Origin of the sequence: Chlorobium sp. N1 (assembly GCF_004332115.1) — a bacterium.
Classification (GTDB): Bacteria; Bacteroidota; Chlorobiia; order Chlorobiales; family Chlorobiaceae; genus Chlorobium.
Genome location: NZ_SJPA01000002.1, coordinates 340,443 through 394,384 on the forward strand (window position 1 = coordinate 340,443; position 53,942 = coordinate 394,384).

Below are 53,942 nucleotides of genomic sequence, written 5' to 3' on the forward strand. Positions count from 1 at the left end.
GGCCACGCCGGGCGGCGGAGAGGTCTATGCGCCGGCCCTGCCCGACATGCTCGTCACCATCGGCATCTGGGCCGGCGGGGCGCTGCTGCTTACCGCACTCCTCAAGGTCACCCTCTCGGTCCGCCGTGAAAGGGGGATGGCGTGAGTACCTTCCTGCCGCTGTGTGTGCGTATCGACGGACGCCCGATTCTTTTCGTCGGGGGCGGGGCGCTTGCCATGCACAAGCTGCAGGCGGTGCTCCGGTTCGACGCCGACGTCACCGTGCTTGCGCCCGGGGTGGACGACGAGGTCCGCCGGAGCGGCGCCCGCCTGCTCCTGAAAGCCTACGAGCCCTCCGACCTGGAGGGGTTCTTCCTCGTCTATGCCTGCTCGGAGGACGGGGAGCTCAACCGGCGGGTGCTCGCCGACGCGGAAGCGCGGGGGGTGCTCTGCAACATCGTCGACAACCGGGAGGATTCCTCCTTCATCTCGCCCGCGCTCTTCCGCCACGACGCCATGACGGTCGCCGTCTCCTCCGACGGCCGCAACGCCCGCCGCTCGGTCGAGTGGCGCAATGCCATCAGGGAGTTCCTGCTCGAAAGAGAGCGCTCCTCCACCAGCAACACCTGAAGTACCAACAGTCATGAAAAAGAACCAGCAGCGCCCGAAAGGCTACGTTTACATCATCGGCGCCGGTCCCGGCGATCCCGACCTGCTCACCCTGAAGGCCGAGCGTGCCCTCCGCGCCTCGGACGTGATCCTTTACGATGACCTGGTCACCAGCGCCCTCGTCGACCGGTTCGAAGGGCTGAAGATCTATACCGGCAAGCGCAAGGACAGCCACCACTTCGAACAGGACGCCATCAACGAGGAGATCGTGCGCCACGCGCTTCGCGGCAAGATTGTCGCGCGACTGAAGGGCGGCGACCCGTTCGTGTTCGGGCGCGGGGGTGAGGAGATCGACGTCCTGCGCAGCCACCGCATCGACTACGAGATCATTCCCGGCATCACGGCCGCACACGGTGCGAGCTCCTACAGCGAGATCCCGCTCACCATGCGCAAGGTCTCCTCGTCGGTCGCCTTCTGCACCGGCCACCCGGTCAACAAGATCCAGGCCCCCGACGCCGATACGCTGGTCTACTACATGGTGGCCTCGTCGGTCCACGAGGTGCTCGAGGCGGTCCTGAAGAAAGGGCGGAAGGAGTCGACGAAGGTCGCCATCGTCCAGAACGCCACCCGATACAACCAGCAGGTCTTCACCGGTACCATCGGCGAGTTCCTGCGCCGCGACCGCGTGGCGTACTCTCCGGCCCTGCTCATCATCGGCGAGAACATCAACCATTTCATCGAGAAGAACTGGTTCTCCCGGAAGAAAAAGGTGCTCGTGGTCGGCGGCGAGCCGAAGCAGTTCAGCGAGCGCGACTACGTGGTGGTCAACTTTCCCTGCAGGAGGGAGGAGGCGGCCGAGCGCGCCGAGATCGAGCGCTGCATCGAGGGCGTGGGGGAGTGGCCCGTCATCGTCTTCCCGAACCGCTTCGCCGTCAAGTACTTCTTCGGTTACCTGATGGAGTTCGGCCGCGACGTGCGCCACCTCTCGGGGGCGCGTATCTGTACCATCGGCCGCCCGGCGGCAACCGAGCTGCAGAAGTTCGGCATTCTCAGCGACCTGGCGCTCGAGCCCGAGAGCCCCTCGGCCATCGGCGGCCTGCTCAGGGAGGGCGGCGTGAGCCGGCAGAAGGTGCTCCTTCCCGGCTCGAACCTCGTCGACAGCTACCTCGTCAACGCGCTCGAGGAGGAAGGCAGCACGGTTACGCCGCTCTCCGTCTACCTGCACGGCAAGCACGAGCAGGAGGAGACGGTCGATCTTGACTTCATCGACGAGATCTGGTTCTCCTCCCCTTCGTGCGTGAAGAACTTCAGCGCCCTCTACCGTTCGGTTCCAGACCGGATCACGGTGACAGGGGCCGACAGCGGGACCGAAGCCGAGTTCGCCCGGATCTTCGGCGGAAAACGCTGAATAACGCAACCGAAAAAGAGACCATCGCCATGGCAGCAGCTCACGCTTCAGCACTTTTCCACCGATGCCGCCGCAGGGAGGGCGACGCGTCCTGCGATGAGCGGCGGACGGAAGGATCCGGCCTGGGGCCGGACTCCTGCGAGGCCGAGCACTGCCGTTCCCGGGAGCCGGGCGCATCCGCGCCTGAAGCCCGCACGGCCGAGAGGCGGGAGCGGGCCGAGGGGGAGAGTCTGGAGTAAGGTTCGGGGTCTATGCGTTTTCCGGCCAAAACGCGTATATTCATCCTGTCAGCCGAGGGGCCTTAGCGCCCGTTCCAATCCATTCGCGTCGGGCCTCCTTTCCGTGCGGGCCGCCTGCGAAGACAAACTCTCCTCTCTATGCTGGGTGATGTCCTCCTCATACGCGAGCAACATATCGCGGCCGCCGCACTCATCGCCGACCGGGTGCTCTCCGACATGCAGAAGCTCCGCCACGAACATCCCGGACACAAGTACATCGTGGCCATCTCCGGGGAGTCCGGCAGCGGCAAGTCCGAGCTCTCGCACTCGCTGGCCATGGCGCTGCGCCGGGCCGGCGCGCAGCCCAAGATCCTCCATACCGACAACTACTACCGCGTCTCTCCCTCGGAGCGGCTCGCCGCGCGCATCGCCGACAACTTCGAGCACGTCGGGGTGGGGGAGTACGACTGGGATCTCCTGAAAAGCAACATCGCCGACTTCCGGGCCGGGCGCCACTCGCTCATGCCGTGCATCGACATCGTCAGCGGCCAGCTCGACCGGCTCATCACGGACTACGCGAAGGTCGACGTGCTCGTCGTCGACGGCCTGTACGCTCTCGGCATCAAGGATGCCGACCTCTGCGTCTATATCGACCTGACCTGGCGCGAGACCCGAAGGAACCAGGATTTGCGCGGCAAGGAGAGCAACGACGAGTACCGGCTCAGGGTTCTTGAAAAAGAGCATGAGGACGTGCTGGCCTTCCGCTACCGCGCCGACCTGACCATCGATCATGACTACCGCGTCCACGAAGCCCCGGATCCCGACGATGCCTCGGCAGAGGGCGACTATGCGGGAGACTAGCGCTTCCCGGGCCCACCCTCTCAAGGAGTCACTCCTCTCGGCCTTTCCGGCATTCCGGAGTGTGAACTTCCGCCGCTACTTCCCCGGCCAGGTGGTCTCCATGGTCGGCACCTGGATCCAGATGGTCGCCCAGGGGTGGCTCGTGCTCGAGCTCACCGGCTCGGCTTTCGACGTCGGCCTGGCCGCCGCCGCTTCAACCCTCCCGACCCTCTTCCTCTCGCTCTACGGCGGGGTCCTCGTCGACCGCCATCCGCGGCGCGTCATCCTTTTCTGGACCCAGTCGTCGGCCATGGTGCTGGCCTTCATTCTCGGTATCTTCGCCCTTGCCGGAACGGTCACGATGCCGATCATCCTCGTCCTCTCCTTCCTTCTCGGCTGCGTCAACGCCATCAACGTGCCCGCCCTGCAGGCCTTTCTCAGCGAAATGGTCGAACGGGAGCATCTTTCCTCGGCCATCGCCCTGAACTCTGCGATCTATAATGGTTCGCGCGTCATCGGGCCGGCCATCGCCGGCGTGCTCATCGCCGTGGCCGGCACCGGCACGGCCTTCATCGTCAACGGGTTCAGCTTCTTTGCCGTCCTGCTCTCGCTCCTGCTCATCAGGACTGGAACCAGAAGCCCCCGGACGGAGAACGTCCATCCCGTCCGGGCCATCCTCGACGGGCTCTCTTACTCCTGGCGGCACCCGCTCATCCGCACCATCGTCGTCTTCATCGCCGTCATTTCAATTTTCGCGTGGTCCTATGTCACCATGCTGCCGGTCGTGGCCAAGCGTTCGTTCCAGATGGACGCCACCGGGCTCGGCTGGCTGTACGGCGTCTCGGGCATCGGCTCCGTCATCGGCACCGTGCTTGTTTCCATATACTCGGGAAGGGTCGACCGGCTCGTCTTCATCGCCGGCGGCACCATCCTTTTCGCTCTCTCGCTGATGGGGTTCACCTATACGCTCTTTCTCCCTCTCGCGTTTTTTTTCCTCTTCCTCTGCGGGCTCGGGCTCGTCGCCGCCGTGTCGACGATGAGCGCGACCATCCAGGGAAGCGTCGACGACCGGTACCGCGGCAGGGTGATGAGCCTCTATATGATGGTGTTCATGGGGTTCATGCCGATCGGCAATCTCGAGGTGGGGTGGCTCTCCGAGCAGTTCGGGACCGGGCCGGCCATCCGCTTCGGGTGCACGGTGACGCTCGCGGCCGCCGTCGCCATCATCTTCTACAGCCGTCGCGTGCGCAGCGACTACCGCCGTTACAGGGCGGAGGTGGAGGGGGAAGGATGATTCCGGGGGGCAGAGCCGCTTCAGGGGCATGCTCCGCAGGTGAACAGTTCGTCGACCCCTTCAGTGCGCCCCTGCGGCGTTCTTCCCGCCGCCTTTTTCTTCCCTGATGAAGAAGAGGAGCGGAAGGCAGCAGAGAAAAAGGGCGGCGATCAGCATGAAGGCGTCCATGTAGGCGAGGTGGTAGCTCTGGGCCATCACCGTGGCGTCGAGCGCCCGGTGGGCGAGCTGGTCGGCCTCGACCGGGGAGAGCGCGGCCCTTGCGCCGGCCGACTGGCGGATGGCTTCGAGCCGTTCGACGGCCGCCGGGTCGAAGGGCGAGATGCTGCTGACGAGCTCGGCGCGGTGTGCGGCGAACCGCTTGGCCACGTAGGTGTTGGTGATGGCGATGCCGAACGAGCCGCCGAGCTGGCGGACCATGTTGTTCAGTCCGGTCGCCTGTCCGATGTCGCGGCCGTGCAGGCCCGTTACGGCCAGCATGGTGACCGGGATGAAGATGAAGCCGAGCGAGAGGCCGCGCAGGAGCAGCACCCAGAAGAAATCCGCGGCTCCCGACTGCATGGTCGCCTGGCCCAGCTCCCAGCAGAAGATCATGAAGGTGAACATGCCGAAGCTCATGAGGAGTTTCGGCGAGACTCCCTTCTGGAGCGAGATGCCGAGCGGAAGGGAGATGATGCCCGTCAGCATGGCGCTCGGGAAAAGCACGAGTCCCGTCAGCACCGCCGTGAAGCCCAGCAGGCGCTGCACGAAGACCGGGAAGACGAAGAGGGAGCCGTAGAGTCCGTAGCCGACGATGAAGGTGAGCACGGCGGCGATGGCCAGGTTCTTGCTGCGCGAGAGCACGCTGAGGTCGACGGCCGGGTGCTCGGTACGCAGCTCCCACCAGACGAAGGCGAGCAGCGAGACCACGGCGACGATGGTGAACCAGGTGATGGAGTGGGTGTCGAACCAGTCCTTCGACTCGCCGCGTTCGAGGATGAACTGCAGCGAGCCGATGCCGGCGGCAAGGAGCCCGATGCCGGCCCAGTCGATCTTCCGCACCCTGTGTCGCACCTGCGGTTCGCGGATGAAGGTGAAGGCGGACCATGCGGCCAGGAGGCCGATCGGGATGTTCACGAAGAAGCACCACTCCCAGCTGAAGTAATCGACGAGGTAGCCGCCGAGAAGCGGGCCGATGGTGGGGCCGAGCACGAGGCCCATGGAGAAGATGCCGGTCGCAGCCCCCCGCTCTTCGGGGCGGAAGGTTTCGTAGAGGATGGCCTGGGAGGTCGGCAGCAGGGCCCCGCCGCCGATGCCCTGCAGGAAACGGAAGAAGACCAGCGTCCAGATGTTCTCGGAGAGTCCGCAGAGCAGCGATGCCGTGGTGAAGAGCAGGATCGAGCCGATGAAGTAGGTGCGCCGGCCGAGCAGGTTGCCGAGGAATCCCGAGAGCGGGATGACGATGACGTTGGCGATGGCGTAGCTCGTCACCACCCAGGAGACGTCCTCGATGCTTGCTCCGAGATTGCCGCTGATGTGGTTGATGGCGACGTTGACGATCGTGGTGTCGATCAGCTCGAGCATCGCCGCCACGATCACCGTCAGGGTGATGATGGTGCGGCGTGCGCCGGTCTCGTAGACATGTTCTCCGGTACTCTCCGGGATTGACGGGGTTGCTGCTCGGCTCATGCTGGTGCCCTCCCTAATCCACCCGTACGTCGACCACCACGTTCATGCCGGCCGAAAGGGGCAGTTCCGGCTTCCGGTCGAAGACGATTTTCACCGGGACGCGCTGGGCCACTTTCACGAAGTTGCCGCTCGCGTTGTCGGGCGGCAGCAGGGAGAATTTCGAGCCGGTGCCTGCCGAGATCGATTCGACCGTTCCCTCGAGCTCCTCGCCCGGGAAGGCGTCGATACGGATCGTGGCTTTCTGGCCGGGGCGCATCTTCTCCATCTGCGTCTCCTTGAAGTTGGCCACCACCCACAGCTTCCCGCTGCCGATGAGGGCGATGAGCTGCTGACCGGGCTGCACGAACTGGCCCGGCTGTACGTTCTTCCTCGAGATGTAGCCTTCGGCGGGGGCGTTGATCGAGGTGTAGGAGAGCTGGAGACGGGCGCTTTCGAGTGCGGCTCTCTGGAGCTCGACCTGCGCCCGGGCGGCCCTGTACCGGCTGATGGCGGCGGCATGTCCTGCCGATGCAGCCTCCGCGCCGGCGCTCACGGCGTCCAGCTCGGCTTTCGAAATTACGTCCCGGCTGTGGAGGTTGCGGCTTCGCCGGAGGTCGGCCCGGAGTTTCTCCTCGTCCGCCGAAGCCGCCCTGATCGAGGCTTTGGCTGCCGCGGCAGCCGCTTCGGCGTTTTCGAGGGCGGCTTTCGCTTCGTTTCGGCGGACGACGAAGTCGAGGGAGTCGAGCCTGATCAGCCGCTCGCCCTTTCTGACGAGCCGGTTGTCCTCTGCCGTAACCTCCTGCACCTTCCCCGGCACCCGGGAGATCACCGTATAGACGTCCCCTTCGATCTGGGCGTTGTCGGTCTTTTCGTAGTGGAGGGAGTGGACGAGGTGCTGCCCTCCCCAGGCGAGTCCCAGGGCGGCGAGCACCCCGAGGACGGCCATTTTCAGCGGGCCTGCCGCGGGTTTCCTTTCTGCGGTGTTCTGCTTCTCTTCTGTGTCCATACGGGCTTCAGGCGTTGGCGGTTTGCGGGAAAGCATCTTCCTTCTCTCTGTCCATCAGGTTTTCAGTCGTCCCCTCGGCCATGCGCAGGATGGAGACGGGGCAGGTGGCCTGGCGGAGGACCGCCTCGGCCGTGCTGCCGACGAGGAGGCGCGGCATGCGGTTCCTGCCGTGCGAGCCCATCACGATGAGGCTTGCCCGGTGCCTCTCGGCCGCCATGACGATCGCTTTGGCTGGCGCGCCGTACTCGATGGAGAAGCGCACGTCCCAGCCCGAGCCGGCGAGGAGTTCGGAGTATGCGGAGAACTTCGTCAGGTGCTTCCTGAGGAGCGCCTGGCGGTCGGTGCCGTTGTCCTCGGCCACGTGCAGGACGATGAGGCTCCCCTGCTCGGGATGCACTCCGGCAAGATACTGCAGGGTGTGGTCCGAATCGGCGGAAAAGTCCACCGGGCAGAGAACGGTGCTGTGGTGTCGGGTCATGGTCGTTCGGGCTCCGTTGAGGGTTCCTGCAGGAGCGGCTCTCCGGCGGCTTTCCTGCATGCGTAGGTGTTCATGACGAAGGCGTAGCGCGCCCGGAGGTTGCCGAGTTCGGCCTCGGCAAGCGAGGCTTCCGTGTCGAGCAAGTCGAGCGTGGTGGCCAGCCCGTTCAGGTGGCGGATCCGGGCGTTTTCGGCCGCGAGCCGGGCCTGCTCCACCTGCAGGGTGGTGGTGGCGATCATTTCGCGGCTGGTTTTCAGCGAGTTCAGGCTCTGGCGCACCTCCGCGCGGACCTGCTGCTCCGCATCGATCCGTTCCTGTTCGGCGGCACGCTCGCGGGCGAGCGCCCCGCGCCGTGCGGCGGCCGTCGCAAAGCCGGTGAAGATCGGCACCTCGAGCCGCACGCCGGCGGAAGTGCTCTCTCGCATGGTGCCGAGGTCGGGGTCGGAATCCGGGAGCCAGCCGTTGCTCGTGCCCCAGGAGAGGGTGCCGGTGATTTTCGGCATCCCCTCGCGCCCGGCGAGCGATTTCTCCGCTTTTGCGGCGCGGGTCTTTTCGGCCGCGAGCTTCACTTCGAGCCGGTTCCCGAGCGCCTGCTCCTCGGCGGTTGCAGCCCGGTTCCCTTTTTCGTCGAGGGCGAACGAGCCGTTCAGCTCCAGCGGCTCGTCGTCCGGCACGGCGCAGAGGCGGCGGAGCGAGACCTCCTGGTTTCTGAGTTCGGTCTCGAGGTCGAGCCTGCGGTTCCGGGCCGAAGCGAGGCGCACCTCGGTCGTGAGCAGGTCGAAGCGGGTCGCCACCCCTTCATCGTAGCGTTTCCGGGTGACGTCGAGGTTCTTTTCCAGCGCGGCGATCTCCTTCTCCTGCACCTTGACGGCTTCGCGGAGGAAGAGCATGTCGTAGAAGATCTGGATGGTCGCCCAGGAGAGGTCGCGCTCGGCAAGCGCTTCTCGGTAGCCGGCCGCGCTTCGTCCCGCCAGGGCCATCTTCACGCTTTTGGCGGTTCGGCCGAAGTCGAAGAGCATCATTGATGCAGACAGTCTGGCGTCGTAGCTGTCGTTCGGCATGAACTGCTGGGCCTGGATCTGGTTGACCCGGTCGCGGTAGGCGTAGGTCGCCGTGCCTTCGATCCGGGGCAGCCAGCCGCTTCTTCTGGCCTGGACCGCCGCGTCGGAGGATTTCACCATCTCCCTTGCGCTTCGCAGGGCCGGGCTGTTCTCTTTCATGCTGCCGACCGCCTCGCGGAGGGTGAGCTCCCTGGCTTCGGCGTTCCTGTTGAGCGGCCAGTCGGCCGTAGTGGCGGCCAGGGTGATGAGCATCGCTGCGGCGAGGGTCCTGTTCATGATCGGCGGCATTGGTGGTGAAGTTGCAGTGTATAGTGGGTATTGCAATTCCTGTGCCAGTCGAGGGGATGTCCGTCTTTCGCCGTAACGTACTGATAAACATGTGGTTATTTTCGGATGTTTTTACTCCTGGTTTTGGTTTTTCCTGAAAATTCAGAATATTCTGAAAAGAGTGTTCCGAAATTGCAGGAATGACGGCATATCCTCCGGCTCATGACCTCCGATACACGCCTGGAATCCATCCGGCTGATGCAGTACATCAGCGACGCCGTGGGCACGCTCCGCGATCCCCGCGAGCTCTTCCACGCCCTTGCCGACAAGCTCCGGCTCATCTTCGAGTTCGATTCGGCCGTCATCGTCACCCTCGACCGGGACCGGCGCCATGTGAGCGTCTTTTTCGAGATGCTTCGTTTCGAGCTCCCCCGGGGGTTGACGCGCGAAAAGCGCCTCATCGCCGGATCCTGGTTCGAACCGTTCCTTGCCGATCCTGCCGTCACCTCGTTCAATATCGAGGCCGAGCTGCGGGAGCATGGGGATGAGGCGTTCCCGGTCCTGAAGATCCTCTACGGCCTCGGCATGCGCCAGATTGTGCTCTCTCCGCTGCGCAGCGGGGGGCGGGTCATCGGGTTCCTCAACTTCGTCTCCCGCGAGGAGAGCGTCTGGAGCCGGGCCGACCGGGAGCTGCTCGAGGGGGTCTCCTCGCCCATCGCCATGGCGGTCAGCAACGCCATGGCTTATGAGGAGCTGCGCCAGAGCGAGGCCCAGACGGCCATGCAGCTGGCGGTCAACAATGCGCTCATGACCATCCGCGACCGGCGCAAGATGCTCCTGGCCGTCTGCGAGCAGATCAACAAGCTGGTTCCCTCCACCTTCCTCGGCATCAGGGTGTTCGGCGACGACGGCAGGCCCCGCCTGTTCGACAACTTCATGCAGGACGAGCACCACCGGTTCGTGCCGGTTTCGGTCGAGGAGCGCCTCGAAGCCGTCGAGCCGGAGGTCGCGGTTCGCGAAAGCCTCGAGCTCATCGCCCGGCCGGGAGTCTTTTCAGGCGAAGCTTTCAGCCGCCTGGCCGAAGAGTACTCGCTGGTTGCCGAGGTTCGTGACAGGTACCGGATCGGCACCATCATGAGCGCGCAGCTCTGGGATCTGCCGGGAAGCCGCGCGGGGGTCATCATCTCGGGCAGCGAGAGCCCTTTCGGCGAGGAGGATCTTGCGACCGTCGGACTCATCCTTCCCCAGCTCTCGCTCGCCCTGCAGAACTGGCTCGCCTTCGAGGAGATCGACAAGCTCCGCCGGAAGCTGGAGGGGGAGCGCACCTATCTGGTCGAGGAGATCAGCGCCGCGCACAACTTCGAGGAGATCATCGGCCAGAGCGCGGCCCTTTCTGCCGTGCAGCGCCGGGTGAGCCAGGTGGCGCCGACCGACGCGACCGTCCTCATCGAAGGGGAGACCGGTACCGGCAAGGAGCTTTTCGCCCGCGCCATCCACAACCTTTCTCCCCGGCGCCGCAGCGTGCTCGTCAAGGTCAACTGCGCAGCCCTTCCTGCAACCCTCATCGAGAGCGAGCTCTTCGGCCATGAAAAAGGCAGCTTTACGGGGGCCGGTGCCCGGCGCATCGGCAAGTTCGAGCTCGCCGACGGCGGCACCATCTTCCTCGACGAGGTCGGCGAACTGCCCCCCGAGATGCAGGCCAAGATGCTGCGCGTACTCCAGGAGCGGGAGCTCGAGCGCGTCGGCGGAGGGCGCGTCATTCCGGTCGACGTGCGCGTCATCGCGGCCACCAACCGCGACCTGCGGCGGGAGGTCCGGGAGGGGAGGTTCCGCGAAGACCTTTACTTCCGCCTGAACGCGTTCCCGATCGCCATTCCGCCGCTGCGCGAGCGCCACGGCGACATTCCGATGCTTGCCGTGCACTTCGCCCGGAAGTTCGCGCGCGAGTTCGGCAGGCCCGAGCGTGCCATCCGCGAGGTCGACATGCAGGAACTCGCCCTGCGCCCCTGGAAGGGCAACGTCCGCGAACTCGCCCATGTCGTCGAGCAGTCGGTCATCGTCTCCGAGGGCAGTTTCCTGGATTTCTCCGCCGTGCTCACCCATTTGGCCGCTTCCGGCATCGATGTTCCCCGGGAGCAGCAGACCATGGAGGCGTTCGAGGATGAGGTGCGGCGGATGGAGCGCCGGCTCATCCTCGACGTTCTCAGGAGTGCGGGCGGGCGCGTCAGCGGCAAGGGCGGTGCGGCCGAGCGGCTCGGGATGCATCCGAAAACCCTCTACAGCCGCATCGACAAGCTCGGCATCCGAAAGCAGCATAGCTGAAGGGCGGTTTCCTGCTACGCCTTTGGTGCGGATTTGCGTACATTTCAAACGATGAGGCCGCCGGGGTGCTTTCCTCCATGAGCGCACTGCGATGCTGTTCGGGAACCACCAATGCACACCGCCATGAAACACACCGTACGTCTGTTCGCATTCTTCCTTTTTTCCATCATGCTGTTTGTGGCCTGCAAGGGCCAGGGCGCCTCGGAGAGGGTCGGCACCGCCGATCCGGCAAATCCCTTCGAAGGCGTGTTGAGCATGAAGACCGTGATCCCCGGCACGGGTGCCACGACGACGAAGATCATCGTCGGAGAGGGCGGTATCCGCACCGAAAGTACCGCCAGCCTCGCCGGGCTTTCCGGCCGGGTGCCGGTAACCGTGCTCTTCCAGGCTTCGGAACCCGGCCGCATCTATGTGCTCAACGATGCGGCAAGAACCTATACGTTCTTCGACGCGCCGGAGCCGCAGGCGGACGATGCCGTCGATCCGGTCGCGGGGGCCGGTGTGGAGCGGCTCGGCGAGGAGGTGGTGAACGGCTACCCTGCGACGCACGTGCGTATTGCCGGAAACGGGAGCGGGGAGTCGGTCGAGCTTTGGCTGAACGGCGACCTTCTGGACTCTGTGGCCTGGACCCGCATGCAGGCCGCAAACCGCGAAGCCGCCTTGCTCGTTGCCCGGAAACTCCGCAGTGCCGGTCTCGAGGGGTTCCCGGTCAGGATCCTCCACCACCCCTCCGGAGTGGTGACCGATCTTGTGGGGCTGGAACGGATGCGGCCGGATCCCGCGCTTTTCCGCCTTCCGGCGCACTACCGCAAAGCCGATCTGCGCGGCATCGAAGCGCAGCGGCTCTCGCCGGAGGCTATCGAGGGCATCAGGAAGGCCGCCGAACAGCTGCAGCGCCGGCTTGAGGCGCGCTGAAAAGGGAGCGGGGGCTGCGCTGTGTCATAATGACCCCCGGTGTATCAACCCGTGATGCCGGCGCGGGCACCGCATTCTCTCCATCAGGCGGCGGTTCGTCGTGGTACGGTTCTTGCCGAAGTGGTACGGGCCCCGGCCCGTGAACCCCGCGTTTCGTCAACCTGAACCCGATCGCCATGCAGAGCCGCACCGCAGCCGTCCCCCCTCTTTTCCATACCGCTCTTCTCTTGCTTTTCCTTGCCGTTTTTGCCGGATGCTCAAACCCCAGGGCGGCCAGTGAGTCGAATTTCCGTAAAGCGGTCGAGGCTTCGATCGACCGGCAGCTGCGGGTGAGGGTCGAAGAGTTTCCGCGCTCGCAGTACGATCAGGTGCCGGAGGCGTTCAGCCCTGAAGCGGGCGATATCGTGCTGCGGGTCCAGTCGCGCAGTTCATGGGCGTCGGCTCGGACGGCCGGAAGCCTCATGGACGACCTGGTGAAGGCGGGTATCGCCGAGGTGGTCTGCACCGACCGGCCGTTCGGCTCATGGTTCAAGACCCGTTACAGCGTCTACCTCCTGAAGAAGTCGAAGCAGAAGGAGGTGGAGTTTCTGCGAAGCGGCTCGGGATCAGACGCGGAGTACGCCTTTCCCATCGGGCGGGTCGCGGTGGGCCGCATCATCCGCTGGACCGAGCCGGCGGAGGGCATGGGGGTGAGGATGAGTACGGTCGAGTATACCAGAAAGGTGGCCGGCGCCCCGAAGTGGGCCCGTTCGGTTCTCGGGTCGGCGGTTTCGAAGGAGCCGGAGTCGATCAAGCTGGTGCTGACGAACAGGGGATGGGAGGCGGAATGACTCCTCCCGCCCTGCCGGCCCGGCTGCTGTTCAGCGGAGCCGGATGTCGACGGCCTCCCAGAGGAGCGGCAGGGCCCTGATGCGGTACCTCTCGATGGGATCCTCTCCCGTCACGCGCTCTTTTTCAATGACTTCCGCCAGCCCGAAAAACCCCGCGAACCGGTCCATCGCCCTGAGCAGGTAGCACCCCCCGGCTTCGCTTTCGGGGGTGGTCCATCTTTTCTCGGGCGCCTCCTGCAGGATTGCCGGAAATGCCCGCAGGAAGGCTTCCGCGTAGAACCTTCCTGGGCGCATCTCTTCCCCGAACCTCCTGAGCAGATGGAGCGTGAAGAGGAAGGACTGCTGGATGATGCGGAACGCCGGGTATCCGTCGCTGTAGCCCCAGTTGAACTGCGTGGCGTAGGTCCTCAGCAGCTCCGGCCAGACGCCCGCCATGCCGTGCCGGTCGACGAGGGTGAGGCATTTCCTGCTGAGGATGAAGCGTCCCCGGTATTTTCGGACAAGCCCGGCGAGTTCCGCGAGATTGCGCACGATATGGAGTTCCCAGTAGTCCTGCTCTTTGTTGATGTTCCAGCTGTGCCGTCCGTAGCTGATGGTCTCCTTTCCCGTGACGCCTAGCGCGACCTCGCGCAGGGCGGCTCTCGGGAGGTTGCCCGTCGCGGTCGGCTTGAGCCCCTTTTTGCCGATTGCTTCGGCAAGCGCCTTGAAGATCGTGGTGGCGGGCGCTTCGGGTTCGTGCGGCAGCGGGTCGGAAAAACGGACAAGCTCAGGGCTTGCCGTCGGGAAGCTGAGGAAACGGTGCATCTGTTCGGGGGAGAGTCCTGCGAAATCGTCGCGGGGCGCCTGGTTGCGGCTGCGCATGAACCCGTTCATGAACTCCTGGAGCTCTTCGAGGGATGAGAACTGCCGCTGTTTGCTCTCCCTTTCGATGGCCGCCCTGATCTCGTCGGCGGGTGAGGGGGCGTTGGCTGGCGCGATGCGGAAGCAGCATTCGCTGAAGGGCTTGCCGCTGCCGCAGGGGCATGGTATCGGGTGGATGGTGTTCATCGGGCGGTTTTTCTTTCGGCGGTTTCAGCCGCAGCATTCCCGGATGGCTTCGGCGATGAGCGGGATTCCCCGTTCTATCTCTTCCGGGGTGTTGTTGCAGTAGGAGAGCCGCATGGTGTTCCGGCGCACGCCTTCGGGGTCGAACGTGCTGCCGGTGACGAAGACCGTTCCCGCCTCTATGGCTTTCTCAAGAACCCGTGCGGCGTCGGCGCCTTCCGGCAGGGTGAGCCAGATGTAGAACCCTCCCCTCGGTTCACTCCATTCGACATAGTCCGGTAGGTGGCGGCGGAGCGCATCGGTCATGGCCCGTGCCCGGTCGCGGTACTCGCTTTGCACCCGTTCGACGTACCCTTCCATCATCCCCGATCGGATGGCGGCGTCGGCAAGCACCTGGGTGAAGCTCGGCGAGCAGGCGTCGGAAGACTGTTTGATGAGTTCGCATTTCCCGTAAATCGCCTCCGGGGCGAGCAGCCAGCCGAGTCGCAGGCCGGGCCCCAGGATCTTGGAGAACGAGCCGGTGTAGCAGATCTCCACGCCGTCGTGCGGGAGGGCTTGCATGGGAATCAGCCGATCCCGGTCCTCGGGATGGAAGAAGAGGTCTCCGTAGGCGTCGTCTTCGATGAGCGGTATGCCGCTCCCGCGGAGCGTGTCGATGAGCTCCCGCTTGCGCCGCTCGCCGTAGAGGATGCCGGCGGGGTTGTGGAAGTAGGGGGTCACGTAGAGGAACTTCGGCTTCGGGCCTTCCCCCAGCGCTTTTTCCAGGGTTTCGATGTCGATCCCTTCCGCGTCCAGCGGGATGCTCCGCACCTCGGCGCCGGCGGCTCGGAAGGCCGCAATGGCCCCGATGAAGCAGGGGCGCTCGGTGAGCACCCGGTCCCCGGGGTCGACGAAGGCCCTGGCCAGCAGGTTCAGTGCCTGCTGGGAGCCGGTGGTGATGAGGATGCGGTTGCCCTCCATCTGCAGCCCCTTCCGCCGCAGCCGTTCGGCCAGGGATTCGAGGAGGGAGGGGAGCCCCTGGGTGGGGCCGTACTGGAATGCCGAGCGTTTTTCCCTGTCGGACAGGCCCCGGAAGAGCTCTTCGACCTCTTCGACCGGGAAGAGCTCGTTTGCCGGCATGCCTCCGGCGAACGAGATGATGTCGGGCTGCGAGGCAAGGCTCATGAGGTCGCGTATCGCCGATGAACGGAGCGCGGAGGCGCTCCTGCTGAATGTCGCCATCGTTTCTCCCTCCCCTCAGAGCTGGTAGATGTCGCCGGCGCGCACGAGCTCGAGCCGGTGCTGGCTCAGCACCCGGATGGCAGCCTGCGCCTCGTCGGTGCGGATGACCACCGTCGCCCGTCCCTCGGCAGAGGCGAAGGCGTACATGTAGTCGACCGGAACGCCGTTCTCCGAGAGGATTTCGAGTGCGTGGTGGAGGCTGCCCGGTTTGTCCGGGATGATGAGGCAGATGACGTCGGTGACCTTGACGGCGAAGCCCCGCTCCCTCAGCACCCGTTCGGCGATCTCGGGTTTGCCCACGATCATGCGGAGGATCCCGTAGTCGGTGGAGTCTGCGATGCTGAATGCCGAGATGTTGATGTCGTGCTCGGCGAGCACGCCGGTCAGCTCGGTGAGCCGGCCGGTGCGGTTTTCCAGAAAGACCGAGAGCTGTCGGATGATCATGGTTTCCTTTCCTCCTCGTTAGGATTTCCTGTTGTCGATGACGCGGCGGGCCTTGCCCATGCTGCGCTCGATCGTGCCCGGCTCGACGAGCCGTACGGCGGCCGTGAGCCCGAGCATGCTGGCGATGGCCGACTGGATCTTTTTTCTCAGCCCCTCGAGCTCCCTGACCTCGTCGCTGAAGAACGCCTCTTCGACTTCGACCTGGACTTCAAGGGTGTCGAGGTTGTGCTCGCGGTCGACCGTGAGCAGGTAGTGGGGGCGGGTCTCGCTCATCTCGAGCAGTACCGACTCGACCTGCGAGGGGAAGACGTTGACGCCGCGGATGATGAGCATGTCGTCGGAGCGGCCGACGCACTTGTCCATGCGCACCAGCGTCCTGCCGCACTCGCAGCGCTCGGCGTGCAGGCGCGTGAGGTCACGCGTGCGGTAGCGGATGAGCGGCATGGCCTCTTTCGTGGCCGGCGTGAAGACCAGCTCGCCGAGCTCGCCGTAGGGGAGCACCTCGCCGGTGTCGGGGTTGACGATTTCGGGGATGAAGTGGTCCTCGAAGATGTGCATGCCCGACTGGCAGCTGCATTCCATCGAGACGCCGGGGCCGATGACCTCGCTGAGGCCGTAGATGTCGAAGGCCTTCAGGCCGAGCAGGCGCTCGACCTCCGAGCGCATCCCTTCGGTCCAGGGCTCGGCGCCGAAGATGCCGGCTTTCAGGCGGATGTCGCCGGGTGCGATCTTCTCCTCCATGATGGCCTCTCCGAGGAAGGCCGCGTAGGAGGGGGTGCAGGCCAGGGCCGTGGAGCCGAAGTCCACCATCAGCTGGAGCTGCTTCTTCGTGTTGCCCCCAGAGATGGGGATGACCGAGGCGCCGACGGCCTCGGCACCGTAGTGGAGGCCGAGGCCTCCGGTGAAGAGCCCGTAGCCGTAGGCGACCTGGATGATGTCGGAGGCGGTGATGCCGGCCATGGTGAGCGATCGGGCGACCACCTCGCTCCACATCGCGATGTCCTGCTTCGTGTAGCCGACGACGGTCGGCTTGCCGGTCGTGCCGCTCGAGGCGTGCAGCCGCACGATTCCTTCCTGCGGGACGGTGAAGAGCCCGAAGGGGTAGTTGTCGCGCAGGTCCTGCTTGGTGGTGAAGGGGAGCTTTGAAAGGTCGTCGATGCTTCTGATGTCGCCGGGCTGTATGCCGAGTTCCTCGAGGCGGCGGCGGTAGAACGGGACGGTGTTCCATACCCGCCGGACCATCGCCGAGAGGCGCTCGCCCTGGAGTTTGCGCATCTCTTCGCGCTCCATGCATTCGTACTGACGGTTCCAGATCATGCCGTTTCGCTGGTTGTGGGCCCCTCGCAGGAGGCGGCCTGTTCTTGGGATGCTTCAAGGCCTCTCTGGAAGGCCCGGATGTTCATGTCGACGACCTCGGCCCCTTTCCTTCGGAACAGCTCGCCGATGGCCGCCTCGATCCGCTCGGGGGGGATGGCGATGAAGGGCGCGGCCGCGCCGAGCACCACCATGTTCGAGGCTTTCTGGCTGCCGCATCCGATGGCGATCCGATGGGCCTCGACGAGGACCGGCCTTCCGGAGCGGAGCAGTTCGCGGCGGACCTCCTCCATCGGGGGGTAGCCTTCCATGTTGACGACCGGCTCCATGGCCGTGACCAGACGGCCGGCGGCGGCAAGGAAGGGACGGTGGCGCAGCGCTTCGAGCGGTTCGACCGAGATCAGGAGGTCGGCCGTGCCTCGGGCGATGAGGTCGCTGTGGATGGGACGGTCGGACAGGCGCAGGTGGGACTCGACGGCGCCGCCCCGCTGGCTCATGCCGTGCACCTCCGCCTGGCGGATCTCGAGGCCGCCGTGGAGGGCCGCCAGGTCGATGACGGCCGCGATGCTGAGGATGCCCTGTCCCCCGACGCCGGCCAGGATGATGTCCTGTTTCATACTCATACTCGTACTCATGTGTTCTTCTTCCTCCGTGCCGCCTCTTCCACGCACACCCTCCGGGCGATGACGACCGAGACCCCCTCATAGGCGATCTCCTCCCTCAGCACCGTGATGTTCTCCTTGAGGCGGCTTCTGAGCGGGACGATGACCCTCAGGTGCCCGGCGTCGACGCCGAGGCCGAGGCAGATGGTCTCGAGCCGGTTGCCGGTCGCCGCCGAATCCTGCCCTCCCGTCATGGCCGTGGTGTCGTTGTCGGCGATGATGAGGGTTACTGCGGAGCGGTCGTTGAGGGCGTCGAGCAGTCCCGTCATGCCGGAGTGGGTGAAGGTCGAGTCGCCGATGACGGCCACTGCCGGCCGGAGCCCTGCGTCGGCAGCCCCCTTGGCCATGGTGATCGAAGCTCCCATGTCGACGCAGGTATGGATGGCGCTGAAGGGGGGGAGGGCGCCGAGGGTGTAGCAGCCGATGTCGGAGAAGACGCTCTGGTAGGAGTGCTCGGCCATGACGCTGTTGAGCGCGTCGAACAGGTCGCGGTGGCCGCATCCGCGGCAGAGTTCCGGCGGACGCGGGGCGACGATTCCGGGGGCGGGTTCAAATGGCGCGCTTTCGAGGCCGAGCGCCCGGGCGATGATGTCGGTATCGAGCTCGCCGGTGCGCGGCAGGGTGCCGTCGAGGCGGCCCAGGATCTTTTCGTTGCCGAAGAACCCCCGAAGCAGCTCCTCCATCACCGGGTAGCCCTCCTCGGCGACGAGCACCCGCCGGCAGCGGCTGAAGAGCTCCCGTGCGGCCTCCCGCGGCGCGGGGTACTGGCCGGTCTTCAGGACGGGGAGGTCGAGGCCGTAGCGTTCGCGCACTTCCATGACATAATTGTATGCGATGCCGCAGGCCATCACGCCGGTCTCCGAGGTGCCTCCGACCGAGCGGTTGAGCCGGGATTCTTCGGCCAGGCGCTCGATTTCCGGCTGCAGCCCGATGAGGTGCCGGTACTGCCGCCTGGCGTTCGCCGGCATGAGGACAAACCGTTCCGCCGGGGGCAGCGATCCGGGTTCCGTGAGCAGGCGCTGAGGCTCCGCCTCGCGCGCCAAGACACCCGCACGGGAGTGGGAGAGGCGTGTGGTGATGCGCACCATCACCGGCAGCGAGAGCGATTCGGAGAGCGGGAAGGCCTCGCGCACGGCGTCGTAGAGCTCCTGCTGGCTCGAGGGCTCGAGTATGGGGATCATGGCCATGCGGCCGTAGATGCGGCTGTCCTGCTCGTTCTGCGAGGAGTGCATCGACGGGTCGTCGGCGACGCAGAGCACCAGTCCTCCCCCCACGCCGGTGAGTGCGGAATTGATGAAGGCGTCGGCGGCGACGTTGAGCCCCACGTGCTTCATCGAGACCAGCGCGCGCTTCCCTGCATAGGACATGCCGAGCGCGGCCTCGTAGGCGGTCTTTTCGTTGGCCGACCATGCGGACCTCACCCCGCGCTGGCGGGCTTCCCCGGAGCGCTGGACGAATTCGGTGATTTCTGTCGAAGGGGTTCCCGGGTAGGCGTAGGCGCCGGATATGCCGGCGTCAATGGCAGCGAGGGCAACGGCTTCCGCCCCCAGGAGGAGCTGTCTTTCCATGCGTAGAATAGGGTGGTTTCGGAATCCGTCTCCGTCACTGCAGAAGCGGCGGTCCCAAATATCTACCAAGATCATAAATTTTCCGCCCAAAGTAAAGGGTCGAAAGGATTTGGCTCCGGTCGGCGCGGGCCGCGCGGCCGGTTTGTAAATGTCGGGCTCTCTCTATATATTCACATAATTATCTGATTATATAACTCTCCGGCAATAAGGCGATGCTTCGCTGTCGGAGGAGCACTTGCAACCGGACGGGTCGCACCGTTCAAAACAGCCGGAGGATTCCGTCATGGCCAAAAGAATCGTCGTTCTCGGAGCCGGCACCGCCGGAACCATCGTCTCCAACAACCTGCGCCGCCACCTGCCCGACGAGTGGGAGATCGTCGTCATCGACCGAGACGACCGCCACATCTACCAGCCGGGGCTCCTCTTCGTGCCCTTCGGCATCCAGAAGTCGAAGACGCTCGTGAAGTCGCGCAAGAAGTACATCCTTCCCGGCGTGAAGTTCGTCCTTGACGAGATCACCCATGTCGATCCCGACAAGCGGGTGGTGAAGACGAAGCACCACTCCTTCGACTACGACTTCCTCGTCGTCAGCACCGGATGCAAGGTGGTGCCGGAGGAGAACGACGGGCTGCTCGACGCCTGGGGCAAGAACGCCTTCACCTTCTATTACCTCGAGGCGGCCGACGTCCTGCACCGCAAGCTGAGGGAGTTCGACGGAGGAAAGCTCGTGATGGACATCGCCGAGCTGCCCTTCAAGTGCCCGGTCGCCCCGATCGAGTTCGTGTTCCTTGCCGACTGGTACTTCAAGAGCCGCGGCATCCGCAACAAGGTCGAGATCGAGCTGGTTACTCCGCTGCAGGGGGCCTTCACCAAGCCGAAGGCCGCGGCGGTCTTCAGTCAGTCGGCCAGGGAGAAGAACATCAAGATCACGACCGGCTTCGAGCTCAACCGGGTCGACGGCAAGGGCAAATTCATCGAGAGCGTGCAGGGAGAGAAGGTCGACTACGACATGCTGGTGGTCGTCCCCACCACCGTCGGCGACAAGGTGATCGGCGACTCGGGAATGGACGACGGCATCGGCTACGTGCCGACCCACCAGAACACCCTCCAGGCCCTCAAGCACGAACGGGTCTACGTCATCGGCGACGCCACCAACGTGCCGACCTCCAAGGCCGGGTCGGTCGCCCACTATGAGGCCGACGTCGTGGTCTTCAACATCATGGCCGAAATCCACGGCGTGAAGCCCGAGGAGATCTTCGACGGCCACTCCACCTGCTTTATCGTCTATTCGAAGGGTACGGCCTCGCTCATCGACTTCAACTACAAGATCGAGCCGCTGCCGGGCAAGTTCCCCGCTCCGCACCTCGGCCCTTTCTCGCTCCTCAAGGAGACGAAGGCGAACTGGTACGGCAAGCTTGCCTTCGAGCCGCTCTACTGGAACGTGCTGCTCGGCGGCCGCCATCTCGGCATGCCCCCGACCCTCGTCATGGCCGGCAAGGAGGTCGGCTGAAGCCTTCCTCCGGAGGCGCCCTTCACCGCTCCTCTTTCGGCCGGGCGGGGGCGCCCTCTTTCCTCGTGAATGCGATGGCGAGCCACCCCTGTTCGTAGCTCGCCCCCTCCACCCGCATGCCGGCGAGGAAGACCGGCAGCACCACCCCTTTCTGGTAGTTGCCGATGCGCACGGTGAGCGAGTCGCCGACCTGCACCACGTCGGCCTCCATGCGGTTGTCGAAGACGAACGGCAGGCGGAGCTTCATGGTGTAGCGACCCTCGCCCTCCTTGCGGATGTCGATATGCTCCTCGCGGTAGAAGATGGCGAGCGGGTCCAGTTCCCCGTAGGCCGCATCTCCGACTTTGCGCAGCATGTCGATGCCGAGCACCTCTTTGGGGAAGAGCGGTACGCGGGTGATGGGGATCGGGGCGAACGAGCGCTCGATCTGTTCGATGTAGCCCTGCTGGATCGCTTTCCAGTCACGCAAAAACACCCCGTCGGCCGATTCGTCGTACACGCGGTTGATCACCACCTGGTCGACGGTGATGCCGTAGAGGTTGAGGTAGGTGAGTGCGCGCATCGACTCCTTGATGACCATTTTCTCCGGGTTCATGACGAGCCGCACCGTGGTGCGCTCTCCGTCGGAGAGCAGCTCGATGATCCCCTCGATCGAGGAGAAGAGCTGGTCGACCTGCTCGTATACGTCGACGTCCGGCACGTAGTCCTGCAGGCGGCCGACCCGTTTGGAGAGGGGACGGATGACGGGTTTGACCACGTATTTTTCGAGGTTGCGCATCAGCCGGAGCATCCAGCCGAAGGTCTCCGGCAGCGAGAGCAGCCGGAGGGTTTCGCCGGTCGGGGCGCAGTCGACGACAAGCAGGTCGTACTCCCGGGACTCGTTGTAGCGCTTGATGTGGGAGAGCGAAAAGAGCTCCTCCATGCCGGGCAGTACCCCCATCTCCTCGACATAGATCCCCTCGATCCCCTGCACCTGCATGAGGTGCGCGAAGTGTTCGCGCACGATCTCCCAGTTGAGCGAGAGGTCGCCGTAGACGCTGACCTCCTGGCCGAACAGGTTTTCGGCGATCTTGACCGGCGAGGGGCCGAGCTCCATGTCGAAGGAGTCGCCGAGGCTGTGGGCCGGATCGGTGGAGATGATGAGGGTCCGTTTTCCGGCCTCGGCGGCTCGCAGGGCCGTGGCGGCGGCGACGGAGGTCTTTCCCACGCCCCCCTTTCCGGTGAAGACGATGTTTCGCATGGCGAGGTTTGCTCCGGGGGGCGGTTGCGTATCTGCTCCTATGCCCTACAACAGCAGAGGGCGCCTCTCCGTTCTGTCGAGGGCGCATTCGCCCTTTGGGGCGCAAAAGAAAAAAAGGGGAGTATTTGCTTTAATATGAGCATATGCTTATATAGCGCTTACCAGTAGATAATTGGTCATGAATCGGGGAGACGCCGGCGGGGAATTATTCAGCCTGTTCCGGGGTACTTCTTCTACAAGTCGATAAAAGACCGCAACTAGCAACAACTCAAAAGAGAGACCGTCTATGGCAAAGGTCGTCGTATTGGGAGCCGGCGTTTCCGGACACACCTGTGCTTCGTTCCTCAAGAAGAAGCTCGGCAAGAAGCATGAGGTCGTCGTCGTGACGCCGAACAGTTATTATCAGTGGATTCCCTCGAACATCTGGGTCGGCGTCGGACAGATGTCGATCGACGAGGTCCGCTTCCAGCTGAAGAAGGTCTATGACCGCTGGGGGATCGTCTACAAGCAGGCCAAGGCCCTCGAGATCCACCCTGAAGGAGACGCCGGGACCGAGCGCGGCTACGTCACCATCGAGTATACCGATGAGGAGCACGCGGGAACGAGGGAGAACGTCGAGTACGACTACCTGGTCAACGCCACCGGCCCCAAGCTGAACTTCGAGGCCACCGAGGGACTCGGGCCCGACAAGAACAGCTACTCGGTCTGCACCTACTCGCATGCGGCCCACGCATGGGAGCACCTGCAGGAGAACATCAAGAAGATGCAGGCCGGAGAGAAGCAGCGCTTCCTCATCGGCACCGGGCACGCAATGGCGACCTGCCAGGGCGCGGCTTTCGAGTACATCCTCAACATCGCCCACGAGATCTCCAAGCGCGGCCTGAGCAAGATGGCCCAGATCACCTGGATCTCAAACGAGTACGAGGTCGGTGACTTCGGTATGGGAGGCGCCTTCATCAAGCGCGGCGGCTACATCACCCCGACCAAGGTCTTCACCGAGTCGATCCTCGCCGAGTACGGCATCAACTGGATCCGCCGTGCCGGCATCTACAAGGTCGAGGAAGGCAAGGCCTACTACGAGACCCTCGACGGAGAGGAGCATGTCCAGGAGTTCGATTTCGCGATGCTCATTCCCTCCTTCTCGGGCGTCGGCATGACGGCATTCGACCGTGAGGGCAACGACATCACCGGCGTGCTCTTCGCGCCGAACAAGTTCATGAAGGTCGATGCGGACTACGCCCAGAAGCCCTTCGAGGAGTGGTCGGCAGACGACTGGCCGAGCACCTACCAGAACCCGACCTACGACAACATCTACGCTGTCGGCATCGCGTTCGCCCCTCCGCATCCGATCTCCAAGCCGATGACGAGCCCAAACGGCCGGCAGATCTTCCCGACTCCGCCGCGCACCGGCATGCCTTCAGGCGTCATGGGCAAGATCACGGCGCTCAACATCGCCGAGCGCATCCACGGGGCCACGGAGCACCGCCACCGCGCCTCGATGAGCCGCATGGGCGCAGCCTGCATCGTTTCCGGCGGGTTCGGCTCGTTCGACGGCCTCGGCGCCTCGATGACCGTCTTCCCGGTCGTTCCCGACTGGGACAAGTACCCCGAATGGGGTCGCGACATGAAGTACTCCGTCGGCGAAGCCGGTCTTGCCGGCCACTGGCTGAAGGTGCTGCTGCACTACCTCTTCTTCCACAAGGCGAAGGGCTATCCGTTCTGGTGGCTCATCCCGGAGTAAGGTGAGCCTCCGACCAGTACGGACGCAAGAGTATCCATAACCATCCAGATCCACCAACCATGGGTAAATACAGAATCAAGGCATATTTCGACGAAGCCTATCCGCCGGTGCCCGAGAAATCGACGCTGTTCTGGCGCAAGTTCGTGCCGTGGCAGTTCATCCGCTTCATCGTGCTGAACGTCAAGATGATACGCATCGTCGTAGGCGGACACTCCTGAGCCGATGCGGGGTGCCGCAGGGCTTCCCCGCGCTTCGCGCCAGGCCGATCAGGGCGCAGAACCGCCGGAACAGGTTTCCGGCAAGGTTCTGCGCCCTTTTTGCGTTATGGCGGCCGGGATCGAAAGGCTCGAGGTGCAGGGGCTCTTTGCCGCCCGAGCGTGAGCAAGATGGAGACGGGCGATCCCGGGGTCAGCATCGGCTCCTGGGAACACCGACGACCACCTGAAGAATTTCTGGATGGTTTACGCTCGAAGTGAAGGGTGGCGGATCTCCCCCCGCCATCGACCTGGTTCCCGATATCGGCGGGAAAGGGGAGCACGTGCTGTTTTTCGACCTTGATCCCCTTCATCCCGGCGAGCGCAGGCTCGAGGAGATCGGGCGCAGATGGGGAGTCTCCGGGAGCCGCGCGATCGTCGAGGAGGTGTCTTCGGCAGTTGCCGGCTGGAGGCGGTGCTTTCTCGAAAGGGGCCTACAGCCAGGTGAGGCTCGCTTCGAGAGGGCGGCGGGTTTTCGGGACGGGGGCGTAGCCCTCGGCCGCGTAGCCGAGCGGGGTGATGGCGAAGATCTCGTCTTCTCCGGCAAGCCCGAGCGCCGTTTTCAGGCAGGGGAGGTCGAAGGCGGCGATCCAGCAGGTGCCGACGCCCTCCTCCTCGGCAGCCAGGATCATGTGGTCCATGGCGATGGTGAGGTCCGTTTCAAGCGAGTTGTAGCCGTCGGAGGACCGAACCCATGCATCGCTGCGCCGGCCGCTGACGGCGAGGATAGTGGGGGCGGTGCGCAGCCAGTCGCGGGAGTAGCACGCCCGGACGCGCAGGAGCGCGTCGGGTGACTGCACCACGGCGAAGCGCCACGGCTGGAGGTTCTTGGCTGAAGGGGCGAGCCTGCCCGCTTCGAGGATGCGCCTTAGGCTCTCTTCTGAAACGGGATCGGGGCGGAAGCTCCGGGTGCTCGAGCGCGCTGCGGCGAGTTCATGGAAGTCCATCGTTCTCTCTCCTTCTTGGTTCATGCGTGGCGGACGGGGCCGAAATCCTTCGATATGCAGTGGAACATCCGGTTTGTCGCCGTCTGCATGATCATCGACATGCCGGCGTTGGTCATGGCCCGGATGATCTGTTCGGGTATGATGCGGAAGGCCGGGTAGAGCACGAAGCGTACGTCGATGCGCAGATCGAAATGCACTTTCGTCTGTTTCGGTTCCAGCACTTCGAGCAGCATTTCCGCAAAAGCCTTTCCTTCGAAGAGGTAGTTCTTCGGGTCCTCGACGGGGCCGGAGGGGGCGTGGTGGTGCCAGAGGATCTTGCGGCCCACGGTGTGGCGGCTGATCTGTTCGTCGGTGAGGGACTCGGGATCGGTCTCCTGCAGCTCTTCAGGCAGGGCCACCATCACCTCGTCGGTCTGCTTGACGTAGAAGATGACGTCGAACGGGTTCTGCTGGGGGTCGGTGACGCGGAAGTGCCAGCGGTAGACCCCCTCTTCGTCGGTCAGCTCGACATTGTGGCAGAAGGGGTTGAAGCCGAGGATCTTCTTCTGGTCCGAGAGGTAGCTGTGGGTCCGCTCGAACGTATCGGAGAAGATCCACTCCCCCTTGCTTCTGCCTGTGGCGTCCATTTTCATAGCGGGTCCCTCTCTGTAGCCGTCGGTTAATGGTTCATGATGTCCTAGGCGCGGGCGGCCTCTTCGAGGCGCTCGGCCTGCTCGTGCATCTTCAGGGCGTCGATGAGCTCTCCGATCTCTCCCTGCAGGAAGCCGGGCAGCGCATGGCTCGTGAATCCGATCCTATGGTCGGTCACGCGCGACTGCGGGTAGTTGTAGGTGCGGATCTTCGCGCTGCGGTCCCCGCCGGAGACCATCGTGCGGCGCAGGTCCGCCCGCTCCTGCTGCTGCTCCCGCAGCTTGATGTCGTAGAGCTTGGCCCTGAGCATTTTCATCGCCCGCTCCTTGTTCTGGAGCTGCGAGCGCTCTTCCTGGCAGGCTGCGACGAGCCCGGTGGGTTCGTGGGTGATGCGGACGGCCGTCTCCACCTTGTTGACGTTCTGTCCTCCCTTGCCTCCGCTGCGGTAGGTGTCGAAGCGCAGGTCTTCGCGCCGTATCTCCACGTCGACCTCTTCGGCTTCGGGCAGGACCGCCACGCTGGCTGCGGAGGTGTGGATGCGCCCCTGGGTCTCGGTTTCGGGAACCCTCTGGACGCGGTGTACCCCGCTTTCGAACTTCAGCGTGCCGTAGACGTCGTGTCCGGTGATCGAGAGCGTGACCTCGCGGAATCCTCCGGGCCCGGAGCTCTCGGTGTAGTCGAGCACCTCGCACCGCCACCCCTGCCGCTCGGCGTAACGCTGGTACATGCGCATGAGGTCGGCTGCGAACAGCGCAGCCTCCTCGCCACCGGTGCCGGCGCGGATCTCCATGATGACGTTGCGCGAGTCGGCCTCGTCCTTCGGCAGCAGCAGCAGCCGGAGCTCCTGCTCGAGTTCAGGAACCCGGCGCTCGAGCGCATCGGTCTCCTCGCGGGCCATGGCCTTCATCTCCGGATCCTCCTCGCTCGCCACCATCTGGCGCGATTCCTCGAGCTGGCGGCGGGCCCCGGCGTAGAGGTCGTAGGCCCGGACGATGTCGCGGAGGTCGCTGTACTCCTTGTTGAGCTTGCGGAAACGCGCCTGGTCGGCGGCTGCTTCCGGGTCGGCGAGCAGCCGCTCGAGATCCATGTGGCGCTCTTTTATGGACTGGAGTCTCTCAAGCATCGGTGAGGCCTCGGCTCAGGGGTTGAGGATGTCGTTGAGGAGGATGTAGGCGAAGAGCGCGAGCAGGAGCGTCATGCCGATCTGCTGGATGCGCATCTTCACTTCGATCGGGATCTCCCTGCGCATCACGCCCTCAGCGGCGTTGAGCACGAACTGCCCTCCGTCGAGCGCCGGAACGGGCAGGATGTTGATGACTGCGAGCGATATGGAGAGCACGGCCAGGAAATAGAGGAAACTGACCGGCCCCTGTTCGGCGCTGCGGTTGGCGATCTTGGCAATCTTGATCGGCCCGCCGACCGACTTGCGGAAGTCCTCCTGTCCGGTGAAGATCTTGGTGAACCCCTGCACCGTCATCGCACTCATCTTCCAGGTCTGTTCGATGCCGCTTTTGAGCGAGCCGCCGAACCCGAGCATGCGCCGCTCGGTCGAGATGTTCTGGCGGAGCATGATGCCGATCTTGCCGTTTGCGGCCGGGGTTACCGTTGCCGTGGTGTCCGTCCCCTTCAGCAGGATATTTTCGGCGGTTGCGACCTCGCCTTCAGCGGCCTCGAGCCGGCGCCAGGTGATGGTGATGGCTTCCGAGGGATGGCTGGAGATGATCTCGACCACTTCGGTCCAGTCGGAGACCGGCCGGCCGTCGATGGCGGTGATGAGGCTGCCGGCCCTGATGCCTGCCGCCTCGGCGGGGTTTTTGGCGAGTACCTCATCGATGAGCGGAGGCACGATGGGGCGGATGCCGAAGCCGTTGCGTTCGCTGACTTCCGAGATGAACTGTTTCGGGGCCGGGAGCGTCGTGTCGCGTCCGTCGGCCCGGCGGACGGTGAACACGGGGCTCGAGGAGGTGAAGCGTTCGGGGTCGAGCGCCTCCTCCCAGCTCGATACGGCCGCTCCGTCGACGGCCACGAACCGGTCGCCGGTTTGCATGCCCATCGCTTCGAACACGGAGCCCTCATCGACGTATGCGGGAATCGAGGTGCTGGTTCTGGCCTCTCCGAGCACGAGGGTGACGCCGGTGAAGATCATGGCCGCAAGGACCATGTTCATCGCAACGCCGCCGGCGAGCACCACGAGGCGCTGCCAGACGGGTTTGGCGCGGAACTCCCAGGGCTGCGGCTCGGAGGAGCCGAAGTCGGTGTCCATGCTCTCGTCGACCATGCCGGCGATCTTCACGTACCCGCCGAGGGGGAAGACGCCGATGCCGTATTCGGTCTCTCCGATCTTCTTCTTCCAGAGGCGCATGTCGAAGAAGTCGAACCCGATGTAGAACTTGTCGACCCGCATGCCGAAGATCCTCGCCGTGATGAAGTGCCCGAACTCGTGGACGGTGACGAGGATGAAGATCGCGATGATGAAGAAGAATGTGGTGCTCAGGATGTCCATAGGTATCAGTTGCGGGCAGGGCCCCGGGCGGTGCCGGGGCTCAGCTCTGGTTCAGTGCCGGGCGGGAGCCGTCCGGGAAAGGGTTCTTCAGCCGATGATCGCCTTCGCCGCTTCGCGCGCCCAGCGGTCGGCGTTGATGTATTCGTCGAGCTCCACGGGGGTGTACGCCTCGTGTGCCTGCATGGTCTTGTCGACGGTCTCGGCGATGGCCGTGAAACCGATTCTCTTCTCGAGGAATGCCGCGACGGCGATTTCGTTTGCCGCATTGAGGACGGCCGGGTAGGTCATTCCTGCCTTGAGGGCGTCGAAGGCAAGGCGCAGCGCCGGGAAACGCTCCATGTCAGGTTCCTCGAAGGTAAGGGTGCCGATCGTGGCCAGGTCGAGCTTCTTGATGCCGCTTTCGCATCGCTCGGGCCAGGAGAGCGCGTAGGCGATCGGGGCGCGCATGTCGGGAGAGCCGAGCTGGGCGATCACGCAGCCGTCGACGTACTCTACCATCGAGTGGATGATGCTCTGCGGGTGGACGACGACGCCGATCTTCTCGGCCGGCATGTTGAAGAGCCAGTGGGCCTCGATGACCTCGAGCCCCTTGTTCATCATGCTCGCCGAGTCGATGGTGATCTTTGCGCCCATCGTCCACTGCGGGTGCTTCAATGCCTGTTCCGGGCCGGCTTTCCGCATATCGGCGAAGGAGGTGTTGCGGAACGGTCCGCCGGAAGCGGTGAGGATGATGCGCTCGACGTCTTCGGGGCGGTGGCCCTGGAGCGACTGGAAGATGGCGGAATGTTCGCTGTCGACCGGCAGGAGCTCGACGCCGTGCTGCTTGACGAGGTCGGAGACCAGCTGGCCTGCGACGACGAGGGTTTCCTTGTTGGCCAGCGCGATGTCCTTGCCCGCCTTGATGGCTTTCACCGTGGGGGTGAGGCCGGCGGCGCCGACGATGGCAGAAACCACCATGTCGGCACCCTCGGCGGCGGCGACCGTTCCGGCTCCCTCGATGCCGTGGCAGATCTCCGGGGCGTCCTGGCCGAGGATCTCCCTGAGCTCCGCGGCGCTCTGTTCGTTGCGTACCGAGACGATGGAGGGATTGAACTCCCTGATCTGCTCGGAAAGGAGCCGGACGTCATGGCCTTCGGCAAGGCCGACAACCTTGAACCGGTCAGGGTGCTGGCGGACGACGTCGAGGGTGCTGAGTCCGATGGAACCGGTGCTTCCGAGAATGGATAATGCTCTCATGGTAGTGGAGAAAAAGGTTGCCGGATTGCGTTTGAACAGGTAACGCGCTGAATTTATGCTTTTTCGCGAAGGCTTACAAACAGCGCCGCCCGGGCCGGCCGCCTGCGGTTTTTTCGGTTTTGCAATACAGGGAATAATATGGTATACTACGGCCCCTCAAGGGTCTCTAGCTCAGCTGGTTAGAGCAACTGGTTTACACCCAGTAGGTCGGGGGTTCGAATCCCTCGGGACCCACATACCCGCATACGAAAGGGGCAGCCGTCGGGCCTGCCCCTTTTCTATTTCCCTGCCTCTTTTTTCTCTCAGTTGTCGGAGACGTTGCGCGACTGGCGCAGGCGTTCCGCAGCGGCTTCGAGCTCGGCCAGTTCGGTCGGGCTCATCCCTTCCCCGTCCTGCGTGCCGGACTCCGGCTCGGTTTCTTCCGAAACATTCATGGCGCCGTTGGCCTCCCCGCGCTTGCTGCAGTCGACCCCTTCCGTTCCGTCATCCTCTCCTGCGGGGCGCTTGCCGAGGATCTCCTCGACCTGGCAGTAGTGCAGCATCTCCTTCGAGAGCAGCGCCTGGGCGAGCTCTTCGAGTTTCTGGCGGTTTTCCCGGAGCATGGTGCGCACGGTTTCCGCCGCCGACTCGACGATCGACTTCACCTCTTCGTCGATCATGCGGGCGGTATCCTCTCCGTATTTCTTCTCGACGCCGGGCGCTCCGTAGTAGGGGTTGCTGCTCTCGTAGTAGGAGAGGTTGCCGATCCTGTCGCTCATGCCGTAGACCAGCACCATATTATAGGCGATGCCGGTGATCTTCTCGAGGTCGTTCTGGGCGCCGGTCGAGATCTCGCCGAAGACGGTTTCCTCTGCGATGCGCCCGCCGAGCAGGCCGCAGATGCGTGCGAACAGCTCCCGTTTCGTCATGAGGTAGCGGTCCTCGAGCGGGATGTTCATGGTGTAGCCGAGCGCGCTCATGCCGCGCGGTACGATGGATATCTTCTGTACCGGGTCGTTCTCCGGCATCATCCAGCTGACGATGGCGTGGCCGGCCTCGTGGTAGGCGACGATGCGTTTCTCCTTGGGGTTGATGACCTTGTTTTTCTTTTCGAGGCCCGCCACCACGCGCTCGATCGCATCCTCGAAGTCCTTCATGCCGATGCTCTCCTTGTTGCGGCGCGAGGCGAGCAGGGCGGCCTCGTTGGCCGCGTTGGCGATCTCGGCGCCGGCGAATCCCGGCGTCTGTGATGCGAGCGCCTTGAGGTTGACGTCCTTGCCGAGCGACATCTTCTTGGTGTGCACCCTGAAGGTGTCCATACGCCCCTTGAGATCGGGCTTGTCGACCATGATCTGGCGGTCGAAGCGCCCGGGTCGGAGCAGGGCCGGGTCGAGCACGTCGGGGCGGTTGGTGGCGGCCATCAGGATGACCCCCTTGTCGGTCGCGAACCCGTCCATTTCGACGAGGAGCTGGTTGAGGGTGTTCTCGCGCTCGTCGTTGCCGCCCATCATGGCGCCCTTGCCGCGGCTGCGGCCGACGGCGTCGATCTCGTCGATGAAGATGATGCAGGGAGCCTTCTCCTTGGCCTGGCGGAACAGGTCGCGCACGCGTGCTGCGCCGACGCCGACGAACATCTCGACGAAGTCCGAGCCGCTGATGCTGAAGAACGGCACGTCTGCCTCGCCGGCGACCGCCTTTGCGAGCAGGGTCTTGCCGGTGCCCGGAGGGCCGACGAGCAGCACTCCCTTGGGGAGCTTGCCGCCGAGGCGGGTATATTTCTTCGGGTCCTTGAGGAAGTCGACCACCTCCATCACCTCGGCCTTGGCCTCGTCGAGGCCCGCAACGTCCTTGAAGGTGATGCGGGTGTGCTCGTCGAGGTTCTCGTAGAGGGCCGCCTTGTTCTTGCCGATGTTCATGAACTGCGCGCCGGGCCCTCCCGAACCGCCCATGCGGCGGAAGATGAAGAAGTAGAGGCCGAAGAGCAGCGCGAAGGGGAGCACCCACTGGATCAGCTCGCCGATCCAGGTGTTGCCCGGCGTGCCTTCGTATTTGACTCCGTGGGCCTCGAGCAGGGCGGTCAGGCCGTCGTCGCGTACCGGGTTCACCCTCACCTCGTTATCCGGCGTTTTCGGGCCGTGCAGGAGCTGGGGGACCTTGTCGCCTTCGGCCTCGGTCTTTGGCAGGCCGCTGTCGACGCCGGGCTTCAGCGTAACATAGATCTTCTCGGGCGCAATGCGCACGGACTCCACCTTGTCTTCGGTGACGAAGGTGCGGAAGGCGCTGTACGGGATCTCCCTTGGAGAGCCGGACCAGAAGAATGCGAGCTGCAAACCGATGAGCAGGAAGATCACCACCACGTAATAGACCAGGGGGAGCTTCGGTCGGGGCTGGGGGGTTTCCGGTTCGGAGTTGTAGGGATTATTTGAGGGTTTCTGCGGATTTTTTGCCATCAATCAGTCGTCGTGAAAATATTATAAGTATCAGTTCATTTCTGTCGTTACCGATATGCGTAAACTCTGAATTTACTTGATTCTTCCATTTAATGAAGCATATCGTTCCAAAACATATCATATATTGAGCAATTGTTTCAATGCCTTTCCCCTGCTATAAGTTTCCCTGAGGCTGCGGGAAGGGATGCCTTGAGCAGCCGTAATGTCAGGGAAGGAGACCCCTTATGAGTGCAGCCCGCCTGAAGGCGAACCGCCGGATATCATCACTGAAGTCACTTCTCTGCGTCGGCCTCGACACCGACCCGGAGAAGGTCCCCGCGGTATTCAGCCGTTTTTCGAACCCCGTCCTGGAGTTCAACCGCTCGGTCATCCGCGCCACCCGTTCCTCGGCGGCGGCCTACAAGATCAACACCGCATTCTACGAGGCCCGGGGCATCGAAGGGCTCCGCGACATGGAGGAGACCCTTCTCGGGATCCCTTCCGAGTGCCTCTCGATCGCCGACGCCAAGCGGGCCGATATCGGCAACACCAGCCGCATGTACGCCAGGGCGTTCTTCGAGCACTGGCAGTTCGATTCCGTGACCGTGGCGCCCTACATGGGCCACGACTCCCTCGACCCCTTCTTCTCCTACGCCGACAAGCTGGTCTTCGTGCTCTGCCTCACCTCGAACGCGGGCTCCATGGATTTCGAGGAGCAGCAGCTGGAGGAGGGCCGTCCGCTCTATCGCCGGGTGCTCGAACGGGTCGGTGAGTGGGGTGGCGGGGGCAACGGCGGCGTGGTCGTCGGCGCCACCAAGAGCTCGCTGCTTGCCGACATCAGGACGGCCGCTCCGAACCTCTTTTTCCTGATCCCCGGAGTCGGGGCGCAGGGCGGTTCGCTCGAGGAGGCCGTCGATCTCGGTGTCGACCGGAACCGCGAGGGGGCCTTGGTGAACATCAGCCGCGCCCTCATCTACCCGCAGGGAGAGTTCCGCGACGTCGAGGCTTACGAGGCCGCGGTGGCGGCGGAGGCGGCACGGGTGCATGCGGCCATGCGGGCTGTCCTGTAGCCGGACGGCATCGTTGTCATAGCAGTCGATAGAGTAGTCGATTTCTTTTATCTGAAAAAGAACAGGTACACGTAAAATCCCGAACCGATCATGTGTGGAATCGTTGGATATATAGGAAAGCGCGAAGCGGCCCCCCTGCTGCTCGCCGGTCTTCATCGTCTCGAATACCGCGGGTATGACTCCGCGGGCATCGCGCTGCAGAACGGCGGCATGCCCTACCTCAAGCAGAAGGGCAGCGTCGGCGACCTGCAGAAAACCTACGAGGCCTCCCCGGCGAAGATGCTCGGCGCGACCATCGGCATCGGCCACACCCGGTGGGCGACGCACGGCGACCCGAGCGACCGCAATTCCCACCCTCACCTGAACGCGGACGGCGACATCGCCATCATCCACAACGGCATCATCGAAAACTACTCCCTCGTGAAGCAGGAGCTGCAGGCAGAGGGGTACGTGTTCCAGAGCGACACCGACTCGGAGGTGCTCGTGCAGCTCATCGACCGTATCTGGAAGAGCGATGCTTCGCTCTCGCTCGAGGCGGTCGTTCGCGCCGCCCTGCGCCATGTCGAGGGAGCTTACGGCCTCTGCGCGATCTCGCTGCGCGATCCCGGCAAGATCGTCGTCGCCCGCAAGGGCAGCCCGCTGGTGATCGGCATCGGCGAAGGGGAGTACTTCATCGCTTCCGATGCGGCACCCATCGTCGAGCATACCAACCGCGTGGTCTATCTCTCCGACGGCGAGATGGCCGTCATCACCCGCAGCGGCTACCAGGTGCGCACGATCGAGAACGTCGCCATGGAGAAGGATGTCGTCGAGCTGGACTTTTCGCTCGAGAAGATCGAGAAGGGCGGCTACGAGCACTTCATGCTGAAGGAGATCTTCGAGCAGCCCGCCGTCATGCACGATGTCATGCGCGGCCGTGTCCGCTCCGACGAGGGCCGGGTGGTGCTCGGCGGCATCGAGGACTACCTCGACCGGCTGAAGCAGGCCAAGCGCATCGTCATCTGCGCCTGCGGAACGAGCTGGCACGCGGGGCTCATCGGGGAGTACCTCATCGAGGACTTCGCACGCATCCCGGTCGAGGTCGACTACGCCTCCGAGTTCCGCTACCGCAACCCGATCATCGGTCCCGACGACGTCGTCATCGTCATCTCCCAGTCCGGCGAGACCGCCGACACCCTGGCGGCCCTTCGCGCGGCCAAGGAGAAGGGCGCCATGGTGATGGGCATCTGCAACGTGGTCGGCTCGACCATCGCCCGCGAGACCATGTGCGGCATCTATACCCATGCGGGCCCCGAGGTCGGCGTGGCCTCCACCAAGGCGTTCACAGCCCAGGTGATCGTGCTCTACATGCTCGCCCTCGCCTTGAGCAAGGGGCGCACGATCTCGCACGACGAGATGCGCCTCAGCCTCAGGGAGCTCTCGAGGGTGCCGGAGCACGCCTCGAGGATCCTCGAGCTCGACCGCCAGATCCAGGAGATCGCCGCCAGCTACAAGGATGCCCGCAACTTCCTCTACCTCGGCCGCGGCTACAACTTCCCCGTGGCGCTCGAGGGCGCCCTCAAACTCAAGGAGATCTCCTACATTCACGCAGAGGGCTACCCGGCCGCCGAGATGAAACACGGACCCATCGCCCTCATCGACGAGGACATGCCGGTCGTCGTGATCGCCACCCGGGACAGTTCCTACAACAAGATCCTCAGCAACATCGAGGAGGTGCGCAGCCGCAAGGGCAGGGTGATCGCCATCGCCAGCGAGGGTGATGCCGAGGTGGCGCGGCTCGCCGACCACGTCATCTACATCCCGCAGGCCTCTGCGCAGATCATGCCGCTGCTTACGGTCATTCCGCTGCAGCTGCTCTCCTACCACATCGCAACCCTCCGGGGGTGCAATGTCGACAGGCCCCGGAATCTGGCGAAATCAGTGACTGTTGAGTGACGCCGTATGGGGTGTTCTCTTTCTTCAACCGAAAAGACGGATGGTGACGCATGGGTGAAAGTGCATCGGGCCAGGGCCCGGATATGAAGAACGACGCGAGGTTTGCTCCGATCCTCGCCGATCTCGAGACGATCTCTCGCGAGCTGCAGGAAGAGGGGTTCCTCAAGACCCTCACGGGAACGGACGGCGCTTCGGTCACGATCGAGTTCGGCGTGTGGGGTGAGGAGGGCGAAGCCGAGCCGTCGGTGATCGTCAGCATCGATTCGCCGGAGGATTTCGAGGGCGAGGACGATCTGCTCGACGATTTCGAGGCGGAGGTGCTCGAGCGTCTCGAGGCCGCCTCACGCGGCTGGTCCACGGAGGCCACGGACCTGCTCGGCGACGACCGGCAGGTGGTGCTCCTGTTCAACGGCGAGGACGTGTGAGTCCGCAGCTGTTTCGAGCGCAGGGACTACGTCCTTTTCCCTTCCGATTGTTATATTAGGCTGTTGCGGCAAGAGTTTTCCCTCCGGCGTGACGGGAGCTCATGCCGCACCGCCTTGCGCCAATTCCCATTGACTGCCCCCCATGCCGTCACTCTTCCGACAGGCGACGCCCCGCGCCGTCCTCTTCCTTGCAGCCCTCCTGCTTCTCATCCATGGCGGCGCCGAGGCCGGCCAGCGCAAGGATATCGTCAAATTCAACGAACTCTACGAGAAGGCCCGCTACGGCAAGGCAGCCGATTTCGAACTCAAGCGGATCGGCGGCGACCGTGCCGACAAGGCCAAGCTCCTGCAGTCGATGCAGGCGGCCGCGGCGCTGCGTTTCGACGACCGGCTCGAGCTGAGCTCCCGGCTCTTCGACGAGAGCGAGTCGATCCTCAAGGAGCATGACGAGAAGCTTTTTGCTTCCCGTGCATCCTCGAGCGCCGGCGCGGTGCTCTTCAACGACAACTCCCTCGACTACCGGGGCACCGTCTACGACGGCGTGATGGTCAACACCTACAAGGCGCTGAACTTCTGGCAGGAGGGCCGCCCGGACCTTGCCCGGGTCGAGTTCAACCGGGCCCTCGACCGCCAGCGCAGGGCGATGGAGCGTTTCGCCGCCGAGATAGAGCGGCTGAAAAAAGAGATCGACAGCAAGCGCTCGGGCGACGGGGGATCCGTCGACCTCGAGCGGAGCGCCGGCAGCCCCCGCATGGCCGCCATGATCCGGCAGAACTACTCCAGCATGTTCGAGTTCGCCGCCTACCCCGACTTCGTCAATCCCTTCACCACCTATGCCGCCGGCCTGTTTTTCCTCTCGCAGGAGGAGTATGCGAAGGCTGCCACCCTGCTCAAGGAGGCTGCAGGGATGACCGGCGGCAACGCCTTCGTGCTCTCCGATTTCGTCGAGGCTGAAGGTCTCGAAAAGCGTGGGCGGCACGTCTGGGTGGTTTTCGAGAACGGATCGGGCCCGGTGCTCGAGGAACTGCGTGTCGACATTCCGCTCTACCTCGTGACGCGCCAGGTCAAATATACCGGGATCGCCCTGCCGAAGATGGTGCTTCGTGACAAGGGCTGCGAGCGGCTTCTGCTCAGGGATGGCGAAGAGGAGCTCGGTTCGACGGCGTTTCTTTCGAGCATGGACCGGGTCGTGATGGCCGAGTTCAAGAAACGCTATCCGGCCATCCTGCGCCGTGCCATTCTTTCCGCGGCAGTCAAGACCGTCGCGCAGAACCAGGCGCAGAAGCACTTCGGCGATATCGGCGGCATTCTCGGCGGCATCGTGCAGCGGGCTACCACCATTGCCGACACGCGCATGTGGACCGCGCTTCCCAAGGAGTTCCAGGTCGCCAGGGTTCCCGTTCCGGCCGGCGGCGTGCTCACCCTGGAAACGCCCGAGGGCGGCTCGTTTACGGCCGAGGTGCCGACGGACGGAAGTTCGCTCGTCTATGTCAAGATTCCCGCTTACGGCGCCCGACCCTACTGCAGCGTGACGCCGATGGACGGAAGGCCGGTGGATAATACTGCAGTTATGGGGGCGGCCGGCGAAGAGAACGATTTTTCACACAAGAACAAGGAGGATTAAGCGATGCGCAAGATTTCTGGATTTGGAGTACTGGTAATGCTCGTGCTGTTCATGGGCGGCTGCGCCAGCACGCGGATGAGTGAGCCGAGGGTCTCGTTTGCCGACAGTTCGCTACGGGGTGAGATGCTCCTGACCGATTTCGCGTCCGTCGTCAACGGCGGGGGGCTGATGGAGGTGCAGGTGACGGGGCGCAACAAGACCTCCAGCTACCGCCTGCTGGAATACCGGATCGAGTGGTTCGACGCCGACGGAATACTGGTCCCGAGCGTCATGACCCGCTGGACGAAGTTCCCCGCATTTGAAAAGGCCGGCTTCTCGTTCAGCGCCGTAGCGCCGAAGCCCGGCGTATCGGATTTCAGGATCATAATCAGAAAAGCCAAACAGTAACCGATAACCAGAGAAGAGAACCATGAAGGCAAAGAAACTGCTGGCCGCCGTAGCGGTGGCCCTTACCATGAGCGGCTGCTCCAGCTCCGTGCAGCAGATCGACACGCACAACGACCAGGGCAAGGCCGTGATGGGCCTCGACTACCGCGACTTCCAGACGGCAGCCGGTGAGGCTGTCGCTTCCATGCTGCAGTCCGGTGCCCTCAACAAGCGCGACGGCGGCCGCTACGTGCTTGTTATTTCGCGCATCATCAACGATACCATGCAGCGCATCGACACCGACCAGCTGATCAAGAAGATCCGCATCGACCTGCTCCAGAGCGGCCGGGTGGTCGTCACCACCGCCGTCGGCCTCGACGGGCCGGAGGACCGGATGGCCATGCGGACCCGCGAGCTTCGCCAGTCCGGGGAGTTCAACCAGTCGACCGTCGCCGGCAAGGGCCAGATGATCGCTCCCGAGCTCAGCCTTTCGGGCAAGATCATCCAGCGCAACATCCGCGTCAGCAGCGGCACCCAGCAGGTCGAGTACTACTTCCAGCTGACCCTTACCGACATCGGCACCGGCCTGGCCTTCTGGGAGGGCGAGAGCTTCATCGGCAAGCGGGGAAGCAACAAGAGCGTCTCGTGGTGAGGCGGGCCCTTCTCCCGATCTTCTTCTTGATCCTGCCGGGATCCGTCCCGGCGGGAGCGGAAGAAGCCGTGGCGCGGGATTCGGTTCAGGTTGCCGTTGCCTTGCCGGATGACGACTCCCTGGCCGTCACGCCGATCGTTATGCCCGTTCTTGCCGATTCCGCTTCTTGCGGTGCGCCTGCCGCTGACAGCCTGCTCCAGGCTCCGCTCCCGTTCGAACCCGTCTATGATTTCTAACGTTTTAGGATACCCCATGACCATGTTGAACATGTTGAAAAAGATCGTCCTCCTTTTTGCCCTCGTTCTCTTTCCGCTTGCCGCGCAGGCGGAATTCGCCGTTTCGCAGCACGACGTGAAGGGGTACGGCCAGACCCGTTCCGAAGCGGTGAACGACGCCCTGCTCGAAGCCATACGCCAGAACCGGGGCGTCGATCTTCAGGCCGACAGGGAGGTGGTGAGGGAGACGCCGGAGCGGTTGGCCCTGGCGGACAGCCTTGCGCTTCCCGAGCAGCCGACAACGGTCGTGCGCGACCAGGTGCGCGAGTCGGTCCGCGGTTCGGTCCGCCAGTACCGGGTGCTCGATGCACATGAGCTTGAGGACGGCCGGTGGGAGGCCCGTCTCCTTGTTGCCTTCACCCACTACAAGAGCCCGGGTGTCGACACCTCCAAACGGCGCCGTATCGCGGTGATGCCGTTCCGGACGGCGGCCCCGTCCTTTCTCTTCGACGGGGAGTGGGTCCCGGCCGAAGAGCTTTCCGGGGCGCTGGTGCAGCAGGTGGTGACGGAGCTTGCCCAGAGCCGGAGGTTCGTGGTGCTCGATCGAGACTACATGGATGCCTACCTCAATGAAAAATCCCTCATGCTCTCTTCGGACAGCGACGAGTCGGAGATGATGAAGACGGGCCGGGTGCTCGGCGTCGACTACATGCTTGTCGGCACGGTCACAGGCGGCGGCGAGAGCCGAGCCGAAAAGCATCTCGACCTTACCGGGGAGCGTACCCGCAGCGGCGCGGCTTCGCTTGCGGTGGATTATCGCATCATCGTCATGGCTACCCGGGAGGTCAAGTGGGCCGCGAGCGAGCGGGTCGTTCTCGAGGATTCCGCCATGCCCGAAGCCGATGACGCTGCCTCCGAAGGCGTGCAGAGCACGCTCGTCAGGAGGGCCGCTCAGCTGATCGTGCAGAAGGCGCTCGACAACATCTATCCGCTTCGCATCGTCGGGCGCAACGCCTCGGGCGAGGTGCTTCTCAACCAGGGAGGGGTGACGCTTTGCAAGGGTGAGCTCTTCGACGTCTTTGCCGCCGGCCCGGGCGTGAAGGACCACTACACCGGCGAGTCGCTCGGCGCCGTGGAGTCGAGGATCGGTTGCCTGAGGGTGGTTCGGGTCGCCGCGAAAAAGTCCTATGCGGTGGTTGTCGAGGGTGAGCTTGCCGATATGGCCGACGGCAGCATCTGCCGTCGCTCCGCGGAGGGCGAAATCCCCTCTCCCGAGAGTTCCGGCCGTCCGGCCGGCGTGCGTCTCTCGGGAGACGGCGGCGTGCTGCTGCCGTTTGATCGCTGAGCATTCCTTCCTTCTTCCGTCGGGGAATTATTGCTCCCCGGCGGCCGTTTAAGACTCCTTCAGGCCGTGCCCCCGCGACAGGGGGCTTTTTCATCATTTAACCCCGTACAGGTCATGGAGGGTCATATTGTCATTACCGGCGCGACCGGCGTCATCGGAGCGGAACTTGTCGAAGCGCTGACCGGGAGGGGGGAGTCCGTCGTCGTCCTTGCCCGCACGCTTGAGTCGGCCCGATCGAAGGTGCCCGGGGCGGCGCGTTACGTGAAGTGGGATTCCGACATGGCGGAAGGCGAGTGGACCCAGTACATCAGCGGCGCGAAGGCGGTGATACATCTTGCCGGCAAGCCGCTGCTCGAAGCCCGCTGGACGGAGGAGCACAAGCGGGAGTGCTATGACTCGCGCATCCTCGGCACCCGCCACATCGTTTCGGCCATCGAGCGGGCCGCGGTGAAGCCCGGTGTCCTCATCTCCGCCTCGGCGATCGGCTACTACGGATCCTTCGCGCGTTGCGGCGACACGCCGGATATCGTTGAGAGCGGTATGGCCGGGAGCGATTTCCTCTCGAGGATATGCGAGGACTGGGAGCGGGAGGCCCTGCCGGTGGAGAAAAGCGGCGTGCGCCTCGTCCTGCTCCGGACCGGCATCGTGCTCTCCACGAAAGGCGGCATGCTCGAAAAGCTGCTCGGGCCGTTCAACTTCTTCCTCGGCGGGCCGGTCGGGACGGGAGAACAGTGCATCTCGTGGATCCATCTCGACGACGAGATCGACTGCATCCTCCAGGCGATCGACAACGCCGACTGGAAGGGTCCCGTGAATGCGGTCGGGCCGCAGCCGGTATCGATGAGGGAGTTTGCCGACACCCTCGGTTCGGTGCTCGGGCGCCCGGCGCTCCTCCCCGTGCCGAAAATGGCCGTCCAGGTGCTCATGGGCGAGGGAGCCGAGTATGCGGTGAAGGGGCAGAAGGTGCTTCCCGCTTTCTTGCTCGAGCACGGTTTTTCGTTCCGATTCCCCTCGCTTGCCGGAGCCATCCGCGACCTGGTGCAGCGCCAGCGCTGAGGATTCGGTGCCGCCTTCTTCGGCGGAGTCCCGGTGCAATAAAAAAGCGGGGCGGAAACTGCTGTTTCCGCCCCGCTTCGTCATCTATCTCAGAAGAGTCTCCTCTGCTCAGTAGCTGTCCCTTCTCGGTGCACGCTCTTCGCGAGGACGCGCCTCGTTCACCTTGATGGTGCGGCCCTTGAAGTCCTGCTCGTTCATTGCCTCGATGGCAGCGCGGCCATCCTCGTCGCTCGACATGTCGACGAAACCGAACCCCTTGGAGCGGCCGGAAAACTTGTCCATGATGATGTTTGCGCTGTCGACCTGTCCGAACTGGCCGAACGCTTCGCGGAGGTCGTCTTCTGTCACGGAGTAGGGCAGATTGCCGATGTAAATATTCATTTGTTGGTCTCGGTATACATGGTGCATTGGTAGAAAGAAAGAGACGCTTGACCGGCAACCAAGGCACAAATTGACAGTAAGCGACCAGCCAACCATTGGCTGGGTTTTAAGTCGTAATTTAGGTTAATGCAAATATGTTTTCAAAAAAATAAATGGCTGGGCTTCACCCGTAATCCCCCGCTGTCCGTCACTTCCCGTGCGTAAGTACGCGGATATCTGCGCTCCTGTGGTTTAGGGTGTTTCCGGCTTGTTTTTCCTTAATTAAATAGCTATTTAGTCGCTACAGTCTCAAAATATTTGGTTTTCTAGAAAAACGGATACGGTGGTTATGCGGAAAAGAATTGCAGCGGCGCTTCTGGTGCTCCCCCTCCTCGTCCAGGCGCATTCGACGGCCTGGGCGGCTCCCGAGCCTTATACCGACTCGGGCACGACCTCCTGGATGCTGACGTCGACCGCACTGGTGCTTCTGATGATCCCGGGCCTGGCGATGTTCTACGGCGGCCTGGTCCGCACGAAGAACGTGATCGGCACCATGATGCACAGTTTCGGCGCCATGGTCATCATCGGCGTGCTCTGGCCGATGCTCGGCTACGCCTTGAGCTTCGGTCCCGGCGTGCTCGGCGGATTCGTCGGATGGAATCCCGACTACTTCATGCTGCAGGGGATCGATGAGTCGATCCTTCCGTCGCATATTCCCGAGTACGTCTTCGCCATGTTCCAGGGCAAGTTCGCCATCATCACCCCGGCGCTTATCGCCGGAGCGTTCGCCGAGCGGGTGAACTTCCGCGGCTACGCCGTCTTCATCGCCCTCTGGAGCATCATCGTCTACAGCCCCATCTGCCACTGGGTCTGGGCTCCCGACGGGTTCCTCTTCAATCTCGGAGCGGCCGGGGCGATCGATTTCGCCGGCGGCACCGTCGTGCATATCTCTTCCGGTGTGACGGCCCTTGTCGCCGCACTCTACCTCGGCAGCCGCCGCGGCTATCCCCGCAACGTGATGCATCCCAACAACCTCGTCATGACCCTCACCGGAGCGGGACTGCTCTGGGTCGGGTGGTTCGGCTTCAACGCCGGCAGCGCCATCGCCAGCGACCTTGCCACCGCCAGGGCTCTGACCGTCACTCAGGTCTCGGCCGCGGCGGGCGCGTTCACCTGGATGGTGATCGAGATGCTCCAGCACGGCAAGGCCACGAGCCTCGGCGTCGCATCCGGCATCCTGGCCGGGCTCGTCGCCATCACTCCGGCCGCCGGCGTCGTGCAGCCTTCCGGGGCGTTCGCCCTCGGCGCCCTCGCCTCGATGGTCTGTTACACGGCGATCCTCGTCAAGAACAAGCTGGGCTACGACGACAGCCTCGACGCCTTCGGCGTGCATGGGGTCGGCGGCATCGTCGGTGCTCTTGCGCTCGTCTTCTTCGTCCGTCCCGGCTGGATGGCCGAAGCGGCAGTGAAGGCCGGCGGCAGCTGGACCGTCTGGCAGCAGCTCGGCGTTCAGGCTGCGGCCGTCGGGATCACCATCGTCTATGCATCGGTTGTTTCGCTGATCCTTCTTGTGCTTATTGAAAAGACGATCGGGCTGCGCATCAGCGAGAACGACGAGATGTCGGGCCTCGACCACAGCATGCACGGCGAGCACGGCTACGGGCTCATCAACCTCAACTGAACCAATACCGCCTCCTATGAAGCTGATCACCGCCATCATCAATCCCGACCGGCTCGACCATGTCCGCGAAGCGCTGATACAGGCGGACATCACCCGCATCACGGTCAGCCGGGTCACCGGCCACGGCCGCCAGGAGGACATCGACATCTACCGCGGCCAGCGGATCGCCCCGAACCTCATCCCGAAGATCCGCATCGACATCGCCGTGAACGAGGAGTTCGTCGACATGACCGTCGACACCATCATCGAGTCGGCCAGCCACGACCCGGTGGCCATCGGCGACGGCAAGATCTTCATCACCCCCCTCGAGGAGTGCATCCGCATCCGTACCCGCGAACGGGGCGGACGGGCGATATAATGCGTATTTTTGTGTAAGTTGCACCTGGCGTGCATGCACTGGCGTCTTTCCTTTTCCCAACCCGAAAACAGGAGGATGCCATGTACCCCATGCAGCGTACTCTTCGTCTTTCCCCCCATTCGGACCCGGTCGGCACCGGGTGGCTTCCACCGCTGCCCGACCTTCGAGACTACACCCGCACCCATCCCGATATCGCCGCCATGGCCCGCCGGCTCGGCCTCGATGGTGCCGCGGGCACCTCGTTGAGCTCTTCGGTCGACCTCAGGCGATGGTGCTCGCCCGTCGAGCACCAGGGCGGCATCGGTTCCTGTACGGCCCATGCGGCGGCCGGCATGGTGGAGTATTACGAACGGCGGGCATTCGGCCGCCATATCGACTGCTCCCGCCTTTTCATCTACAAGACGACCCGGACCCTGATGGGAGGGGTGGGTGACAGCGGCGCCTGGCTGCGCAACACCATGGGAGCGCTTGCGCTCTGCGGTGTCCCTCCCGAAAAGTTCTGGCCGTATACCGACAGCGACAAGGATTTCGATCGTGAGCCGACGGGGTTCGTCTATGCCGTCGCCGACAACTTCGAGGCACTCCGCTACTTCTGCCACGATCCGCTCGGAGCGGAGGTCGCCCCCGAGGCTGTGCTCGACGGGGTGAAGCGCTTTCTTGCCGCCGGGGTGCCCTCGGTCTTCGGCTTTTACGGCTTTCCCTCGTTCGCCGAGGGCGCCTCTCCGGGCGACATCCCGATGCCCTGCGGGGACGAACAGGCGGAGTGGGGGCATGCGGTGCTGGCCGTCGGCTACGACGATCGGCGCGAGGTCGGCAACCGCCGATGCGGCACCGCTTCGAAAGGGGCGCTGCTCATCAGGAACTCCTGGGGGGCCGAATGGGGAGAGGAGGGGTACGGGTGGCTACCCTACGAGTATGTGGGGAAGGGACTCGCGATGGACTTCTGGTCGCTCTTCAGCATGGGCTGGATCGATACCGGCCGGTTCGGAGCGTGACGGCGGCTTATGAGGGTCCGCCTGCCAGCGGCATCTCCCTCCAGCCGGGGTAGTAGGTGTTCAGCCAGGCTTCGGCGTTGATGTCGCCGAGGCGGGCGGCCTGGCGGAAATCCTCCTGGCGGCCCCGGGTGTCGCCGGTCTTGCTTCGCGCGATGGCGCGGTGGAAGAACGCCGGGGCCATTTTCCGGTCGAGCGAGATGGCTTCGGAGAAGTCCGCCGTGGCGCCGGAGAAGTCTCCGGTCATGTTCTTCACGATACCGCGGTTGTAGTAGCCGACGGCGCGGAAGTTGTCTTCGCCGCAGCTGATGACCATGGAGTAGTCGCTGAGCGCCTGGCTGTATTTCTTGAGCTTCTGGTTGGCCGAGCCGCGCATCTGGTAGGCCATGGCGAACGAAGGGTCGATCTCGATGGCCTTCGTGTAGTGCTCGATGGCGTTTTTGATGTCGCCCTGGATCTGGCAGTCGAACCCTCGGTCGAACCAGTTGTTGGCCGATTCGGCGTGTGCCGGTGCTGCTGCGCCAAGCGCCAGCATGGCGGAAACCGCAAGGGAGAGGATGGTCTTCTTCATGGGGCCGGGCCGTTATCGGTTGCAGGCAGTCGCCGTCGATCACGATTCGCCTGTACTGAGCGGCATCGGATGTATGCTTTAAATGTACGGAATTGTCGCGGGGAAACGAAAAAATGGGGGCGACGGCCGCATGATCGGACAGGGTCGAGGAATGGTGCTCGGCCCTCGTGCCGGAGAATGAACCGGGAATGTCAGGTGAATTTTGCCTGCTGCGAGGCATTTCTCCCCGCTTTTTCTATCTTGGTTCAGTGAGTTTTCAGAACGCACACCCTATTGCATGTTCCGCATCAGCCTTGATGAATTCGAAGGTCCGCTCGACCTGCTCCTCTTCTTCATCAAGAGGGATGAACTCGACATCTACAATATCCCCATCTCCCGGATCACCAACGATTTCGTCACCTACCTCCACGAGGCCCGCAATCTGAACCTCGAGGTGGCTGCCGAGTTCATCTACATGGCCTCCATGCTGATGAGCATCAAGGCGGCCATGCTGCTTCCGCGCCCCGAGCTCGAGGATGGCGACGCGGACGAGTTCGACCCGCGCACGGAGCTCGTAGAGCGCCTGCTCGAGTACAAGCGCCTGAAGGAGGCGAGCCTGCAGCTTGCCGAAAGGGAGGAGGCCCGCCTCGAGCTTTTCGCCCGCGGATACCTCGAGGAGTACGACCAGGTGGTGGTGGACGAAATGGACGAGCCGGTCAACCGCCCCACCCTCTATCATCTCATCAAAGCCTACCGGACGGTGCTCGACAACATGCCCAAACCCATGACGCGCAACGTTATGGAGGCCCCCGTGACGGTGCGCGAACAGAGTGAACTGATCCTCAGAATGCTCGGCGAGCGGGTGCAGGTTTCCTTTACCTCCGTACTCGAGGGTGTGAGCCAGCGCCTGATCCTCGTCGTGACCTTCCTCGCCGTACTCGAGATGTGCAAGAACCAGCGGATCATGGTCCTCGTCAAAGAGGGCTACGACGACTTCTGGATCGCCAGGAGGAACGCTCAGCTTGAACCTGACGACGATAAACCCCTAGTCCTTTTCGCCGATGCCTGAAATTCTTCCGTTCAAAGGACTGCGCTACGGCGCTTCGCTCCTGGAGGACGCCTCAAGCCTGATCTGTCCTCCCTACGATGTCATCTCTCCCCAATTGCAGCAGGAGCTCTACCGGAGCTCCGAAGTGAATGCGGTCCGGCTCGAACTGCCGATGGAAGAGGACCCCTACGGGGCGGCGGCGGGGCGCATCGCCGAGTGGCTGCGGAGCGGCGTGTTCGAGGCGGAAGAGGCGCCTGCGCTCTACCCCTATTTCCAGACCTTCACCGACCCTTCGGGGCGGGAGTTCACGCGTTCCGGTTTCTTTGCCGCCATGCGCCTCTCCGACTTCTCCGAGAAGAAGGTGTTGCCGCATGAGAAGACTCTTTCGGGCCCCAAGGCCGACCGGCTGAACCTCTACCGCAGGACCCGTACCAACATCAGTCCCGTTTTCGGCATCTACGCTGATGAGGCGGGGACGGCCGACCGGCTGATGAAGGAGTACGCCGAAACCCACGAACCGGTGCTCGACGCCACCCTGCAGGGTGTGCGCAACCGGCTGTGGCGGATCCGCGAGCCTGAACTGCTCCGGCGGCTGGAGGCGTGCCTCAGTGAGCGCCGGGTCTATATCGCCGACGGCCACCATCGTTACGAGACCGGCCTCAACTATCGGAACGAACGGGCCGCAGCCGATCCCGGCCACACCGGCCGGGAGCCATACAACTACATCCTGACCTACCTCTCCAACATGTACGACGAGGGGTTGGTGGTCTTTCCGATCCACCGGCTCGTGCACGGCCTCGAAGGGTTCGATCCCGAAGCGTTCATCGGAAAACTCCGAGCCCGGTTCAGCGTGAGGGAGCTCGAGGGCCGGGATGAGCTCGAGCGGTTCCTCGAGGGCGAGTCGTCGAGCTACGCCTACGGCGTGGTGCTTCCCGGCCGGCTTTATGCCGTCGTGCTCTCCGCCGACCCCTCGGAGGTGCTCGATGCCTCTGTTTCCCCGGCGCTCCGCAATCTCGGGCTCGTCGTTCTGCACGAACTGGTGCTCAAAGGCATGCTCGACATCGGGGCGGAGGCCCTCGCCGGCCAGAAGAACGTGGTCTACCGCAAGGATGCGGACGAGGTGTTCCGCGCCGTCCTGGAAGGAGAGGCCCAGGTCGGGTTCATCGTCAAGCCGACCACGGTGCGTCAGGTGATCGACGTCTCGGAAGGCGGAGAGGTCATGCCGCAGAAGTCGACCTTTTTCTATCCGAAAATCATGACGGGGCTGGTTTTCCACTCCCTCGGCTGAACCGATTGCAAATGAGCGAGATTATCCACTCCGCTTCAGCAGAAGAGACCCGCGCCGCCGGCCGGCGGTTCGCCTCGACCCTCCGGGAAGGGGACGTCGTCGCCCTTAATGGCGAGCTCGGGGCGGGCAAGACGGAGTTCATGCGGGGCGTGACGGAGTACTTCGGCTGCTCCGAGCAGCTCGCGAGTCCGACCTTTCCCCTCATGAACGTCTACGAGGGCTTCCTCGAGGGGTGCGAACTCAGCCTGCATCACTTCGACCTCTACCGGCTCGAGACCGACCAGGAGCTCGAGGGGATCGGTTTCGGCGAATACCTCTCTTCGGCCTGGGCTTCGTTCGTCGAGTGGGCCGAGCGGTTCCCGAAGTACGAACATGCGTATACGTCGGCCGTTACGATCGACTATGACGGTCCGGAGCGGCGGATCATCACCGTGACGCGGAGGGACGCATGAATATCCTCGCCATCGAATGCACGCACGGTGTGCTGAGCCTGGCTCTCTATCGCGACGGCTTCGTAACGGAGGCGCGCGGCGAGTCCTGGCAGAAGACCGCCGAGGGGATCGTCCCGCTCATAGACCGCCTCATGAAAAACGACGGAGCCGAGCCGGGCTCACTCGACGCAGTGGCGATCTCTTCGGGTCCGGGATCCTTTACGGCGCTGCGCATCGGCATGTCGGTTGCCAAGGGCATCGCCAGCGCCCTTGCCATTCCTGTCGTGCCGGTTCCGACCCTGCCGGCCATGGCTGCGGCCATGCCTGCCGCCTGCGGGGCGGAGCGGGTGATGGCCGTGGTGGAGGCCCGCAAGGGGGAGTATTACCACGCCGTGTACTCTTCGCCGGATCTTGCCGCCTTCCGCTGGGAGGGCGAGGTGCGCCTGGGGCGCCGGGATGCGGTGATCGATGCGCTTGCCGGCCGTCCTCGCGCCACGGCCGTCACGGGGCGCAGGCTCGATCCGCTCCGGGAGGCCCTCCTCGAGGCGGGCGCGACGCTCGACGACGCGTCCGGCTTTACGGCGGCTTCGATCCTCCCGATGGCCCTGCGCCTGCTCGAGGCGGGCAGGGGCGTCGATGCCGGCCTGGCGCTTGCCGACTACCATCAGGAGTTTGTTTCCGGCGGCGCGGGAGTGCGGTCGCGGGAAGTTGGCGGGAAGTGAATGATTGCTATATTCCTGCCGTGCGGGCCGGAGTCCGAAGTCAACTGAACTGAACCGAAACCAGAAGAATATGCCAGCGAAGAAAAAGGAGACGGCGGCGGCCCCGAAGAAGGCGCCTGCGGAAAAAGCGGCCCCGAAGAAGGCCGCGCCGGTGAAGGTTGCCGCGAAGAGGGCGCCTGCCAAGAAGGCCGCCGTGCGCGAGGTCGACGTCGCCGAACTGCTTGCCCGCCGGGCGGCGGAACTGACGCTTGAGAAGAAGTGCGAGGAGGTCAGGATTCTCGACGTCAGGGCGCTGACCACGATGACCGATTTCTTCGTCATCGTCACCGCGGACTCCGACCGCAAGGCCCGTGCAGCCGCCGACCATGTGCTCGAAGCCCTTCGCGAGGACGGCGAGCGCCCGCTCAACATCGAGGGCATGGAGACCATGCGCTGGATCCTGCTCGATTACGTCGATGTTGTCGTGCATATTTTCATGCCGGAGGATCGTCGTTTCTACGACCTGGAATCCCTCTGGTCGGATGCGGCCGTTACGACGGTAAGCTGAATAATTATTGCAGGTTCTCTGTTTCCGGAACCTTTTTCGGGTTCCGTTCGATCGGTAATTATCGGGAAATTTAATACATTTCCCTGTCGCAGTATCTATAGCCAATACTCACTCCGGATTGCCCTATGCAGCGCCAACGAATACTCCCCGTCACCATTGAGGAAGAGATGCGGGGTTCCTACCTCGATTATTCCATGTCGGTCATCGTCAGCCGTGCCCTTCCCGACGTCCGCGACGGCCTGAAGCCGGTTCACAGGAGGGTGCTGTACGGTATGCACGAGCTCGGCCTCCAGGCCGGCAAGCCCCACAAGAAATCCGCCCGTGTGGTCGGTGAGGTGCTCGGTAAGTTCCATCCCCACGGCGATACGGCCGTCTATGACAGCCTCGTGCGACTCGTGCAGGACTTTTCGCTCCGTTATCCGCTCATCGACGGCCAGGGCAACTTCGGTTCCATCGACGGCGACTCCCCGGCGGCCATGAGGTACACCGAGGTCCGCATGAAGCAGATCGCCGGCGAGATGCTGAAGGACCTCGACAAGGAGACCGTGGATTTCGCCCTGAACTTCGACGATTCGCTCGAGGAGCCGACCGTCCTTCCCTCCTCGATACCGAACCTGCTCGTCAACGGCGCTTCCGGCATCGCCGTCGGCATGGCGACCAACATCCCTCCCCAGAACCTCCGCGAGGTGGTCGACGGCATGATCGCCCTCATCGAGAATCCCGAGATCGAGATCGCGGACCTGATGAAGCACGTCATCGCGCCCGACTTTCCGACCGGCGGCATCATCTACGGCTACGAGGGTGTGCGCCAGGCCTACCTGACCGGACGCGGCAAGGTGGTCATCCGCGCACGCGCGCTCGTCGAGGTGACCCAGAAGAACGGCCGCGAGTCCATCGTGGTCACTGAACTGCCTTACCAGGTCAACAAGGTCCGCCTCATCGAAAAGATCGTCGAGCTGGTCCACGATAAGAAAGTGGAGGGCATCGCCGACATCCGCGACGAATCCGACCGCGACGGCATGCGCCTCGTCATCGAGCTGAAACGCGACGCCGTGGCAAAGGTTGTGCTGAACAATCTCTACAAGCACACGCCGATGCAGGACACCTTCGGCGTCATCATGCTCGCCCTCGTCGACGGGGTGCCGAGAGTGCTGAACCTCAAGGAGATGATGCAGTTCTATATCAAGCACCGCAACGAGATCGTGCTGCGCCGCACGCGCTTCGACCTTGCGGCTGCCGAGAAGCGTGCGCACATCCTCGAGGGCCTGAAGATCTGCCTTGACAACCTCGATGAGGTAATCACCACCATCCGGGAGTCTCCTGACGCGAATACCGCGCAGGAGCGGCTTATGGAGCGCTTCAAGCTCTCCGAGGTGCAGTCGAAGGCGATTCTCGAGATGCGCCTCCAGCGCCTGACCGGCATGGAGCGCCAGAAGATCGACGCGGAGTACAAGGATACGCTCGCCCTCATCGACGAGCTTCGGCTCATCCTCGAGAGCCCCGAGCGCCAGATGGAGATCATCCGCGAGGAGCTCCTCAAGGTCAAGGACGTCTACGGCGACCCGCGCCGTACCGAGATCGTGCCGCAGGAGGGTGATTTCTCCATCGAGGACATGATCGCCCAGGAGGACGTGGTCATCACCATTACCCACGACGGCTTCATCAAACGCTTCCCGGTATCGGGCTACCGCCGCCAGGCCCGCGGAGGCAAGGGGGTCACCGGTGCCCAGGCGAAGAACGAGGACTTCATCGAGCACATGTTCATCGCCTCGACCCACAACTACATCCTCTTCTTCACCACCGCCGGCCGCTGCTACTGGCTGAAGGTCTACGAGATCCCCGAGGCCGGAAGGGCCGCTCGCGGCCGTTCGCTGGCCAACATCATGGAGCTTCCGCCGGCCGAGAAGATCAAGACCTACATCAACATCCGCAACTTCGACGATCCCGGCTACATCATCATGGCAACGGCCGACGGTATCGTCAAGAAAACCGCCCTGGAGGAGTTCTCCCGTCCCCGCCGCACCGGCATCAACGCCATCACGATCGACGAGGGAGACGAGCTCATCGAAGCCCGCCTCACCGACGGCGAGCACCAGATCATCCTGGCCAAGAGCTCGGGCCTTGCGGTCCGCTTCCCCGAGGCGGAGGTCCGCCCGATGGGCCGCACCGCAATGGGTGTCAAGGGCATCACGCTCGACCGCGGCGAGAAGTGCATTTCGATGGTCACCACCAAGCGAATGGACATGTCGCTGCTTGCCGTCACCGACAACGGCTTCGGCAAGCGCAGCCACGTCGAGGACTACCGCCTCACCAAGCGCGGTGCACGCGGCGTCATCACCATCAAGGCGCATGAGAAGATCGGTGCGCTCGTCGGCCTGCTCGACGTCAACGACGACGACGACCTGATCATCATCACCACGCACGGCATCGTCAACCGCCAGCATGTCTCCGACATCCGGGTCACCGGGCGGAACACCTCCGGCGTGAAGCTGATCAGGCTGATGAAGGATGATTCGATTTCGGCCCTTGCCCGTGTACCCAAGACCGACGAGGAGACCGATTCCGACGTACTGAAAGAGGATCCCGACGGGCAGATGCCGCTCTCGTTCGAGTGAGGACGCGGCGGCTTGACCCAATACCACTAAAAAACAAAGGAAGGACAGTTCCATGGCTCGGCCGAAAAATGTGAAATACGTGTTTGTGACAGGCGGGGTGATCTCCTCGCTTGGCAAGGGAATCCTCTCCGCCTCGCTCGGCATGCTGCTCAAGTCGCGCGGCCTGAGGGTGGCCATACAGAAATACGATCCATACATCAACGTCGATCCCGGCACCATGTCGCCCTATCAGCACGGCGAGGTCTACGTGACCGACGACGGGGCCGAAACCGATCTGGATCTGGGCCACTATGAGCGCTTCCTCGACGAATCGACCTCGCAGGCCTCGAACCTCACCATGGGCAGGGTCTACAAGTCGGTTATCGACAAGGAACGGAAGGGCGAGTACCTCGGCGGTACCGTACAGGTCGTTCCGCATGTGATCGACGAGATCAAGGACCGGCTTGCGGAGCTGGCCAAGAACGGCAACTACGACGTTATCATTACCGAGATCGGCGGCACCATCGGCGACATCGAGTCGCTGCCGTTCCTCGAGGCGATGCGCCAGATGAAGCTCGATATGGGCGAGCGCAACCTGCTCAACATCCACCTCACCTTCGTGCCTTACATCAAGGCTGCCAGCGAACTGAAGACCAAGCCGACCCAGCACAGCGTCAAGATGCTGCTCGAGACCGGTATCCAGCCCGACATCCTCGTCTGCCGCAGCGAAAAGCCCCTTTCACGGGACATCAAGAACAAGGTGGGCCACTTCTGCAACGTCAACGAAGTCGATGTCATCGGTCTGAACGACTGCGACACCATCTACGAGGTGCCGCTCACGCTGCTCCAGGAGAAGCTCGACATGCGCGTCCTCAAGAAGCTCGGCCTCAAGCAGTTCCATGAGCCGGACCTCGTTAAATGGAAGGAGTTCTGCCAGCGGGTGAAGCATCCGGAGGGCGGCGAGGTCACCGTCGCCATCTGCGGCAAGTACACCGAATATCCCGACGCCTACAAGTCCATCCTCGAGGCCCTCGTCCATGCCGGTGCGAGCAATGACGTGAAGGTCAACATCCGCCTCATCCGCGCCGAGGATGGTGAGGAGAAGGGATACGATTTTGCAAAGGAGCTCGCTGGAGTGAGCGGGATCCTCGTCGCTCCCGGTTTCGGAGACCGCGGCATCGAGGGCAAGATCGAGTTCATCCGCTACGCTCGCGAGGCGGGCATCCCGTTTTTCGGCATCTGCCTCGGCATGCAGTGCGCCACGGTTGAGTTCGCCCGCAACGTCTGCGGCCTGCAGGATGCCAACTCCACGGAGTTCAACAAGCGCTCCCGCTATCCGGTGATCGATCTCATGGAGCAGCAGAAGAAGGTCAAGGAGAAGGGCGGCACCATGCGGCTCGGCAGCTACCCCTGCATCATCAGGGAGGGGACGAAGGCCCACCAGGTCTACGGGAAGTTCCTCATCAACGAGCGCCACCGCCACCGTTTCGAGTTCAACAATTCCTTCCGTCCGGCCTTCGAGGAGCACGGCATGGTCTTTTCCGGCACCTCCCCGAACGGAGAGCTGGTCGAGATTATCGAAATCCGCGATCACCGCTGGTTCGTCGCCGTGCAGTTCCATCCGGAACTGAAGTCGAGGGTCGAGAAGGTCCATCCGCTTTTCCACGGGTTCGTCGGTGCCGCCAGGGCTTTCGCCATAGGCGAGCACCAGCCGGAGCTCGGCGTCCCTGCCCCGGCTGCGCCGGATGCGGAGCCTTCCGCCGACTCCGCACCGGTGGCCGGGACCCCTTCGTTCTTCGTCGAAGAGGAGCGTCCATCCGCTGAGGGGTAGCCGCTCCGCCACATCACTAACGTGAGGTTGTCATGAGTGTCGTTCCGTCGGTACAGGAGTCATGGGGCGGCCTCCGGGCCGTTCTCGGCCAGCCGCTGTTCTCCATCGGCGGTTCCGAGGTGTCGCTCCTGAAGGTCGTCTCCATCGCCCTCTCCCTGGCGCTCATCGTCATAGCGGCGCGCTACCTCAAGCGCCTGCTCGTCAGCCGCCTTCTTCTCGAGCGGATCCACGATGAGGGCGCCCGCTTTGCGCTCGGCACCATCACCCAGTACCTAGTGGTCTTTTTCGGCGTTCTCGTGGTACTGCAGTCGGCCGGCATCAACCTGAGCTCGCTTGCGGTGCTCTCCGGTACCATCGGCATCGGTATCGGTTTCGGCCTGCAGAACATCGCCAACAACTTCTTCAGCGGCATCATCATCCTGCTCGAGCGTCCGGTGAAGGTCGGAGACCGCATCCAGGTGGGAGACGTCAACGGCGACGTGGTGCGCATCGCCATCCGTTCGACGACCATCCTCACCAACGACAACATCAACATCATCGTCCCGAACTCGGAATTCGTCTCCAGCCAGGTCATCAACTGGAGCCACAACGACCGCAACCTCCGGGTCGCCGTACCGGTGGGGGTCTCCTACAGCTCCGATCCCGAGGAGGTTCGGCGCATCCTCCTGCAGGTGGCCACCGACCATCCCGACATTCTCGACCGGCCCGCTCCGGACGTCATTTTCTCGGGGTTCGGCAACAGCTCGCTCGACTTCGAGCTGCGCGTCTGGACCCGCACGCGCATCCAGACACCGAAGATTCTCCGCAGCGAGGTCAACTTCCGCATCTTCGAGGCCTTCGGCAGGAACGGCATCGAGATTCCCTTCCCGCAGACCGACGTGCATTTCCGCAGCACCGACATTCCCCTGTTCTCCGAAAAGCCGGAGGCGTAAGTCTGCCTGGGCGGCCCCGTTCGTGTCCTTACCGGAGTGCGGTGTCGGGTTGCCCGACCGGCAACGGTTGCGTCTGCTACAGCGTTTGGGAGGGTATGGTGCAATGTTATCCGCTCCTGCAGAAGCGGAGCCGGAAACTTTTTTACAGAAAAGATGAAAAAGGATTTGGAGGATAAGGGTCGGGGTGGTACATTAGGATCCTTCGCTTGAGAACAGAAGTTCAGCGGCGGGGGAGACGCCTCGAAAGAGGCATGTTATTTGACGATTGTGAGATTGAGAGAAGCCGCGAAAGGATGCTCATCATCGCCTGTTTTTGTATGAAACGGG

General features: G+C 63.6%; 51 protein-coding genes and 1 tRNA gene (1 of these 52 only partly in view). 33 read left to right on the forward strand and 19 right to left on the reverse strand.

All coding sequences use genetic code 11. The annotated features are described in order from the left end of the window. The 6 genes from nrfD to E0L29_RS05025 all read left to right on the forward strand — a co-directional run. Positions 1-145: the 3' end of an NrfD/PsrC family molybdoenzyme membrane anchor subunit gene (gene nrfD / locus E0L29_RS05000; protein WP_131355593.1), read on the forward strand. 1,028 nt of this gene lie to the left of the window's left edge; the window shows 145 of its 1,173 coding nt (coding positions 1,029-1,173); its start codon lies off the left edge, out of view; its stop codon occupies positions 143-145. Beyond that, positions 142-609: a bifunctional precorrin-2 dehydrogenase/sirohydrochlorin ferrochelatase gene (locus E0L29_RS05005; protein WP_131355596.1), complete on the forward strand. Its 468-nt coding sequence runs from the start codon at positions 142-144 to the stop codon at positions 607-609. The genes nrfD and E0L29_RS05005 overlap by 4 nt, the downstream gene beginning before the upstream one ends. 13 nt (positions 610-622) lie before the next feature. Continuing rightward, positions 623-1,996, forward strand: coding sequence for a uroporphyrinogen-III C-methyltransferase (gene cobA, locus E0L29_RS05010; protein ID WP_131355599.1), 1,374 nt, complete (start codon positions 623-625; stop codon positions 1,994-1,996). Between the two features lie 29 nt (positions 1,997-2,025). Further along, positions 2,026-2,235, forward strand: a complete 210-nt coding sequence (locus tag E0L29_RS05015) for a hypothetical protein (protein ID WP_131355602.1) — start codon at positions 2,026-2,028, stop codon at positions 2,233-2,235. A gap of 138 nt (positions 2,236-2,373) precedes the next feature. Further along, positions 2,374-3,075: a uridine kinase gene (locus E0L29_RS05020; protein WP_131355605.1), complete on the forward strand. Its 702-nt coding sequence runs from the start codon at positions 2,374-2,376 to the stop codon at positions 3,073-3,075. Then, complete coding sequence (locus tag E0L29_RS05025) at positions 3,062-4,348, forward strand: MFS transporter (RefSeq protein ID WP_131355608.1); 1,287 nt, start codon at positions 3,062-3,064, stop codon at positions 4,346-4,348. The genes E0L29_RS05020 and E0L29_RS05025 overlap by 14 nt, the downstream gene beginning before the upstream one ends. 60 nt (positions 4,349-4,408) lie before the next feature. On the opposite strand, the gene E0L29_RS05030 is transcribed toward E0L29_RS05025, so the two are convergent. The 4 genes from E0L29_RS05030 to E0L29_RS05045 are packed head-to-tail and all read right to left on the reverse strand — an operon-like array spanning position 4,409 to position 8,813. After that, positions 4,409-6,013 (reverse strand): DHA2 family efflux MFS transporter permease subunit, encoded by a 1,605-nt coding sequence (locus E0L29_RS05030; protein WP_131355611.1) that lies wholly within the window; start codon positions 6,011-6,013, stop codon positions 4,409-4,411. 13 nt (positions 6,014-6,026) lie between these two features. Then, positions 6,027-6,998, reverse strand: a complete 972-nt coding sequence (locus E0L29_RS05035; protein ID WP_131355614.1) for an HlyD family secretion protein — start codon at positions 6,996-6,998, stop codon at positions 6,027-6,029. Between the two features lie 7 nt (positions 6,999-7,005). Then, positions 7,006-7,476: a universal stress protein gene (locus tag E0L29_RS05040; RefSeq protein WP_131355817.1), complete on the reverse strand. Its 471-nt coding sequence runs from the start codon at positions 7,474-7,476 to the stop codon at positions 7,006-7,008. Next, a complete protein-coding gene (locus tag E0L29_RS05045) occupies positions 7,473-8,813 on the reverse strand; it encodes a TolC family protein (protein ID WP_242664286.1) in 1,341 nt (446 codons plus the stop codon). The genes E0L29_RS05040 and E0L29_RS05045 overlap by 4 nt, the downstream gene beginning before the upstream one ends. Positions 8,814-9,026: 213 nt before the next feature. Here E0L29_RS05045 and E0L29_RS05050 point away from each other — a divergent pair, with 213 nt between their 5' ends. From E0L29_RS05050 to E0L29_RS05060, 3 genes are all read left to right on the forward strand, one after another. Continuing rightward, positions 9,027-11,126: a sigma 54-interacting transcriptional regulator gene (locus tag E0L29_RS05050; protein ID WP_131355620.1), complete on the forward strand. Its 2,100-nt coding sequence runs from the start codon at positions 9,027-9,029 to the stop codon at positions 11,124-11,126. A gap of 123 nt (positions 11,127-11,249) precedes the next feature. Continuing rightward, a complete protein-coding gene (locus E0L29_RS05055; RefSeq protein WP_165498825.1) occupies positions 11,250-12,041 on the forward strand; it encodes a DUF4412 domain-containing protein in 792 nt (263 codons plus the stop codon). A gap of 176 nt (positions 12,042-12,217) precedes the next feature. After that, the gene (locus tag E0L29_RS05060) at positions 12,218-12,871 is read left to right on the forward strand and encodes a hypothetical protein (protein ID WP_131355626.1); all 654 of its coding nucleotides are present in this window, start codon (positions 12,218-12,220) and stop codon (positions 12,869-12,871) included. 30 nt (positions 12,872-12,901) lie between these two features. Here E0L29_RS05060 and E0L29_RS05065 read toward each other — a convergent pair whose 3' ends face one another. The 6 genes from E0L29_RS05065 to E0L29_RS05090 are packed head-to-tail and all read right to left on the reverse strand — an operon-like array spanning position 12,902 to position 19,124. Then, entirely contained in the window at positions 12,902-13,918 is a 1,017-nt protein-coding gene (locus E0L29_RS05065) for an SEC-C domain-containing protein (protein ID WP_131355629.1), read from the reverse strand. A gap of 24 nt (positions 13,919-13,942) precedes the next feature. Beyond that, positions 13,943-15,136 (reverse strand): PLP-dependent aminotransferase family protein, encoded by a 1,194-nt coding sequence (locus E0L29_RS05070; protein ID WP_131355632.1) that lies wholly within the window; start codon positions 15,134-15,136, stop codon positions 13,943-13,945. A gap of 15 nt (positions 15,137-15,151) precedes the next feature. Then, entirely contained in the window at positions 15,152-15,580 is a 429-nt protein-coding gene (locus E0L29_RS05075; RefSeq protein WP_131355635.1) for an ACT domain-containing protein, read from the reverse strand. A gap of 18 nt (positions 15,581-15,598) precedes the next feature. Then, positions 15,599-16,897, reverse strand: coding sequence for a phenylacetate--CoA ligase (locus tag E0L29_RS05080; protein WP_131355638.1), 1,299 nt, complete (start codon positions 16,895-16,897; stop codon positions 15,599-15,601). Further along, complete coding sequence (locus tag E0L29_RS05085) at positions 16,894-17,511, reverse strand: indolepyruvate oxidoreductase subunit beta (RefSeq protein ID WP_131355820.1); 618 nt, start codon at positions 17,509-17,511, stop codon at positions 16,894-16,896. Before E0L29_RS05085 ends, E0L29_RS05080 begins: the two co-directional genes overlap by 4 nt. 14 nt (positions 17,512-17,525) lie before the next feature. Then, entirely contained in the window at positions 17,526-19,124 is a 1,599-nt protein-coding gene (locus tag E0L29_RS05090) for a thiamine pyrophosphate-dependent enzyme (protein WP_131355641.1), read from the reverse strand. Positions 19,125-19,407: 283 nt separating this feature from the next. On the opposite strand from E0L29_RS05090, the gene E0L29_RS05095 reads away from it, so the two are divergent. Further along, positions 19,408-20,634 carry an FAD/NAD(P)-binding oxidoreductase gene (locus E0L29_RS05095; protein ID WP_131355644.1) on the forward strand — a complete coding sequence of 409 codons (1,227 nt, stop codon included), beginning with the start codon at positions 19,408-19,410 and terminating at the stop codon, positions 20,632-20,634. A gap of 22 nt (positions 20,635-20,656) precedes the next feature. Here the strand turns inward: E0L29_RS05095 and E0L29_RS05100 are convergent, their stop codons facing one another. Further along, complete coding sequence (locus E0L29_RS05100) at positions 20,657-21,874, reverse strand: ArsA family ATPase (RefSeq protein ID WP_131355647.1); 1,218 nt, start codon at positions 21,872-21,874, stop codon at positions 20,657-20,659. A gap of 286 nt (positions 21,875-22,160) precedes the next feature. On the opposite strand from E0L29_RS05100, the gene E0L29_RS05105 reads away from it, so the two are divergent. After that, positions 22,161-23,615 carry an FAD/NAD(P)-binding oxidoreductase gene (locus tag E0L29_RS05105; protein ID WP_131355651.1) on the forward strand — a complete coding sequence of 485 codons (1,455 nt, stop codon included), beginning with the start codon at positions 22,161-22,163 and terminating at the stop codon, positions 23,613-23,615. A 59-nt stretch (positions 23,616-23,674) separates the two neighbouring features. Beyond that, entirely contained in the window at positions 23,675-23,833 is a 159-nt protein-coding gene (locus tag E0L29_RS05110) for a hypothetical protein (protein WP_131355654.1), read from the forward strand. Between the two features lie 470 nt (positions 23,834-24,303). On the opposite strand, the gene E0L29_RS05115 is transcribed toward E0L29_RS05110, so the two are convergent. The 5 genes from E0L29_RS05115 to E0L29_RS05135 all read right to left on the reverse strand — a co-directional run bounded on the left by E0L29_RS05115 (position 24,304) and on the right by E0L29_RS05135 (position 29,185). After that, positions 24,304-24,816 (reverse strand): nitroreductase family protein, encoded by a 513-nt coding sequence (locus E0L29_RS05115; RefSeq protein ID WP_242664288.1) that lies wholly within the window; start codon positions 24,814-24,816, stop codon positions 24,304-24,306. A gap of 20 nt (positions 24,817-24,836) precedes the next feature. Beyond that, positions 24,837-25,448, reverse strand: coding sequence for a DUF1997 domain-containing protein (locus tag E0L29_RS05120; RefSeq protein ID WP_131355660.1), 612 nt, complete (start codon positions 25,446-25,448; stop codon positions 24,837-24,839). 44 nt (positions 25,449-25,492) lie between these two features. Continuing rightward, positions 25,493-26,569 carry a peptide chain release factor 1 gene (gene prfA / locus E0L29_RS05125; protein ID WP_131355663.1) on the reverse strand — a complete coding sequence of 359 codons (1,077 nt, stop codon included), beginning with the start codon at positions 26,567-26,569 and terminating at the stop codon, positions 25,493-25,495. A gap of 15 nt (positions 26,570-26,584) precedes the next feature. After that, positions 26,585-27,949, reverse strand: coding sequence for an RIP metalloprotease RseP (rseP, locus tag E0L29_RS05130; RefSeq protein ID WP_131355666.1), 1,365 nt, complete (start codon positions 27,947-27,949; stop codon positions 26,585-26,587). Between the two features lie 87 nt (positions 27,950-28,036). Further along, on the reverse strand, positions 28,037-29,185 hold the full coding sequence (locus tag E0L29_RS05135; protein ID WP_131355669.1) for a 1-deoxy-D-xylulose-5-phosphate reductoisomerase: 1,149 nt from the start codon (positions 29,183-29,185) through the stop codon (positions 28,037-28,039). 160 nt (positions 29,186-29,345) lie between these two features. Between E0L29_RS05135 and E0L29_RS05140 the strand changes: the two genes are divergently transcribed. Further along, positions 29,346-29,419, forward strand: a tRNA-Val gene (locus E0L29_RS05140). A gap of 68 nt (positions 29,420-29,487) precedes the next feature. Here E0L29_RS05140 and ftsH read toward each other — a convergent pair. Then, on the reverse strand, positions 29,488-31,614 hold the full coding sequence (gene ftsH / locus E0L29_RS05145) for an ATP-dependent zinc metalloprotease FtsH (protein WP_131355672.1): 2,127 nt from the start codon (positions 31,612-31,614) through the stop codon (positions 29,488-29,490). Between the two features lie 224 nt (positions 31,615-31,838). On the opposite strand from ftsH, the gene pyrF reads away from it, so the two are divergent. The 9 genes from pyrF to E0L29_RS05190 all read left to right on the forward strand — a co-directional run bounded on the left by pyrF (position 31,839) and on the right by E0L29_RS05190 (position 40,281). Beyond that, complete coding sequence (gene pyrF, locus E0L29_RS05150; RefSeq protein ID WP_131355675.1) at positions 31,839-32,663, forward strand: orotidine-5'-phosphate decarboxylase; 825 nt, start codon at positions 31,839-31,841, stop codon at positions 32,661-32,663. A 90-nt stretch (positions 32,664-32,753) separates the two neighbouring features. Beyond that, positions 32,754-34,598, forward strand: a complete 1,845-nt coding sequence (gene glmS, locus E0L29_RS05155; protein WP_131355677.1) for a glutamine--fructose-6-phosphate transaminase (isomerizing) — start codon at positions 32,754-32,756, stop codon at positions 34,596-34,598. 50 nt (positions 34,599-34,648) lie between these two features. Then, positions 34,649-35,023, forward strand: a complete 375-nt coding sequence (locus tag E0L29_RS05160) for a hypothetical protein (RefSeq protein ID WP_131355679.1) — start codon at positions 34,649-34,651, stop codon at positions 35,021-35,023. 142 nt (positions 35,024-35,165) lie between these two features. Further along, the gene (locus E0L29_RS05165) at positions 35,166-36,647 is read left to right on the forward strand and encodes a hypothetical protein (protein ID WP_207387754.1); all 1,482 of its coding nucleotides are present in this window, start codon (positions 35,166-35,168) and stop codon (positions 36,645-36,647) included. 3 nt (positions 36,648-36,650) lie between these two features. Continuing rightward, entirely contained in the window at positions 36,651-37,034 is a 384-nt protein-coding gene (locus E0L29_RS05170; protein WP_131355681.1) for a YcfL family protein, read from the forward strand. Between the two features lie 22 nt (positions 37,035-37,056). Next, positions 37,057-37,665, forward strand: coding sequence for a penicillin-binding protein activator LpoB (gene lpoB / locus E0L29_RS05175; protein ID WP_131355683.1), 609 nt, complete (start codon positions 37,057-37,059; stop codon positions 37,663-37,665). Beyond that, positions 37,659-37,901: a hypothetical protein gene (locus E0L29_RS05180; protein WP_131355685.1), complete on the forward strand. Its 243-nt coding sequence runs from the start codon at positions 37,659-37,661 to the stop codon at positions 37,899-37,901. The genes lpoB and E0L29_RS05180 overlap by 7 nt, the downstream gene beginning before the upstream one ends. 31 nt (positions 37,902-37,932) lie before the next feature. Beyond that, positions 37,933-39,225 carry a CsgG/HfaB family protein gene (locus E0L29_RS05185; protein ID WP_242664289.1) on the forward strand — a complete coding sequence of 431 codons (1,293 nt, stop codon included), beginning with the start codon at positions 37,933-37,935 and terminating at the stop codon, positions 39,223-39,225. A 114-nt stretch (positions 39,226-39,339) separates the two neighbouring features. Continuing rightward, the gene (locus tag E0L29_RS05190; RefSeq protein ID WP_131355687.1) at positions 39,340-40,281 is read left to right on the forward strand and encodes a TIGR01777 family oxidoreductase; all 942 of its coding nucleotides are present in this window, start codon (positions 39,340-39,342) and stop codon (positions 40,279-40,281) included. Between the two features lie 108 nt (positions 40,282-40,389). Here E0L29_RS05190 and E0L29_RS05195 read toward each other — a convergent pair whose 3' ends face one another. Next, entirely contained in the window at positions 40,390-40,662 is a 273-nt protein-coding gene (locus tag E0L29_RS05195) for an RNA-binding protein (protein WP_131355689.1), read from the reverse strand. A 328-nt stretch (positions 40,663-40,990) separates the two neighbouring features. On the opposite strand from E0L29_RS05195, the gene E0L29_RS05200 reads away from it, so the two are divergent. The 3 genes from E0L29_RS05200 (at position 40,991) to E0L29_RS05210 (ending at position 43,675) form a co-directional block, all read left to right on the forward strand. Further along, positions 40,991-42,322, forward strand: coding sequence for an ammonium transporter (locus tag E0L29_RS05200; RefSeq protein ID WP_131355691.1), 1,332 nt, complete (start codon positions 40,991-40,993; stop codon positions 42,320-42,322). 16 nt (positions 42,323-42,338) lie between these two features. Further along, positions 42,339-42,680: a P-II family nitrogen regulator gene (locus E0L29_RS05205; protein WP_131355693.1), complete on the forward strand. Its 342-nt coding sequence runs from the start codon at positions 42,339-42,341 to the stop codon at positions 42,678-42,680. A gap of 80 nt (positions 42,681-42,760) precedes the next feature. Next, positions 42,761-43,675 (forward strand): C1 family peptidase, encoded by a 915-nt coding sequence (locus E0L29_RS05210; RefSeq protein ID WP_131355695.1) that lies wholly within the window; start codon positions 42,761-42,763, stop codon positions 43,673-43,675. Positions 43,676-43,682: 7 nt separating this feature from the next. On the opposite strand, the gene E0L29_RS05215 is transcribed toward E0L29_RS05210, so the two are convergent. Further along, complete coding sequence (locus E0L29_RS05215; protein WP_131355698.1) at positions 43,683-44,243, reverse strand: tetratricopeptide repeat protein; 561 nt, start codon at positions 44,241-44,243, stop codon at positions 43,683-43,685. 277 nt (positions 44,244-44,520) lie between these two features. On the opposite strand from E0L29_RS05215, the gene E0L29_RS05220 reads away from it, so the two are divergent. From E0L29_RS05220 to E0L29_RS05255, 8 genes are all read left to right on the forward strand, one after another. Beyond that, positions 44,521-45,291 (forward strand): segregation/condensation protein A, encoded by a 771-nt coding sequence (locus E0L29_RS05220; RefSeq protein ID WP_131355701.1) that lies wholly within the window; start codon positions 44,521-44,523, stop codon positions 45,289-45,291. After that, the gene (locus E0L29_RS05225; protein ID WP_131355704.1) at positions 45,284-46,558 is read left to right on the forward strand and encodes a DUF1015 domain-containing protein; all 1,275 of its coding nucleotides are present in this window, start codon (positions 45,284-45,286) and stop codon (positions 46,556-46,558) included. Before E0L29_RS05220 ends, E0L29_RS05225 begins: the two co-directional genes overlap by 8 nt. 11 nt (positions 46,559-46,569) lie before the next feature. Next, complete coding sequence (tsaE, locus tag E0L29_RS05230; RefSeq protein ID WP_131355707.1) at positions 46,570-47,010, forward strand: tRNA (adenosine(37)-N6)-threonylcarbamoyltransferase complex ATPase subunit type 1 TsaE; 441 nt, start codon at positions 46,570-46,572, stop codon at positions 47,008-47,010. After that, positions 47,007-47,711 (forward strand): tRNA (adenosine(37)-N6)-threonylcarbamoyltransferase complex dimerization subunit type 1 TsaB, encoded by a 705-nt coding sequence (gene tsaB, locus E0L29_RS05235; protein ID WP_131355710.1) that lies wholly within the window; start codon positions 47,007-47,009, stop codon positions 47,709-47,711. Before tsaE ends, tsaB begins: the two co-directional genes overlap by 4 nt. A 70-nt stretch (positions 47,712-47,781) precedes the next feature. Continuing rightward, positions 47,782-48,258, forward strand: a complete 477-nt coding sequence (gene rsfS, locus E0L29_RS05240; protein WP_131355713.1) for a ribosome silencing factor — start codon at positions 47,782-47,784, stop codon at positions 48,256-48,258. Between the two features lie 125 nt (positions 48,259-48,383). Continuing rightward, positions 48,384-50,873, forward strand: a complete 2,490-nt coding sequence (gene gyrA, locus E0L29_RS05245) for a DNA gyrase subunit A (RefSeq protein WP_131355716.1) — start codon at positions 48,384-48,386, stop codon at positions 50,871-50,873. A 52-nt stretch (positions 50,874-50,925) separates the two neighbouring features. Beyond that, positions 50,926-52,683 (forward strand): CTP synthase, encoded by a 1,758-nt coding sequence (locus tag E0L29_RS05250; RefSeq protein WP_131355719.1) that lies wholly within the window; start codon positions 50,926-50,928, stop codon positions 52,681-52,683. Between the two features lie 32 nt (positions 52,684-52,715). Next, positions 52,716-53,615, forward strand: a complete 900-nt coding sequence (locus E0L29_RS05255; RefSeq protein WP_131355722.1) for a mechanosensitive ion channel domain-containing protein — start codon at positions 52,716-52,718, stop codon at positions 53,613-53,615. Positions 53,616-53,942: the final 327 nt, after the last annotated feature.

What these genes read in the sequence shown, in the direction of transcription:
- cobA (WP_131355599.1), top strand. Translation starts at nt 623, where the DNA reads ATGAAAAAGAACCAGCAGCGCCCGAAAGGCTACGTTTACATCATCGGC.
- E0L29_RS05015 (WP_131355602.1), top strand. Translation starts at nt 2,026, where the DNA reads ATGGCAGCAGCTCACGCTTCAGCACTTTTCCACCGATGCCGCCGCAGG.
- E0L29_RS05020 (WP_131355605.1), top strand. Translation starts at nt 2,374, where the DNA reads ATGCTGGGTGATGTCCTCCTCATACGCGAGCAACATATCGCGGCCGCC.
- E0L29_RS05025 (WP_131355608.1), top strand. Translation starts at nt 3,062, where the DNA reads ATGCGGGAGACTAGCGCTTCCCGGGCCCACCCTCTCAAGGAGTCACTC.
- E0L29_RS05030 (WP_131355611.1), bottom strand. Translation starts at nt 6,013, where the DNA reads ATGAGCCGAGCAGCAACCCCGTCAATCCCGGAGAGTACCGGAGAACAT.
- E0L29_RS05035 (WP_131355614.1), bottom strand. Translation starts at nt 6,998, where the DNA reads ATGGACACAGAAGAGAAGCAGAACACCGCAGAAAGGAAACCCGCGGCA.
- E0L29_RS05040 (WP_131355817.1), bottom strand. Translation starts at nt 7,476, where the DNA reads ATGACCCGACACCACAGCACCGTTCTCTGCCCGGTGGACTTTTCCGCC.
- E0L29_RS05045 (WP_242664286.1), bottom strand. Translation starts at nt 8,813, where the DNA reads ATGAACAGGACCCTCGCCGCAGCGATGCTCATCACCCTGGCCGCCACT.
- E0L29_RS05050 (WP_131355620.1), top strand. Translation starts at nt 9,027, where the DNA reads ATGACCTCCGATACACGCCTGGAATCCATCCGGCTGATGCAGTACATC.
- E0L29_RS05055 (WP_165498825.1), top strand. Translation starts at nt 11,250, where the DNA reads ATGAAACACACCGTACGTCTGTTCGCATTCTTCCTTTTTTCCATCATG.
- E0L29_RS05060 (WP_131355626.1), top strand. Translation starts at nt 12,218, where the DNA reads ATGCAGAGCCGCACCGCAGCCGTCCCCCCTCTTTTCCATACCGCTCTT.
- E0L29_RS05065 (WP_131355629.1), bottom strand. Translation starts at nt 13,918, where the DNA reads ATGAACACCATCCACCCGATACCATGCCCCTGCGGCAGCGGCAAGCCC.
- E0L29_RS05070 (WP_131355632.1), bottom strand. Translation starts at nt 15,136, where the DNA reads ATGGCGACATTCAGCAGGAGCGCCTCCGCGCTCCGTTCATCGGCGATA.
- E0L29_RS05075 (WP_131355635.1), bottom strand. Translation starts at nt 15,580, where the DNA reads ATGATCATCCGACAGCTCTCGGTCTTTCTGGAAAACCGCACCGGCCGG.
- E0L29_RS05080 (WP_131355638.1), bottom strand. Translation starts at nt 16,897, where the DNA reads ATGATCTGGAACCGTCAGTACGAATGCATGGAGCGCGAAGAGATGCGC.
- E0L29_RS05085 (WP_131355820.1), bottom strand. Translation starts at nt 17,511, where the DNA reads ATGAAACAGGACATCATCCTGGCCGGCGTCGGGGGACAGGGCATCCTC.
- E0L29_RS05090 (WP_131355641.1), bottom strand. Translation starts at nt 19,124, where the DNA reads ATGGAAAGACAGCTCCTCCTGGGGGCGGAAGCCGTTGCCCTCGCTGCC.
- E0L29_RS05095 (WP_131355644.1), top strand. Translation starts at nt 19,408, where the DNA reads ATGGCCAAAAGAATCGTCGTTCTCGGAGCCGGCACCGCCGGAACCATC.
- E0L29_RS05100 (WP_131355647.1), bottom strand. Translation starts at nt 21,874, where the DNA reads ATGCGAAACATCGTCTTCACCGGAAAGGGGGGCGTGGGAAAGACCTCC.
- E0L29_RS05105 (WP_131355651.1), top strand. Translation starts at nt 22,161, where the DNA reads ATGGCAAAGGTCGTCGTATTGGGAGCCGGCGTTTCCGGACACACCTGT.
- E0L29_RS05110 (WP_131355654.1), top strand. Translation starts at nt 23,675, where the DNA reads ATGGGTAAATACAGAATCAAGGCATATTTCGACGAAGCCTATCCGCCG.
- E0L29_RS05115 (WP_242664288.1), bottom strand. Translation starts at nt 24,816, where the DNA reads ATGGACTTCCATGAACTCGCCGCAGCGCGCTCGAGCACCCGGAGCTTC.
- E0L29_RS05120 (WP_131355660.1), bottom strand. Translation starts at nt 25,448, where the DNA reads ATGAAAATGGACGCCACAGGCAGAAGCAAGGGGGAGTGGATCTTCTCC.
- prfA (WP_131355663.1), bottom strand. Translation starts at nt 26,569, where the DNA reads ATGCTTGAGAGACTCCAGTCCATAAAAGAGCGCCACATGGATCTCGAG.
- rseP (WP_131355666.1), bottom strand. Translation starts at nt 27,949, where the DNA reads ATGGACATCCTGAGCACCACATTCTTCTTCATCATCGCGATCTTCATC.
- E0L29_RS05135 (WP_131355669.1), bottom strand. Translation starts at nt 29,185, where the DNA reads ATGAGAGCATTATCCATTCTCGGAAGCACCGGTTCCATCGGACTCAGC.
- ftsH (WP_131355672.1), bottom strand. Translation starts at nt 31,614, where the DNA reads ATGGCAAAAAATCCGCAGAAACCCTCAAATAATCCCTACAACTCCGAA.
- pyrF (WP_131355675.1), top strand. Translation starts at nt 31,839, where the DNA reads ATGAGTGCAGCCCGCCTGAAGGCGAACCGCCGGATATCATCACTGAAG.
- glmS (WP_131355677.1), top strand. Translation starts at nt 32,754, where the DNA reads ATGTGTGGAATCGTTGGATATATAGGAAAGCGCGAAGCGGCCCCCCTG.
- E0L29_RS05160 (WP_131355679.1), top strand. Translation starts at nt 34,649, where the DNA reads ATGGGTGAAAGTGCATCGGGCCAGGGCCCGGATATGAAGAACGACGCG.
- E0L29_RS05165 (WP_207387754.1), top strand. Translation starts at nt 35,166, where the DNA reads ATGCCGTCACTCTTCCGACAGGCGACGCCCCGCGCCGTCCTCTTCCTT.
- E0L29_RS05170 (WP_131355681.1), top strand. Translation starts at nt 36,651, where the DNA reads ATGCGCAAGATTTCTGGATTTGGAGTACTGGTAATGCTCGTGCTGTTC.
- lpoB (WP_131355683.1), top strand. Translation starts at nt 37,057, where the DNA reads ATGAAGGCAAAGAAACTGCTGGCCGCCGTAGCGGTGGCCCTTACCATG.
- E0L29_RS05185 (WP_242664289.1), top strand. Translation starts at nt 37,933, where the DNA reads ATGTTGAAAAAGATCGTCCTCCTTTTTGCCCTCGTTCTCTTTCCGCTT.
- E0L29_RS05190 (WP_131355687.1), top strand. Translation starts at nt 39,340, where the DNA reads ATGGAGGGTCATATTGTCATTACCGGCGCGACCGGCGTCATCGGAGCG.
- E0L29_RS05195 (WP_131355689.1), bottom strand. Translation starts at nt 40,662, where the DNA reads ATGAATATTTACATCGGCAATCTGCCCTACTCCGTGACAGAAGACGAC.
- E0L29_RS05200 (WP_131355691.1), top strand. Translation starts at nt 40,991, where the DNA reads ATGCGGAAAAGAATTGCAGCGGCGCTTCTGGTGCTCCCCCTCCTCGTC.
- E0L29_RS05205 (WP_131355693.1), top strand. Translation starts at nt 42,339, where the DNA reads ATGAAGCTGATCACCGCCATCATCAATCCCGACCGGCTCGACCATGTC.
- E0L29_RS05210 (WP_131355695.1), top strand. Translation starts at nt 42,761, where the DNA reads ATGTACCCCATGCAGCGTACTCTTCGTCTTTCCCCCCATTCGGACCCG.
- E0L29_RS05215 (WP_131355698.1), bottom strand. Translation starts at nt 44,243, where the DNA reads ATGAAGAAGACCATCCTCTCCCTTGCGGTTTCCGCCATGCTGGCGCTT.
- E0L29_RS05220 (WP_131355701.1), top strand. Translation starts at nt 44,521, where the DNA reads ATGTTCCGCATCAGCCTTGATGAATTCGAAGGTCCGCTCGACCTGCTC.
- E0L29_RS05225 (WP_131355704.1), top strand. Translation starts at nt 45,284, where the DNA reads ATGCCTGAAATTCTTCCGTTCAAAGGACTGCGCTACGGCGCTTCGCTC.
- tsaE (WP_131355707.1), top strand. Translation starts at nt 46,570, where the DNA reads ATGAGCGAGATTATCCACTCCGCTTCAGCAGAAGAGACCCGCGCCGCC.
- tsaB (WP_131355710.1), top strand. Translation starts at nt 47,007, where the DNA reads ATGAATATCCTCGCCATCGAATGCACGCACGGTGTGCTGAGCCTGGCT.
- rsfS (WP_131355713.1), top strand. Translation starts at nt 47,782, where the DNA reads ATGCCAGCGAAGAAAAAGGAGACGGCGGCGGCCCCGAAGAAGGCGCCT.
- gyrA (WP_131355716.1), top strand. Translation starts at nt 48,384, where the DNA reads ATGCAGCGCCAACGAATACTCCCCGTCACCATTGAGGAAGAGATGCGG.
- E0L29_RS05250 (WP_131355719.1), top strand. Translation starts at nt 50,926, where the DNA reads ATGGCTCGGCCGAAAAATGTGAAATACGTGTTTGTGACAGGCGGGGTG.
- E0L29_RS05255 (WP_131355722.1), top strand. Translation starts at nt 52,716, where the DNA reads ATGAGTGTCGTTCCGTCGGTACAGGAGTCATGGGGCGGCCTCCGGGCC.